We start from the raw sequence: 45,284 nt of genomic DNA on the forward strand, positions 1-45,284 counted from the left end.
GGCCTCGCCGGCAGGCAAGGCGGGGAGAGGTGAAGTAAGAAAGGCCTCCGGAACTTCCAGAGGCCTTTGAACGTTTTAAGCTTCTTCCGTCGCCGCGTCTTCCTTGCGCTTGCGGGTGCGCTTGGGCTTGGCCGGAGCTTCGTCCTCAACCGCAGCGACCGGTTCGGCCGCCGGGAGCGGAGTCGGACGCGACAGGAAGGCCGGGAGGTGGCTTGCGTCGACCGCCTGGGGTTTTTCACGGCGTGCACGCGGTTCGCGTACGGCTCGCGGTTCAGCCACCGGGGAAGCCTCCACCGCCGAAGCGGCGACCACTGGTGCCGGCGCCGCTTCCGTCAGCGATGACGGCGCACGGCCCGCCGGAGCCCCCAAGGGCTCGGTCGAGGCCACGAACGGGGCTGGTTGCACCTGAGTCGGGGCAAAGCTGCCGTTCAGGTTGGCTTCCTGCTCGGCAAAACGCTGAAGGCGGCGGCGCTCATAGCGCTCGCGGCGGGTTTCGCGACGGCCGTCGGGGCCGATTTCGCCTTCATCGCGTGAGTCACGCGGTTCGAAGGTCCGCGGCTCGGTGCGTTGGTTGTTTGGGCGATCACCATTAGGACGATCGCCATTGGGGCGTTCGGCATTGGGGCGATCCCCATTGGGACGGTCGCCATTGTTGCGGAATTCGCGATCACCGTTTTGGCGGTCGCCATTGCTGCGGAATTCGCGATTACGCTCGCCATTTGGACGGTCGCGATCGCGGTTTCCGTTACCATTGGGGCGCTCGCTATTCCCGCGGTCACGTTCCCGATCGCGTTCGCGTCCACGCTCATAACGCGCCTGCTCTTCGGCCTGGGCCTGCTCTTCGACCGCCGCCTCGGCCTCGGCCTCCGCGTTTTCGGCCTCGATATCGTCGTCGTAATCATCCCAGGCCGAAGCGAAGGGGTCACGCTGGACGAATTCCGATACCGGCCGCGTCGGCTGCATCTGGCGGATCATGCGGAAATAGTGTTCGGCATGCTGCAGGTGGTTCTCGGCCAAAACGCGGTCACCCGACGAATTGGCGTCGCGGGCCAGTTGCTGATATTTTTCGTAAATGGTCTGGGCGTTGCCGCGCACCTTGGTGCCTTCGGGACCGTTCGACTCGTAAGCGCGGTTCGGGTTGTTCTGGTTACCCGAAGAAGGCTTGCGGTTACGGTTCCGTTGCCGCTTCATGCCCCTGAAATCTTTCATGTGTACGTACGTTCTCTCTTGCGCCCGCCTGGTCTCTCAGGGTTCGGCGGCGCTGTGCTAAAAATCTTGCCATGAAGCCGCGCGAAAAACTCAGAGGTCGCGGTGATCAAGCTTGCAAGTGTGTCCTGGCTATAATGGCCGGCGCCGGGGCCGTTGTGGCCCTGCCAGCGCGCCTTCGCCGGTATCCCTGACGCGATAATGCCCGGATTGACTTAAGAAAGTTCCAAGGCGCGTTCACGGTGGGAGGAAGACCCCTATGTGTTAGCGCCCTTTATACGCCCTGCCAAGTGTTTTTTTATGACGGCTTTGTGGCGGTGACGACACGCGGCAGGTTCGACAGGTCGAGCCACGTCGCCACATTCAGGAAACCGGCGTCATTCATAAGCTTTTCAACGTCTTGCGATTGGTCGAAGCCTATTTCAAGCCACGCCCTGCCACCGGGTTTCAGCAAGCGGAAAATTTCCGGCGCCAGCTCTTCGTAAGCCGCCAGGCCCGTCGGACCACCGTCCAGCGCCAGGTGCGGGTCGTGATTCTTGACTTCGGGGTCCAGGGTGGGAATCACATCCGAGCGGATATAGGGCGGGTTGGAGGCGACGATGTCGAAGCTTGCGTCGGCCAGGCCCGATCCCCACGACGTGCGCAAAAAGGCGGCGCGGCCGTCGAGGCCCAGGTTGGCGGCATTGTCGCGGGCGACCGCCAGAGCTTCCTCGGAAATATCGGTGCCCAGTCCCTTGGCGGCCGGCCGTTCGGCCAGGACCGATAACAGGATGGCGCCGGAACCGATTCCGAGATCCGCTATGGTGAAGGCGTCCGACGGCTGGCTTTGTTTGAGGATCATGTCGACGATGACCTCGGTTTCTGGCCGCGGGATCAGGACGTGGTCGCTCAGGTTCAGCAGCAGCTTCCAGAAACCCTTGCGGCCCAGGATGCGCGCCACCGGCTCGCGTTTGGTGCGCCGGTCGAGATAGCTGTTCAGGGTGTCTTCCTGCTCCGCCGTCAGTTCGCGGTACGGATCGGTGATGATATCCGTCCGCGTGGCATCGGTGGCGGCTTCGAGGAGCAGTCGCGCATCGATGGCTGGCGAGTCGATCTGGGCGGCCTTCAGGCGCTGCTGCGCGCCGGTCCAGGCTTTGACGAGGGTAATGGGCATGGCTTACGTCGAATGAAGGTTTGGAACCGCGAATGAACGCGAATGGACGCGAATGTTCCGGTATTCATTCCACCACCTGTGGCTTGAGGACGGGATCTAAGTTCTTATTCGCGTTCATTCGCGTTCATTCGCGGTTCCAATTCGGTGGAATCCGGAAGCACCGGTGGTCGCCGTTCAGAAGGCAGCTGTCACCGGATAGCGAGCGACCATCATGTAGTTGACCTCGGTATCGTCCGACAACCCCCATTGTTGCGTCAGGGGGTTGAATTCCACCCCGACCGCCGGATCGGGCAATAGCGGCGTGCCGTCCAGGAACTGGCGAATCTCCGACGGCGACAAAAACTTGCTCCAGTCGTGCGTGCCTTTCGGCACCCAGTTCAGCACATACTCCGCGCCGATAATGGCCAGGGCATAGGCCTTCAGGCTGCGGTTCAGGGTGGCGACGAACAGCAGGCCGCCCGGTTTCACCAAAGAGGCGCACGTCTTGAGGAAGGCGTCCGGATCGACGACGTGCTCGATGACCTCCATGGTCAGGACGACATCGAACAGGACTTCACCCGATGCCGCCAACTGCTCGACCGTCTGGTTCAGATAGCGGATGTCCAGCCCGCCCTCTTCGGCGTGTGCCTTGGCCGTGCCGATGTTCTTTTCCGACGCGTCCAGCCCGGTGACGGTAAAGCCCATCCGGCACATCGGCTCGCTTAGCAAACCGCCGCCGCACCCCACGTCCAACAACCGCAAACCTTCAAACGCCCGCCGCGGATTTCTTTTTGCGCTAACGCTACGCTCCTTGAGCGCGAGGTCGTCGCGGCCGAAATGATCCAGGCACGTATCACGGATAAAGCGTACGCGGGTCGGGTTGAAACGGTGCAGCGGGGCGAACTCGCCCTTGACGTCCCACCACTTGGCGGCCAGGGCGCTGAATCGCGCAACCTCGCCCTCATCGATCGAAAATCCGCTGGCCGTTCCGGAATTGTTTAGCGATTCCGCCATTTTGGACGCCTATTTCTTATCTGTCATGCGCGGATAAAACCTTGCGATGACGCGGCTTCAACGTTAGACAACCGCGCAAGATTTTGGGCGCGGCCAAAGGATAGGCGCGTGCCTGCAAGAAGGAAAGTGGCGAAATGACGCGTCTGGTGATGAAGTTCGGCGGGACCTCGATGGCCGACCTGGAACGCATCCGCCGGGCCGCGCGCCTGGTTGCGGCCGAATACGATGCCGGCCACAAGGTAGCGGTGGTGGTTTCGGCCATGGCCGGCAAGACCAACGAACTGGTCGCCTGGACCGATGGTGCCGGCCGCCCGACGGGCGATGCCGCCGGCAATGACGACGCCAGCGACGACGAATACGACGTTGTCGTCGCCTCGGGCGAACAGGTGACCGCTGGCCTCCTGGCCATGACCCTGCGCAATATGGGCTACCGTGCCCGATCGATGCAGGGGTGGCAGATCCCGATCAAGACCACCGACGTTCACGGCAAGGCGCGCATCGCTGACATCCCGCCGGAAAAGCTCTGCGCGGCCATGGATAGTGGCGAGATCGTCGTGGTGCCGGGGTTCCAGGGCGTGGCCGATGATGGCCGCATCACCACCCTGGGCCGCGGCGGCTCGGACACCTCGGCCGTGGCGGTGGCCATCGCCGCCAGCGCCGTTCGCTGCGATATCTATACCGATGTCGACGGGGTCTACACGACCGACCCGCGCATCGAGAACAAGGCCAAGCGCCTGGACAAGATCAGCTTCGAAGAGATGCTGGAGATGGCGTCGCTGGGCGCCAAGGTGTTGCAGACGCGCTCGGTCGAACTGGCCATGGCGTACAGGATGCCGGTGCGCGTCCTTTCAAGTTTTGTCGAGCCGGGTGAGGCTACGGATCAGGGCACCATCGTGTGCGACGAGGAAGAAATCGTGGAAAAGCATATCGTTTCCGGCGTGGCCTACAGCCGTGATGAGGCCAAGATCACCCTGCTGGGCGTGCCCAACAAGGTCGGCGTCTCGGCCGCCATCTTTGGTCGCCTGGCCCAGGCCAATATCAATGTCGACATGATCGTCCAGTCAGACGCGCGCAGCGGCGAAGTTGCCAACCAGTTGTTCACGGTCGGACGCCGCGACGCCAAGCAGGCCAAGGAACTGATGGAGGCTGCGCAAGGCGAAATCGGTTTCGAAGACCTGCGCATCGACGAGAACGTGTCGAAGGTGTCGATCGTCGGCGTCGGCATGCGTTCGCACACCGGTGTCGCCCAGACCATGTTCCAGGCCTTGTCGGAAAAAGGCATCAACATCCAGGTGATCTCGACTTCGGAAATCAAGATTTCGGTGCTGATCGACGAAGCCTATACAGAACTGGCCGTGCGTGCCCTTCATGCGGCTTATGGCCTGGACAAGATCGGGGCCTGATTTCGCATAACGGCTTTTCGTCTCGCACCCGTTTGGCGATAGGCTGTTGCCGCTTCGCGTAAACCGACTATAGATCAGAAAAATCAGGCGTTTACAGAGGTTTCAGCGGGCCGTTTAAGCCTTCGCGAACGATTGTCTGCCATGCTTACCCAAACGTAAAGGGCGCAGGGGTATGGACAAGACGGCGTTACTTCTCGAAGACAGCAAGACCCAGGCCAATATCATCATCGCCATGCTGTCGCGCATGGGGTGGTCGGCCGTTCACTGTGAAACCATTCGCGACGCCTGCGAGACTCTCAGCCAGATTTCCGTCCATGCCATGCTGCTGGATGTGTTTGTCGGCGACCATAATACGCTATTGCATGTCGACCGCTTTCGCAGCCTGGCGCCGCATATCCCGATGATGCTGATGACGGCCGGCTCCAGCCGCGAGGCCATCGAGGAAACGCTGACGAGCGCCCGCAAGACCGGCGCCGACTATGTGCTGAAAAAGCCGTTCAATGAAGCCCTGCTGCGCGACGTGTTCGCCTCGCTCAGCCCCGATGTCGCCATTGGCAAGAAGCGCAAGCACGTCCTGGTGATTGATGACAGCTCGACCATCCGTATGATTGCCCAGCGCGCCTACGCCGGCGCAGGCTATCGCGTGTCCTGTGCCGACTCGATGGAAGAGGCGTTTTCAAACGTCGACATCGCCCATGTCGATCTGGTGCTGTGTGACGTCTTCATGCCCGGTATGGGCGGTTTCAAAGGCATGCGGACCATCAAGACCACCTGGCCGAAGGTGCAGCTTATCTCCATGTCCGCCGGGCTGGACGAACAGGTCAGTGACAATGACGCTCTGAACGCCACCCGCCGCATCGGCGCCGATGCCCAGATTCGCAAGCCGTTCGACGCTGAGGACCTGATCGAACTATCGGCGGCTCTGCTGGACATGGCGGCTTAAACAGTTTCAGTAAAATATGACCCTTACAGCGGGCGACTGAAACGTTATTTGGCCGCCGCGCACGTTTGCGCGAGTCCTGCGGCGCTTGAGCACTCAAAATGTATCTGGATGTTAAGTCATTGTGATTATACACGGTTCCGTGACTTGCGGCGGGGAGCCTCGCACGGCTAGACAGCGGTGCAATTCCGCCGCACAGTCAACGGCTGTAAGGCGAATATGGGGAAGGCTCACGGCGTGACCATCAGGCCCGGGATCAAGGGACAATCCAAGCTGGCGGCGCCCGGCCAGCGCGGTCTGCTGCGCCAGATTCGCGAGACCATGGAGGAGGGCCAATCGGCCCAGGCGCGTCTCGACATGGTGGTGCGTATCATCGCCAATTCGATGGTTGCCGAGGTCTGTTCGATCTATCTGCGCCGTACTTCGGAAGAACTGGAACTGTTCGCCACGCAAGGTCTGAAGGCCGAGGCCGTGCACAAGACGCGGATGCGCCTCAGCGAAGGTCTGGTCGGTGAGGTCGCCCGCGCCGGCGCCCCGCTCAACATCATGGATGCCCTGTCGCACCCCAGCTTCTCGTACCGGCCGGAAACCGGCGAAGATCCTTATAAATCCTTTCTCGGTGTGCCGCTCCTGCGCGGTGGCCGCACCATCGGTGTCCTGGTCGTGCAGAACATGGCGGCGCGGAAGTATGAGGACGAGGAGGTCGAAGACCTCCAGATCATCGCCATGGTGCTGGCCGAAATCGTCACGGCTGGCGACCTGGTCGGGATCGAGGAACTCAAGGACATCGAACTGGCCCCGACGCGGCCGGAACGGCTCAAGGGCAGCGTCTTTGCCGACGGCATCTCGCTGGGCGTGGTGGTGCTTCACGAAGTGCCGGTGACGCCGGAGCACCTCCTCAGTGAGGACTCCGCCGCGGAAGAGATCCGTCTGCTGACGGCGATCGACGCCCTGCGCGACCAGATCGACCAGATGTTCGAAGGCCAGCACGGCCTGGCCGGCCCGACCTTCGACGTGCTGGAAACCTACCGGATGTTTGCCCATGACCGGAACTGGGTGCGCAACCTGACCGAGGCAGTCAAGTCCGGCCTGACCGCCGAAGCCGCCGTCGAACGCGTCCGCAACGAACAGCGCGCCCGGCTGAACAATGCCCGCGACGCCTATATGCGCGAACGCCTGCACGACATGGAAGACCTGGCCAACCGCCTGTTGCGCGTCCTGGCCGGCAAGAACACCGCACGGCGGCTGATCCCGGACAATTCCATCCTGGTGGCTCGTGACCTCGGACCGGCGGACCTGCTGGAATACGACCGGGAGAAGCTGAAAGGCATTTTGCTGGAGGAAGGTTCTTCATCGAACCATGCTGCGATCGTCGCCCGTGCCCTCCAGATTCCCTGCGTCGGCCGCCTGCAGAACCTGCGCGACCGGGTCAGCCAGGGTGACGCCGTCATCGTCGACGGCGAAACCGGTGAGGCCTATCTGCGGCCGCGTCCCGACATCATCGAGGCGGCGACGGCCCGGATGGACGTGCGCGCCCAGCGCCGTGCCGAGTTCACCAAGATCAAGGACACAGCGGCCGTCACCAAGGATGGCCACCGCATCACCCTGTTGATGAATGCCGGGCTGGAATTCGACATCGAGATCATGAACGAGACCGGCGCGGAGGGCATCGGCCTGTTCCGCACCGAGTTCCAGTTCATGGTGTCGGAAGACCTCCCGCGCCTCAAACGCCAGACCGAACTGTATGAGCGCATCATGGACGGCGCCGGGGACCGGCCGGTGACCTTCCGTACCCTCGACCTAGGCGGCGACAAGATCCTCCCCTATATGGAGATGGAGCGCGAGGAGAACCCGGCTCTGGGCTGGCGCGCCATCCGCATGGGCCTGGACCGGCCGGCGCTCTTGCGCATGCAGATCCGCGCCCTGCTGACGGCGGCGCGCGGGCGTGAACTGCGCATCATGTTCCCGATGGTGGCCTCGATCGACGAATTCCGTCAGGCGCGTGATATGGTCGATATCGAATGCAGTTGGGCTCGACGGCGCGGCCGTCCGCTGCCGTCGCTGCTGCGCGTCGGCGCCATGATCGAATGCCCGTCGCTGCTGTGGCACCTGGATGCGCTGCTGCCGCTGGTCGATTTCGCTTCGGTGGGGACCAACGACCTGACGCAGTATCTGTTTGCCGCGGACCGGACCAATCCGCGCATGAACGACCGCTATGATCCGTTGTCGCCGCCAATGTTGCGCGCCCTGGCCAGCATCCAGAAGGCGGCCGAAGAGTCGGGCACGCCGGTATCGGTGTGCGGCGAAATCGCCGGACGTCCTCTGGAGGCTTTTGTGCTGGTGGCTCTGGGCTTCAACCGGTTGTCGATGCCGCCGGCGGGGCTGGGCCAGGTCAAACGGATGATCCTATCGTGCGACCGTGAGGCGGCGGGCAGGGCGATCACCAAGATGATGGGCTCGTCGAACGGGTCTTTGCGCAACGAAATCCTGAGCCTGGCACGCAAGCTGAACGTGGATCTGTAAAGGTTTTTGACCACGAACCTCACGAACGGACACGAACTTCAAGGTGGGCCTGAAACCACCGCGCAGGTGCTCTCGACAAAAAGGGGATCCACAGATTTCACAGATTACGCAGATTTTTCTCAATCCCTCTCATGTGCATAATCGGTGGCCCCTGTTGACATAAAATGCCGCTGCGCGGCAGATTCAGGAGATACCAGAAGTTCGTGTCCGTTCGTGAGGTTCGTGGTTAAAACCTTGCGGACAAAACCTCGAGCACCGGCCGACAGAAATTTCGTTCTGATAGCCGCAGATTTTTTGTCACCAAATGGCATCGCCGATCGTATAGACTAACCGGGTTGTTTCGGCAGGGGTCGTCTACGTGTCATTTCTCGTTCGTCTTGTAACAAGCGTCGTTCTGTTAATGGGCCTGGCCATCGCGCCCGTCCAGGCCGCCGAAGGCAAGTCCGCCCATATCGACGCCAGGCTGATCTCCGTATCGCCTAGCGTCCCTCAGGGCGGCGACCTGATGCTGGCGCTCGATTACAAAGCCGCGCCGGGCTGGCATACCTACTGGATCAATGCCGGCGACACCGGCAAGGCGCCCACATTCACCTGGAGCCTGCCCGACGGCGTGACCATCGGCGACGCGAAATTCCCCGTCCCCAAGACCATCCCGACCTTCGGCCTAATGAGCTACGGCTATGAAGGCCGCACTGTCCTGCTGCTGCCGCTGCGCAATGGCTCGAAGCTGGGCGCCGGCGAGGCCCTGCCGCTGAAGGCGCGCGTCGATATGCTGGTGTGTGAAAAGATCTGTATCCCGGAAAGCTTCGAGGTTTCGCTGCGTCTGACCGTCGGTACCGCCGCACCGGGTAGCGACGCCAAGATCATTGCAAAGGCCGAAAAAGCCCTGCCCAAACCGGCGCCCTTCACCGGCACCATCGCCGTGACCGACGGCGTTGCCGAATTCGGTTTCGCCGGCAAGGACCTGCCGTCACCCCAGGACGCCTACTTTTTCGTCGCCCAGGAAAAGGTCGTCAAGGCGCCGGCGCCACAGACGGTCGACACCGGCGCGGAAGGCTTCGCCATCCGCACCGAGGCGCAAGGCGCCCTGCCCGAAGGCGACCTCACCGGCGTGCTGAAGTTCAAAAATGGCATCGCCTATGACGTCAAGCTGACGCGCGCCCCCCTGGCGCCAGGCGTTTATGGCATGGGCAGCGCTGCCGGCGGTGCGGCCGACACCTCGTTCGGAGGGATCCTTCTGGCGGCCCTGGGCGCCTTGGCCGGTGGGATGATTCTCAACCTGATGCCGTGCGTCTTTCCGGTCCTGTCGATGAAGCTTCTGGCCCTGTCGCGCGCCGGCCACGACCAGCGCCTGGCGCGCACAGAAGCCCTGGCCTATGGCGGGGGTGTCATTCTCAGCTTCCTCGCCCTGGCCGGACTGATCGTCCTGGCGCGGTCGTTCGGCGCCCAGGTCGGCTGGGGTTTCCAGTTGCAATCGCCCTATGTCACGGCGGCCCTGGCCTTGGTCATGCTGCTGGTAGCGCTCAATATGTCGGGCGTGTTCTCGGTCGGCGCAACCCTGCAACGGCTGGGGGGCGAGGTCCAACTGGACCAGAAGCGCCCGGTGCTGTCGGCCTTCCTCACCGGCGTGCTGGCCGTTGTCGTTGCGGCACCCTGTACGGCGCCGTTCATGGGGCCGGCCATCGGTGTCGCCCTGACCCAGGGCGGCCTCAGCGCCGTAACCATCTTCCTGGCTCTGGGCCTCGGGTTTGCCTTGCCGTTCGTTGCCCTGACCTTCCTGATTATTTCCGTGCCGGCCGTGGCGCGCGCCCTGCCCAGGCCCGGTCCTTGGATGAGCTGGCTGCAGCGCGGTCTGTCGGTACTGATGTATGGCGCTGCACTTTGGCTCATCTGGGTCTTCGCCCAGCAGGTCACCGGCCTGGGCCTGGGCTTGCTGATCGCTGCCGTCGTTCTGATCGTTGCTGGGCTTGTCATCGCCAGGCTGCCGTCGCTGGCACGCATTGCCATGGTGGTGACGGCGGTCGTGGTGACGGCGTTTGCCGCGGCCCACGCCCTGCCGCCAACGTCCAAGGCCACGACCGTAGCGCCGATCGACCACATCGCCTTCGGCATGAACCAGTTGACCCGGTTACGCGCCGAGGGCAAGCCGGTCCTGGTCGACATGACCGCCGCCTGGTGCGTGACCTGCAAGGTCAATGAGGTGCGTGTGCTGTATACCCCAGAGGTCGCCGATGCGTTCAAGACGACCGGCACCACCTACATGGTGGGCGACTGGACCAACCAGGATCCGGAAATCTCGCGCTACCTGACTCTGTTCGGCCGCTCGGGCGTACCGCTCTATGTCTATTACGGCCCCAACAAGGCCGAGCCGAAGGTCCTGCCGCAGATGCTGGACAGGGGTGACATCGTCAAGCTGCTGAAAGCGGGGAAGTAGTTACCCTGCGCCGAACTCGATGACGCAATCCAGGCCGGACTCCGCCGTCGCCGGGGTGACAATGACGTCGATATTGTCGCTCAGCAGCAGCGACATGTCCTGATAGGCCGTCGCCGCCTCCGCATCGGTGGTGGCGGCCAGGATGGCATCCATCTTGATATTGAGGTCCAAAGACACGCCTTTCAGGATGCATTTCAGGTCGCTGTCGGTGCCGCGAGCCTTCAGATCCAGGTGTGCCTTCATGTCGTCCTCGGCCAGGGCGCGGATATCCCGGACATAGGTGTCGAATCCCGATTGAGCACGGGTCGCCAGGGACGGCGCAAAGCCATCCGTCTTCTCTTTCAGCTGTCCGGCCCGGGTGACCAGACCGGCATAGAGGGGCTCACGCGATATCGCGCTGGTCGCCGGTGTTTGTGGCACACTGGCACACGAAGGCGCTGCGACGACGATCATGCCGAGCAGCACCGCCAGGAATACGGCGTGTTTCATTCTGCGCTCCTTCACCTGATCGCAATGAGTCCTGCCGGAAGCCTCATTCTGACCGATGTTTTTGGTACACCTCATCCTTTTCCCAAGCGTGGCCATCCACGTTTGGGCATGAGGCCCGGTTCGGAACGCATAGTGCAAATTTCCGGCCAAGAAAGCGTTAACAAGGAAGCGTTAACGCGCACCCCTCCCATCCCTTGCGACAGGCGCAGAGGTGAAATCAGGCGCTGCAGGCCGCCGTGAGACGGCCAGCATCTGGCAGACATCAGGTCGTCAGTACTGGACTTGCGTGCGCTGGGCTTCGGTCCGGCATTCAATGCCGCCACTGCACCCGCCGTTGTCGAAGGCCACAAAAGCCCAGGCGACAGCTCCAATCAAAGCCATGGCACCGAGTGTGGCAATTACAAAACGCGAGGCACTTTCCATTGCATGGGAACGCTTGCTCATAGTTTTGCCCTCCTTTAGGGGAGCTTTATTTATAACACCTAATTGCCACATATAACAGGGATTAACGAAAATTTTTGACGCAGGTGTCAAAATACCGAGGCGCGATAAAATTCCCCTTGTGGGCGAGTGGTTTGCGGCGATCCCGTGCCGCAGCGCCCACGATGACCGGCCGCCTTGCCTTGTTCTTTATGGCCGTATGGGCTAAGGCGCAGACATGACCGACAGCACCTCAGACACCCCTTCCGAATTTCGCCCCGAAGCTCGCTCGCCGCGCGGTTTCGCCGACAAACGCGCCAGCCAGATCGCGCTCGAGCGCCGCCTGGTCGAGACCGTTACCAAGGTCTATGAAGACTTCGGCTTCGAAGCGCTCCAGACCCCGGCCTTCGAATATGCCGACGCGCTCGGCAAGTTCCTGCCCGACTCGGATCGTCCCAATGTTGGCGTGTTTGCGCTTCAGGACGACGACGATCAGTGGATGGCCCTGCGCTATGATCTCACCGCGCCGCTCGCCCGGTTTGCCGCCCAGAACTGGGACGGCCTGCCCAAGCCCTTCCGGCGCTATGCGTTTGGCCCCGTCTATCGCAATGAAAAGCCGGGTCCCGGCCGTCTGCGCGAATTCATCCAGTGCGATGCCGATACCGTCGGCACCGATCGCCCAGAGGCCGATGCCGAAATCATCGCCCTGGCCGTCGCCGGCTTCAAGGCGGCCGGTGTGCCGGCCCTGCTGCGCATCAACAACCGCAAACTGCTCAATGGCCTGCTGACCAGCCTTGGGGTCACCGGCCCCGACCAGCAGATGGCGGTGCTGCGCGCCATCGACAAGCTGGACCGCCTCGGCGTCCCCGGCGTCGAACTGTTGCTGGGCAAGGGTCGCAAGGACGACAGCGGTGACTTTACCAAGGGCGCCGGACTGGCGGATACCGCTATCCGCCCGGTGCTTGATTTCGTTATGGCGGCGGAGGGGGGCGCCGCGCGCTCGCTAGTGCTGCAACGTTTGGGCCATGTGCTGGCCAACTTCCCCGAAGGCCAGGCCGGCCTGGAAGACCTGACGCGCATCGACACGGCCCTGACCGCCCTGGGCGTCTCCGACAGCGCCGCCGTGTTCGAGCCATCGATCGTGCGCGGCCTGGAATACTATACCGGCGCGGTGTTCGAAGCCGAACTGCTGCTCGAAACGCGCGACGAAAAAGGCGAGATGGTTCGCTTTGGCAGCGTCGGTGGTGGTGGCCGCTACGACGACCTGGTGGCGCGTTTCACCGGCGAACGCGTACCGGCCACCGGCTTCTCTTTCGGTGTCTCGCGCCTGGCGGCGGCCCTGCGCCTGGTCGAGGGCGACAAGGCCAACGCCGCCCGCGGCCCGATTGTCATCATCAACTTCTCCGAATCGGACATGGGCGCCTATTTCCAGCTCGCTGCCGAGATCCGCGCGGCGGGCCTGGCAGCCGAGGTTTATCTCGGCCGGTCGGGTATGAAGGCGCAAATGAAGTACGCCGATCGGCGCCTGTCGCCGGCGGCCGTTATGATCGGCGGAGATGAGCTGAATAATGGTACCGTTACCATAAAAGATCTCGATCTGGGCCGGGATTTGGCGTTGCAAATTAGTGACAACAAGGCCTGGCGTGAGGGCCGTCCGGGGCAGGTGACCTTGCCCCGCGCGGAGGCTATCAACCATTTGAAATCTATAGTGAAAAACGATTGACACCGCTGTCAATTAGTGATCGGGTTTTGACCGATTTGGTTGAACTTGTTACCACCTTGACGTAGGGTCAAAATAATTTTGACACGATGTGATAAATCACAGTTGACATGGTAGGCAAAAATCTGGTTATTGCGGTCTCAAGAGAACAGAACTTCTCCCGTAGAGAGAAGTCAGTTCCGGCGTTTCGGGGAGGAAACGCTCGCTTAAAACAAAACAGAAAGCTCGCCGCGCGGTATCCCCCTCGGCGAGCTTTTTTTTGCGTCAAATTGCGGCGGTTTTGACGAGGCTGTCAAATTTAGACCTTAAGTAAGGTTTTGACCACGAACCACACGAACGGCACGAACGTCGTGATTATCCCAGCACTGACGCGACGCGTTATTCAATCGTTTGAGGCCGCCCTAGGCGGCTTTTTGAAGCGCGGCTTTTTCGCATTGTCTGCTTCTCGTTTCGGTCTTGGCAAATCCCTGCAGGCCTTACCTTCGTGACATCTTGTCAAAATATGCCGGAAGTTCGTGCCTGTTCGTGTCCTTCGTGGTCAAACCTTTCTTATGCCGCCGCCTCAACGCATTAAGAAAATTTCATGATACAATTGGTTGGATTTGTATCAATGTCGTCGCCGGCTGTTATCAAGGCGCCGGGGACCCAAGTGCGCCTTTTGTGAAAGATTACCCATGCGCACATTCCGTACCCGCCTGCTCGCCTCGGCCGTTATCCTTGGTCCGCTTTTGGGCCTGCCTATGATCGCTCTGCCGGCCCTGGCCGAGGTTTCACCCGCGCCATCGCACATCTCCCATCGCCTGTTGGCCGATCCCACGCCCGGTGGCCCCGAAAAGGGCGCCTCGACCGAAGCCAAGCGCTATGGCACCTGGGGTGTCGCGCTCGACGGCATGGACACAGCTATCGAGCCCGGCGACAACTTTTTCGAATACGCCAACGGCACGGCGCTGAGGAACATGCAGATTCCGGGCGACCAGCCCAGCTACGGCGCCTTCAACCAGTTGTACGAACTGTCGGAACTGCGCATGAACACCCTGGTCACGGGTCTGGCGGTCCGCACCGACCTGGCCGGTGACGATCTGAAGATCGCTGACATGTACGGCAGTGTCATGAACCGCGACCTGAAGAACCAACTGGACGTGGCGCCGTTTGCGCCGCAACTGCGCGACATTGCCAAGATCAAGACCAAGACCGAGATGGCGGCCTATATGGGCTGGACCTCGAAAGGCTTCGGCTCGTCCTTCTTCGACCTGTCGGTCTATGATGACGCCAAGAAGCCCGGCTACTATGCCCTGCAGATGAGCCAGGGCGGGCTGGGCCTGCCCAACCGCGACTACTATCTGACCGCGGACTTCGCCGATAAGAAGGCGGCCTATCAGGTCTATATCACTGATCTGCTGCGTATGGTGGCCTATCCGAACGCGGAGCAGGCCGCGGCGGACATCATCGCCCTGGAAAGCGAGATCGCCAAGGTTCACTGGACGGCGATCGAGAGCCGCGACGACACCAAGACCTACAACCCGATGGCACTCGCGGACCTGAATACCTATGCTCCCGGCTTCGCGTGGCAAGACTTCTTCAAGACGGCCGGCGTCGACAGGGCGCAGAAGGTCATCCTCAACCAGAACACCGCCATTCCGAAGATCGCCAAAATCTTCGCCGAAACGCCGCTGGAGACGCTGAAGGCGTGGGAGACGTTCCGCGCCGCCGATCAGGCCGCGGCCTATCTGTCGGACCGCTTCTACACCCGCCGCTTCGAATTCCAGGCCAAGGAACTGTACGGTCAGACGGAGCAGCGTCCGCTGTGGAAGCGCGCCATCTCGATCACCGGGGAGCGCATGGGTGAAGCCGTCGGCCGCGCCTATGTCGCGGATTATTTCCCGGCCGACTCCAAGGCTCAGATGGAGGCTCTGGTCAACGACCTGCTGGGCGCCATGAAGATCCGTATCGAAAACCTGACCTGGATGAGCGCGCCCACCAAGGCCAAGGCCCTGGAAAAGCTCTCCACTTTCGGCGTCAAGATCGGCTATCCCGATGCCTGGCGGTCCTATGAAGCCCTGGTGGTAAGGCCGGACGACATCTACGGCAATATCGCGCGCTCGTCGGAATTTGAATGGGACTACCAACTGGCCCGTATCGACCAGAAAATCGACCCGGGTGTGTGGGAAATGTTCCCTCAGGACGTCAACGCCTACTATTCGCCGACCAAGAATGAGATCGTCTTCCCCGCTGCGATCCTTCAGCCGCCCTTCTTCGATCCGAAGGCCGATCCGGCGGTCAATTACGGCGCCATCGGCGGCGTCATCGGCCATGAAATCACCCACGGTTTCGACGATCAGGGCCGCAACTATGACGCCAATGGCGTGCTGACCGACTGGTGGACGCCTGAGGACTCGGCCAAGTTCGATGCCCAGGCCAAGAAGCTCGGCGCCCAGTACGATGGCTACGAACCGCTGCCGGGTGTCCATATCCAGGGTGGCCTGACCATGGGCGAGAATATCGCCGACCTGGGTGGCATCCTGCTGGGCCTGGACGCCTACAATCTGTCTCTGAAGGGGCAGCCGTCGCCGGTTCTGGACGGCTTCACGGGCGAACAACGGGTGTTCCTGGGCTTCGCTCAGGTGTGGCAAACCAAGTATCAACCGGATCTGATCAAGCTGATCGTGGCCTCCGACCCGCACTCGCCCGATACTTTCCGCGCGATCGGGCCGGTGCGCAATGTCGACGTCTGGTACGACCTGTTCAAGGTCAAGCCGGACGATACCTATTATCTCAAGCCGGAAGATCGTGTGAAAATCTGGTGATTCCCGCCCCAACAGACCGTCCCGCCTAGGACGGTGGCCCCCGGAGAGCCTGTTGAGGATATGTGAAACGGTTCTGGACCGTGGTCAGCCTGGTCGCCACCTTCGGCGGTCTGGCTGTGACCGTTGTGACCTTTGCCCTGTTCTGCTGGCTGGCCAGCCGGCCGGACGGGCTTGAGCTTTTGCTCGACTCTGTGTGGGGCGCCGGATTGCTGGCGGCCTTTGTCATGAGCGTTGTCGCCGGTCTTGCCGGCGTCGGTGGCCTGCTGATGGCGCAGCAGAAGCAGGGGTAGATTCAATTCTTGCGAGGAAGGCATACGTCTCCTCCCTACGAAGTGGGGAGGAGACGAAAGTCGACGTCATACCAAGCGTCATGACCTTTGACTCATGACGCTTGGCAAGGCCGACTGGCCGCCCGAGCTTTTGCGAGTAGCCATGCGGCGCTTGAGCTGAAAAAACGAATACCAAAGAAGCGGTTCTAAACCGCGCACTTTGGTATCGCTCATACTAAACCGGATCCATATCCCGGCGGATGCGACCGGCATCCGACGCGCCATCGGTCGGTCTGTAGTTCAGCAAAGTGGCCAGGTCAGCCGTCAGCTTGTCGGCGTTCTCTTTCAAACGCGGGTTGGTTTCGATGCCATGAGCCATGGCCTGATAGGACGCAACGCAGGCCAGCACGGACACAACGATCAGAATCAAGCGCTTCATGGTTCCGCCTCCTGCGGAAATGTGGTGAAGGCAGGAGAGGTGAAGGTTACGTGGCCGCCTCCACCTCTCCCTGGTTAATCCCCCAAAGTTCCCCCCGGGGTGTGAACAAAACGCTTCATCACCGGGGCTTTTGGTGATATGAACGCCGTTCACAACCCTCTTGTAGCATAGTTTGAACTGCGTTCAAGATCAAAATGAACGTCGTTCAGAAATTCTCTCAGAAGAGCCGAACCATGGCCCCCAAAACCGTTCCAAAAACCGCCACACCCACGACCGTAACGCCTAACACCCTGTCCAAGCGTCAGGCCCAGCTCGAAGCCCTGATGGCTGCAGCGGAAAAGCGCATCTGCGACTCGGGCCTGCAGAGCCTGAAGGCGCGCGACCTCGCCGCCGATATCGGCATAGCCCTGGGCGGCCTCTACAATATCGTCGCCGATATGGACGCCCTGCTGCTGCTGGTGTCGTCCAGGACCCTGAAACGGCTGGGTGAGGCGGCGACCGAGCGCACGGGTCACTTGCCGAACGCGACGCGTGAAGAGGCGATCGAACGCCTGGTCGCGGTGGCGCACACCTATCTCGACTTTGCGCGCAAGAACCTGCCGCTGTGGCGGATGATCTTCGAACTGCGGCTGGATTCGCCCCTGCCGGAATGGGCGGCTCAGGACCAGCTTCGGCTGTTCCGCCATATCGCCGAGCCTTTAAGCGTCATCATGCCGGACCTGGACGCGCGCGGCCTGACGATCCGGGCGCGGACCCTGTTCGCGGCGGTGCACGGCATTATCTCGATCGGCCTGGAAGAGCGCCTGATCGCCGTGCCGGTGCAGAAGCTGAGCGACGAGGTCGCCTGGCTGACCCGCGCGGCTTGCCGATGAAATCTACAGCCCTCGCGGCCTGGATGACGCTCCTGTGCCTCGCCTCGGCCCTTATGTGGGGCGGGTTGCTGCTCGCCCTTCTGAATGACCCGCTGCGGTTTCCCGGGGTGAACGCCTATGTCGCCTTGCCGTTTTCCGCTTTTGCGAGTCTCGGCAGCACGGCCTTTACGCTTGCCGGTGCGGTGTGGTGGACGATCGCTGTCTTACGCCAAAAGCGTCAAAACTGAAATTCGAAGTTCAGATTGAGCCAGACGCCTGGCTCGGGCGGCCCTTCAACCTTGCCTTTCAGAAGTATGGAGCGCACCGTCATCTCACCGAAGCCATAGCCAAACGGATTTTCGGACATGATCACGCAGCCGGCCAGATGCCCTGCTTCGCCGACCTGGCAACGGACCTTGACGTGACCTTCGACCTCATCATCCAACGCTCTTTGCGGCCAGCCCAGAGGCGGCTGGGGTTCGGGAAAATCCGCCAGGGTATAAATCCGGGCGCCCGGCGGCGACGGGTCGAAGGCTAAGGCCTCCGACGTGGCTGTCGCTGTGACTGCCAGCGCCACTATGGCTGAACGGACTATCACGAGCGATCTCCCCCGAATGTCTGGAGCCTAACATGCAGCCCCGTTCTCATACAATAAGAACCGGCCGGTGCTACGTTCCGCACCGACCGGCGCTGTCAGGTTTCCGGGTTAAGGGTGCCTCGCACCCTTACCAGATGCGGACGCGGTCTTCGGGCTTCAGGTAGTACTTGCCGTCGACCACCTTGAAGGCTTCATACCAGGCGTCGATATTGCGCGCCGGGCCAATAGCGCGGAATTCGTCCGGCGAGTGGGGATCGACGGCCAGAAGCTGGATCATGGTCGCCTCGCGCCGCTTGGAACGCCACACCTGAGCCGCTGCGAGGAAGGCTCGCTGGTCACCGGTAAAGCCGTCCAGCACTGGGGCGTCCTTGCCGTCCAGCGAGATGCGATAGGCGTCCAGCGCGATCAGAAGCCCGGCCAGGTCGGCGAGGTTTTCACCCATGGTCAGGGCGCCCTGGACCTTATGGCCCGCCACCGGCTCATAGGCGTCGTATTGTGCGCCCAGCTTCGTGGCCTGCACCGTGAACTTGTCGGAGTCTTCGGCGGTCCACCAATCGGTCAGCACGCCGTCGCCGTCATAATTGCGCCCCTGGTCGTCGAAGCCATGGCTGATTTCGTGGCCGATGACCGAACCGATGCCGCCGTAATTGACCGCCGGGTCGGCCTCGGGATCGAAGAACGGCGGTTGCAGGATGGCGGCCGGGAAAACGATCTCATTCTGGGTCGGCGAATAGTAGGCGTTGACGGTCTGCGGCGTCAGCCCCCATTCCAGCTTGTCGACAGGCTGGTCGACCTTAGACACCTGAAAGGCCCAGTCGAAGGCGCTGGTGCGTTCCTGGTTACCGTAGAGGTCGCCGGCATCGATGGTCAGGCCGGAATAGTCGCGCCACTTGTCGGGATAGCCGATCTTGACCACGAACTTGCTGAGCTTTTCCTGCGCCTTGGCCTTGGTGGTGGGCGACATCCAGGCCAGGTTGTCGATGCGCACTTTCATGGCGCTCAGCAGATCGTCGACCAGGGCCTGCATCTTGGCCTTGGACTCCGGCGGGAAGTACTGCGCGACATAGGTGCGGCCCAGAGCTTCACCCAGGGAGCCCTCGACGGCCGAGATGGCGCGTTTCCAGCGTGGGCGCTGCTGCTGCGAACCGCCCAGTTCCTTAGAACGGAAGGTCCAGGCGGTGCGGACGAAACGCGCCGACAGGTAGGGCGCAGCCTGGTCTATGACGCGGAAAGTTTCCCATGCCTTGAGCGTTTCCAGTGGTGTCTCGGCGAAGACCTGGGCGATTTTCGGGAAGGCGGTGTTTTCACCGACCACCACCTTAGACGCCTTGTCGAGCTGGGCCGCTTTGAAATACGCCGCCCAGTCGAAGCCCGGGGCATAGGCGGCCAGCTCGGCGCGGGTAAAGGGGTTGTACATCTTGGTCGAGTCGCGGCGTTCGATCCGCGTCCACGACACCTCGGCGATCTTCGTCTCCATGGCGACGATATCTTTCGCCGCCTGGGTCGCATTGGGGTAGCCGATCAGCCGCAGCATGTCGGCGACATAGATCTCGTACTTGGCCTTCTTGTCGGCGAAGTTATCCTTCAGGTAGTAGTCGCGGTCGGGCAGGCCCAGGCCCGACTGGCCCATATTGACGATGTTGATCTTCGGGTTCTTTTCGTCGGCGGCGACATAGGCGCTGAAGAAGGAGGAACCGAAGGTGCCCGAGCTCCTGCCCATCCAGGCAGCCATCTCCGACCTGGTCTTGATCCCGCGCACCGAAGCCAGCAGTGGCGCCAGAGGCGCGGCATCGCGCGCTTCGACGGTCTGGGTATCCATCATGGACCTGTACATGGCGGCGATCTTGGCGTCGTCGCCGGTCAGATCCGAACGGGCCGCCAGGCCTTCGATGATCGCCTGGGAGCGGGCTTCGGCCAGGTCAATCAGCTTGTAGGCCGCGCCGTAGGAGGTCTTGTCGGCCGGGATTTCCAGGGCGTCCAGCGCCTTGCCGTTGGCGTAGCGGAAGAAGCTGTCGCCCGGCGCCACCGACGTGTCCATACCGTCAAGGTCGACGCCCCAGGTGCCGTAGCGCGCGGCCGAGGTGAGGTTCGTCCCGCCTTCGCCCTGGGCGAAATAGGTTTCAAGGCCATGCAGGCTGCGCTGGCCGCGCGCTGCCGCCAGGTCCTTGTCCACGGCCAGAGCCGGCGTGGTGACGACGGCCAGGGCCGTGCTCAGGGTGAGGAGTTTGATAAGGCGCATGGGCGAGCTTCCGGTTGGGAATGAAACTTTCTTCCCACCCTATAGGCTTTGCGCCACGCCGCAATGTGAAATTTTGTTCATCTTATGGCGGGAAGGGGCATGTTTTTTCATTTTTCGCCACTTTTGGGGTTACATTCTCGTGACCCTTCCCCCATAGTTTGAAAATCCACGGAAAATTGAAAGGAATGCGCATGATCTCCTCGACGCCCGATGTCGCCGACCTGACCACATCTGTGGTTCAGTCGGCTGGCCACGCAGCGGGAGCGGGTGACGGCGCCTACCTGTTCATTATCATGTTCCTGCTGGCCTCCGCGGTCATCGTACCGATCTTTCAGCGCTACAAGATCTCTTCGGTCCTGGGGTTTCTGCTGGTCGGCGTCATGATGGGGCCCGACGTCTTCGGTCGCATTGCCGCCAACGTGCCCTGGCTCGACGATTTCTCGGTCATGCAGTCCCATGCCGTGCACCAACTGGCGGAACTGGGCGTGGTCTTCCTGCTGTTCTCGATCGGCCTGGAACTGACTTTCGAACGTCTGAAATCGATGCGCCGCCTGATCTTCGGCCTGGGCGGCGCCCAGGTCATCCTGTCGGCTGTCGTGCTGACCTGCCTGTTCGCCGCCATGAAAACGGGCTGGATCGGCGCCGCCATGCTGGGCATGGCCCTGGCCCTGTCCTCGACCGCCGTGGTCATCCCCGTCCTGGCCGACCGAAAGGCGCTGCGGACGTCCTCCGGCCGTTCGGTCTTCGCCATACTGCTGGCCCAGGACCTTAGCGTTGCCCCGATCCTGATCACGGTCACCATGCTGGCCGGCGCCGCCAATGGCACCTCCCAGGGTCTCGAAGGCCTGCTGGCTCTGATTCCGGCCCTGATCGGCATGGCGATTTTGGTCATCGGCGGCCGTTGGTTGCTGCGTCCCCTGTTCAACACCGCTGCCGTCTCCAACAGCCGCGAACTGTTCATGGCTGCCTGTCTTCTGGTGGTGGTGCTGTCGGGCCAGGTCGCGGTCATGACCGGCATGAGCATGGCGCTGGGCGCTTTCGTCGCCGGCGTCCTGCTGGCCGAAACCGAATACCGGCGCGAGATCGAGGTCATGATCGACCCCTTCAAGGGTCTTCTGCTGGGGCTGTTCTTCGTAACCGTCGGCGCGCGGCTTGACGTGTCGGTGATCCTGGCGAGCCCGGGACTGGTCTTTGGCCTGGCCTCGGCGCTGATCGCCATCAAGGCTGCGCTGGTCTATCCGCTGGCCCGGTCGTTCGGCCTGTCGCCGCGCAGTGCGGTCGAAACCGCGGCGGTGCTGGGGCCGGCGGGGGAATTCGCCTTCGTCATTATCGACGAAGCCATCGGCCACAAGGTGTTGGATTCGGGCTTCGGTCAGGCGGTGATCCTGGCGGCCATCCTGTCGATGTTCTCCATCCCCTTCTTGGCCGCCATCGCCAGCCGCATCGGCAAGCAGGTCCAGCCGCAAAAGACGGCCGAGGCGCCGGAGGTCATCTCCGAAGGCGAAACCGCCGCCCGCGTCATCGTGGTCGGCTATGGCCGCGTCGGTGCCCTGGTGGCCGACATGCTAAAGGAACACAAGATCCCCTTCACCGTGGTCGATTTCAATCCCCAGGTCGTCCAGCGCGCCCGCACCCTGGGCATTGAAGCCTGGTACGGCGACGCCTCCGTGCCGGATTTCCTGGCGCGGATGGGGATCGAAAAGGTCCGCGGCGTGGTGGTGACGGCGTCCAATCCGGGCTTCACCGACCAGTGCGTCAAGGCCATACGGTCGGTGCGCGACGACGTCCACATCATCGCCCGTGCCCGTGATGCCGACCACGCCCAGCGCCTGTATCAGATGGGGGCGACGGATGCCGTGCCGGAAACCATCGAAGCCTCGTTGCAACTGGCGGAAAACACGCTGATTGACCTGGGCGTGCCCATGGGTCTGGTCCTGGCCTCGGTGCACGAACGCCGCGACGTCTTCCGTCAGATGTTCGGCATCCGCGGCGGTGGCGGTACATCGGTTCTGCGCGCGGCGCAGGCCCGGGTCACCGGCAAGGAAGACGCTGTCGCCGAACGGGCGCCGTAGGTCGCATCAGGTGCAATGTTGCGCCACGAGGGCATCGATGTCGTCGGACTGCTGCTGGATCTGGCTCTGGAGTTCGGTCAGTTCTCCAACCTGGGTGTCACGTTCCGACGTGGTCAGAGCCGTGTCTGAAAGTACGACCTGACGATAGCGACCCAGAGTGTCATAGGCTGCGTCCAGTTCGCCGCTGGCCGTTCTCAGATGTGGGCAACTGCCCTGAACATTGCCGCTGTCGATGGCGGTCGACGCGGCGTCCAGGGCTGCGTTGCTGGCCTGAAGGTGGGACAGGGTCTGTTCTTCGAGATCGCTTTGTTCATTGGCGATGGCTGCCGTGGCGAACAGGCTGAAGACGAGGGCGAGTGGGGCAAGGTAGCGCATGTGGCTCCGTTTCTCTTACCTGGTAGGGTTCACAAGATTTGCAAAGGGATCGTCAAAACCTAACATCGTCCCGTGGCGACTGCCAATGACAAAGCTTGTTAGCCTATCCCTATCCGTAAAAAGGCTGATACATCTTGCGCAGTTTGAAAATCGCAGTTTTCAAATAAAATGCTGCCGCGCTTGCTGACCCACGATGTGTCAAGATCATAGCTGTTGGGTATTACTTGCCGTTGCCGTCGTGGGTTTCCAGGCGGCTGCGCAGGCCATCGATCTCGTGGAAGAAGCGGCGACGGACCTCGGCGGCGAACGGATTGTCGCGTTCGATACTGAGGAACAGTTCGTCGGAATCGCCCGCAACCAGGCCAATCCCCTGCATCAGCAGGTCGTACGACCGCGTGGTGTGCACGGTGGGCAGAGGCTCCAGACCCGACATGACCTTGGCGATCAGGTGGGTCAGGCCCTGGACCGCTGCCAAGGCCTTGTCATGCTGCTCCGGCGTGGCGACCGAGACCTTCAGGTCCAGGGTCTCGCGGAAAAAGCGCAGGATGGGGTTCAGGCGGCGGATACGCACCGGACAGACCACGATCTCCAGATCATGAATTCCCTTGCGCGCCGACTGCGGTCCGAACAGCGGGTGTGTGCACAGGATATAGGTGCTTTTTGGCAAGGCGGCTTCCAGCCAGGCGGCCGGCTTCATCTTGACCGAGCCGACATCGATGACCAGGGCGCGCGGATGGACCAGGGGCGCGATGGTTTCCAGCAGGGCTTTCATCGCGCGGATCGGCGTCGCCAGGACGACGATGCGGCAGGCGGCCGCTTCTTCCAGGCTGACCATGGATACGTTGTGGCGGCGGGCGAAGGCGCGGGCCTGCGGGCTCGGGTCATAGGCGTAGATGTCGAAATACGGTGACAGGTGCTTAACGATCAGGCGGCCGAAGGCCCCCAATCCGAACAGTCCCAGCTTGTCGACCCGCTTTTTAAGCACCCACCCCACCTGTGTCTGGTTTGCGAAAGCGCGCCCCTTATCATATGGTATACGTCGTGGCGAGACAAAACACGCGCCGAATACGCAATTTCAGCACGTTTTTTGCGCAAATACCCGAGGCGGTGTGAAGATGTGCCTCCATAGAGCCGTCTGGGTAGAATAGAATTGCTGGATTACCCGCCGAACATCCGCTTTTTCTTGGGCTTATCGTTCTTGGGGGCCTCGGCAGCCGCCTGAGCCGGCGTCTTGGTCAGTTCTTCCAGCGCGATGCCGCCGTCAGCATTGGCATCCAGAATGCCGAAGCGCTGTTCGCTGGCGGCAACCCATTCCACATCGGACACTTTGAAATCCAGGTTCGAATCGGCGGCGCGGATGGGCTGGGGCTCGTCGATCAGGCTGTACTGCGATGCGCCCTGGACCGACTTGACGTAACGGTTCTGAGCCGGATTGTTTTCGATGTCGACCGTCGGGTCAGGCGCGCGGGCAAAAACCTTGGGCTGACGGATACGCGGATCGACGCGCGTGATTTCCGGCGCGATCTGGGTCTCGTAGCGGGTGTTTTCCGGGCTGTTGACGACGTTGTCCTTGTTCTGGTCCAGCATGATGAAGAAGGCCATGCTGTCGACCAGGAATTCGTCGTGGCTGATCTTGCCGTCCTTGTCGCCATCGGCCTGAGCGAACCACGTCGCCTTGGGATAGGCCTCGCTGCCCTTGGCGCGGAAGGGCTGGCCCGCCGGCGAGAAGAAGACGTTCAGGCCGGCCGGCACCAGGGCTTCCTGCGCCATGACGTTCTGGGTCGCGGCTGCGCCGGCGGTGAGGGCAAGAAGGACGGTGGCGGCGAAAAAGCGCATCTGGCGGCTCACAAAGACAGGGACATATATCGTCTACGCGGGCTTTATGGTCAATTTCGGGCGCGCCCGCAACCATGCTGTTGCAAAGCGGCGGGCGCGGTCTGGCTTTATTCAAACGTTTTGGCGATCGTGTTGCGAGCGTAAGGATTGGGTCCGAACCGGTTGGGTCCGCTGTCGCTGCCAGTGCAGAAAAAGACCAGCAGCACTATGCCGCCGAACGGTATGAAGGAAATCAGCAGCCAGAAACCCGACTTGTTGGTGTCGTGCAGCCTTCGGACGCTGACAGAAATATCCGGCAGCAATATGCCCAGAAAGAAAACTCCCATTAAGAGGCCGGTGACGCCAGGGACTGATTGCGCGCTATCGCCTCCTATTGCGGCCGCGATCGCGGCCAGCACGATGGCCCCGATGATCGTCAGAAACATAAACAGCCGGAAGAACCAGAATTCCGAGCGCGACGCCCGGCCTTCGAAATTGACGTAGTTCTTGAAACAGCTTTTGACAGCTTCGCCGAAACCCATGATCACAGCCCCTTTGGCTTGAGAATAGGGGCTGCATCCACAGCACGATGCCGTGACGCCTGTCGCCCCGCACCAAAGGTGACACGGTTCAGCGCAGTTTAGAAGTGGCTTCAAATCTTCCCGTCGAAGAATTCGCGGCGCACCGAAGCCCAGATATATTCCAGGACCAGGAAATAGAAGGCTGTACGGACATAGCGGATGGTGTCGAAATTGGTGTAGTATTCGACGGCGATGGCGACGGTCAGAACCAGGCTCATGATGCAGCCGGCAATGATCAGGCGCTTGGGTTTCACCAGTTTTTCGACAAGGGTCATCGACGCGTACTCAGCTAGGACTATAAGGAAGACGTAAGGGAAAGTGTTAACACGGCGCCCTTGTTAAACTCTTAACGGCCCTGATGAACGGTCTCAGGTGTACCCCAAACGGGCGAAAATCGCCAGTCACGCTTACGGCTTTTTTATTTCATCCCCGCGATCTGGCGTTCGTCCCCGCGCCCTGGCGCCGTCCGCGGACGATTGTCATCGTGGCGGCATGCACAGTCTCAATATCCAAATTCACGTCATCTGCGGCCTCCTGGCGCTCAGCCTCGGCCTGTTTCCCCTCTTGGCGCCCAAGGGACGCGGCGTCCACCGTGTTTTCGGCTGGCTGTTCGTGGTGGCCGGCACCGGCGTCCTGAGCGCCGCCCTGGCCGGCATCCTGTTCTGGCCGCAGCCGGGACCGCTGGTCATCGCGACGCTGTCGGCCGGTTACAACTTCACCGGCGGCGTGCGCGCCATGCCGCGGTTCCGCGCAGCGCCCGGCGTCATCGATGCCGTCCTGGCTGTGGCGGCGCTGGCCGCCTGCGGCTGGCTGATGCTGGCCATGGGGCGCGGCACTGCGTCGTGGCCGCCGGTCCTTGGCTACAGTATCCTGGGTATCCTGGCGACGATCGCGGTTTACGATCTCAGTCGTCACCTATGGGCTCAGACCTGGCGCAGGCATGTCCGTGAGATCGACCACGGTCTGAAGATGACCGGCGCCTATTTCGCCATGATGTCCGCCGGCGCCGGCAGTCTGCTGCGAGAGGGCCAGCCGTGGAGCCAGATTCTGCCCCAGACCGTCGGCACGCTTGTGATGATCGTGTTTTTGGTGCTCCATATTCGCAAAGCACGACGAGGATGAATCATGAAGCTGCGGCACTGGCCGGTCTGGATGGGTGTCGTGTTCTGTCTCATGACCATCGGATTTGCGTCCATGGCGATCATCGCCATCCGGCGCCAGTCGGGTGTCGATCTGCCGTTGAGCCACGCCGTGCTGTGGCAGGGCCTGATCTACGGTAGCTGGTGGCCGTTTGCCTGGATTGTCGCGCGCATCGTCGCCCGACTGGGTTTGAAAGCGATCCTGATCGCGGCGCTTAATCCCGCCTGGGCGGTCTATGTTGCCGGCCATGCCCTGTTCGCGGCCTGGATCGACCACAGCTTCGGTGCTTCAGGCACGGTGGTGCAGGGCTGGTTGAGCCGGCTGCCGATCGATGTCCTGATCGCCACGGCGATTACTGCCATGGTGATCGCGGTCGCCACCTGGCGCCTGGCTCAGGCCGAAGCCGCGCGCGCTGCCGAGCTGAACCAGGCCCTGGACGCCGCGCGCGCTGCAGCGCCAGGCGGTGAAACGCCGCTTCTGGTCTCGACCGGCAGCAAAAGGGTACCGGTCGGGGCCTCCGAGGTCGAATGGTTCGGCGCCGCCGCCAACTACGTCGTGGTCAACTGGAATGGCCGTGAGGGCCTGGTGCGCGAGACTCTGACGGCGCTTCTGGAACGGCTGGATCCCGTGGTCTTTGCCCGGGCGCACCGTTCGGCCGTGGTGAACCTGGCGCGGGTGGCGTCGGCGCGCGCTCTGGACGATGGGAGCTGGGTGCTGACGCTGATCAGCGGCGCCGAGATCGTGGTCAGCCGCACCTATCGCGACGACATCCTGAAGCGCCTGGGGCGTTCCTGATTACGCCACTTCGATCTGTGGCCGGCCGGCAACCATCAGCCGCAGCCGGCCGCGATCCAGGCGCTCCAGCCGGATCGGCGCCGCCTTCTCGTCCAGGCGTTTTTTCAGCAGGATCAGCCGCGTTTCGAGATTGTCCTTCCATTCCGGCAGTTTCAGCGCCGGATCGCGGCGGATTTCGCGGTTCGAGAAGACGTCCTGGCCTGTCCCCAGATAGGCCGACACGAAACTGTGCAGCAATCGTCCCGGCACACCGCGCACGACATAGGCGTCGTCGATAAAGACGCTGTCGTCATAGCCATGGTATTTCACCTGGATCACCGGTCCCTCGCTGGGGACGGCCGGCCCTGCCGGGGTGGCCACCGCTTGCCGCGCCTGGTGGTCGCTCAATCGCAGTGCCGCCGCCAGATGCACGGCCAGGATCGCCAGGGCGCTTTCGTCCTCGTGGCGGAAGGCAAAGGCCGTGTCCGATTCGACAAACACAACGCCGGCAAGTTGTCCCTGGCAGATCATGGGTGCGGCCATCTGGCTGAGGGCGTTGCTGAGACCCGGCAGCGGGATATGGCGCGGATCGGCCTGATGCGCCGCGGCGACGGCCGAGGCATACCTCTGGGATCGGCGCAGGTCGCTGATGCGCAGCGACTGCCGCGTCGACGCCGCCAGGCCGATCAGGCCGTCACCCACCGCAACTTCGGCGCCGACGCCTTCACGGCCGTAACCGCGATGGGAAATGGCGCTCAGCGTTCCGTCATTGTCCGGCGTCAGGATAAGGGCCTGCGCCGTACCGAAGACGCCCTCCAGTCCGTCCAGTGCCGCTTCCAGCAAGGCATCGGCGTCGTCCAGCCTGGCCAGATCCTGACAGGCTTCGGCGACCCGCGCCAGGTCGGCGCGCGGCGGCAGCCGTGGCGGCGTAGCGGTCAGCGGCATCAGCGCTTCGATGGGCGCCAGGCCGAGCACGCGGTAGATATCGGCGCTTCGCAGCTTCATCATGGCAAGGCGGTCGTTCACTTTCAACAGGGCCGCCATGCGCTCGAACAGCGGACCTGCCTCCTCGGAGCGGACATAGGCGATGTCCAGTACGTGCTGCTGACCGCTGCGGCCATCGACCACCATCAACTGGGCCGCATTGAGGCGGCGGATATTGCGTGAGGTTTTCGAGAAAAACTGGTTGGAAAGGGCGACGTGGCCGTCGTCGACATAATGGACGTGCGAGAGGTACGACACATTGGGCATGCCGTTTTCGTCCAGCGTGGCGATGACCGACGGGACCAGCCCCTCCAGACTGCTGCGGATATCACCCAACCTCATGTTTCGGAATCCGTCACGGCGCTGCCGGCCTTGGGGCCTGGCGTTTGGACGAACACGGCTTCCGGTCGATAGCGGACGCATACCAGGCCGGCCAGCGGAAAGGTGTGCGACAGCTGCTCCCGGCTGACGCCCAGGCCCGTCATCACCTTTAGCATGGCGTCGACATAGAGGCTGGCCCTGGCCTCGCCGTCCGGACCTGCAGGCGCGACGGAGATGACCTGTCCCTTGATCTGGTAAGAACGGTAGTCAGCCGGCGCGGTAAATGTGGCGGCGATCATCCCTCCCGGCGCCACGGCATCGACTGCGGCGGACCATTGCCGGCTGATCAGCAGTTCGACATCGCCGTTGTCGCTACATCGCGCGCCGGCGGAGCGGGCAATGGCGGTGGCGTCCCCCGGCGCACCGCGGCGATGATCATCACCTGGCCTTCGACGTGGCGGACGATGTCGGATGTCAGCTGCAAGAGGTCACCTCGTACCGGCCGCAACCATAGAGCGCCGCTCCCGGATTCGGAAGTGGTCGCGCTTAGGAAAATTTTAGGAAGCTTAAGGATTCACGCCGCCGTAGAGCCGCCGCCTGAAACCAAGGAGACGATCTATGAACGATATGAGACTGGAAGCGGGTCTGTGCGACCTGAACGGACGCCACGACCTGTACGGCTTTATCCACAAGGGGCTGCGCAAGGCCCAGGCCGACATGCTGGTACGGCTGGGCAATGAAGACATGATCACCGCGTCGGGTCGCCAGACCCTGGCCGACCTGCGCCGGCTGCTGGCCCTGGCCGCGCTTCATATCAAACACGAAGAGACCTTCATCCATCCGCACATGGAGGACGCCGGCCTGCTGGAACGCCAGCACGACCATCACCGCGATACGTTTCAACGCCTGGAAAACCTGATCCGCGGCATCGAAGGCGCGCCGTCGGTCCTGGTGCCCGCCCATGCCCGCCGCCTGTACCTCGCCTTCGGCCACTATGTGGCGCAGGACCTGCTGCATATGTATGAGGAAGAAACCGTGGCCCAGCCGCATCTGTGGGCCTCTATGACTGATGCCCAGATCGGCGCCATCGAAGGCGCTATCATGCGTTCGATCAGCCCACAGAACATGGCCGCTTTCATGGATCTGATCGTGCCGGCCTTGAGTCCCGCCGAACGCGCCACCCTGCCGGTCGCAGAAATCTAAGGAGGACAAGACGATGATACTTTGGGGAACCGGAGGCCATGATCGCCTCGATGGAAGCGGCGACAGCGACCAAATTCTCGGCGTTGCCGGCCACGATACACTGAATGGCGGCAGTGCCGATGACACGATCGACGGCGGCACGGGCAATGATGTCCTGAGCGGCGGCGACGGCCACGATGCCATGGAGGGGGGCACCGGCCATGACCGGTTGGACGGCGGCGGCGGCACCGACGTCCTGATCGGCAGTACCGGCAACGACACCTTGAACGGCGGTGACGGCGAAGACTATCTCTGCGCCGGCTTTGACGGCGACCGCGTCATGACCAACTGGGGTGTCGATCAACTGGACGGTGGTGCGGGGCTGGATACCGCCGTTCTGTTCCGCGGCGCGGCAACAGCGTCCATCCGCTTCGACCTGCGCGATACATCGCTGACGCAGTATCTGGATAACGGCACCGGCGTCGTCCGTGTCGAATCGGTGTCGCTGTTCAGTGGTCGCGGCGCCGATATCCTGACCGGCGGGGTGCGCAGCGACACCTTTTTTGGTGGCGCCGGTAACGACACGCTCGACGGTTGGCATGAGGGCGACTTGCTGATTGGCGAAGCCGGCAATGATCTGATCCTCGGTGGCAACGGCGACGACCGCCTGGCCGGCGGCCTGGGTCATGACAGCCTCACTGGCGGCACGCAGAATGACACCCTCAGCGGCGATACCGGCGAGGATGTGCTGACCGGTGGCGCGGGCGACGACGTGATCGACGGCGGCTCCGGACTCGATACCGCCGTCTACAGCGGCAACAAGGCCGACTACGACATCTTCCGCATCGATGACGGTGTCGTGCTGCGCGACCTTCGCCCGAATGGCGACGGTACCGACACCCTGGTTCTGGTCGACCGGCTGGCCTTTGCCGACGGCACCGTGACAATGGCGCACATGCTGTCGCGTGGCCGCGCCCCCGTGGCGCAGAGCGACGTCGTGACGGTATCCGAAGACGGCGTCGGCAAGGTCAATGTCCTGGCCAATGACCGCGATGATGATGGCGATGCCCTGTCCGTGGTTTCGGTCACCTCAGCTAACCCCAACCTGTCCCTGGCCTTTAGCCGGACGGGTCAGGTCACGGTGACGCCCGGCGTTGCTTATCAGGCCCTGGGTGCCGGCCAAAGCGTCGTCACCGCCGCCGACGTGGTGGTCCGCGACCCCTATGGCAATACCAGCCACTCGACCCTGTCGGTTACCATCACCGGTGCCAATGACGCGCCTACCGCGGTCAATGACGTTTACACCATCGGCGAAGACGGAGTGCTGACGGGCATCGATGTCACCCTCAACGACCACGACCCGGATGCCAATGCCCATTTGTTCGTTTTTGGTCTCAACGTCGGTTCCACCCTCGGCGCCGTGACGATCCTTGACGACGGTACCCTGTCCTATGATCCCGGCCGCGCCTTCCAGTACCTGGCGGCGGGCGAGACGGCGACCGACAGCTTCACCTACGAGCTCAGCGACGGCTTCGGTGGCCATGCCACGGCATCGATAACGGTCAACATTGTCGGGACCGACGAGCCAGTCGGGGGGCATGGCGAGCACGTCATGGCCCAAACAGCTTACACGGCCGGCTGGGACATGGTCATTTATGGATAAGGTGAAAATGCCTATGAAACCCGGCCGGTGTGCGGCCCTGGCAGCTGCCGTGATGTTGGCTCTGTCGCCTGTTGCCGTGCAGGCTCAGGACAATAGCGCGGCCATGACCGAGGTCGTGCGTCAACTGCGTGAAACGGCGACCAAGATGGCAGGTCAGCTCCCGCCCGAGGACATCGCTGAGATGCGCCGTTCGGCAGACGAAATGGAGCATCAGATCAAGGCTGGCGCGTTCAACACCGTCGCGCCGGCGGATGATCCCAACGACGTGACTGGCCGGTTGATGCGTGAGCATGGCGGCATCGTCGACTGGCTGGAGAACGAGACAGCCTGTGCCGGCTACAGTTGGGAAACCTGGAAGACCTACCGGCTGGATACCGGTGACCGTGATGCCGAACGCGACGTCCTGTGCCAGAAGGCCTATGCCCATTATGAGCGCTATTTCTACCTGGCGCGCGATGGCAAGACGGCGCCGGCGCGGGTCGAACTGGAGGCCTACGATGCCGCGGCCCATGCCGCCGTTGATTTCTACAAGAGGCGCTGAACAACACGCGCCGTCATCGGGGCGTGGGCAAAGAGGTTTAACCACGGATGACACGCCCTACCTGGCGTCCCATGCCGGAGTTCAACACCTATGCGGCAACCGCAGGCGCGGTAGCGGCATCCGGCACCTTGCCGAGGGTAAAGCAGAAACGCGAACCCCCGCCGGGCGCCGGCTCGACCCAGATCTTGCCGCCATGACGCTCGACGATCTTGCGGCAAATGGACAGGCCCAGCCCGGTGCCGTTGTAAGCGTCCCAGGTATGCAGACGGCGAAACGCCTCGAAGATCGTCTCCGCGTTTTCGGGGGCGATGCCGATGCCGTTGTCGGTGACGCCGACGGTCCAGCGTCCGCTGGCCTCCGCCGCCGCCACGGTGATCACCGGCGTCTGGCCTTCCGGCTGATAGGTGATGGCATTGCCGATCAGGTTTTCCAGAAGTCTCTGCAGTTGCACGGAATTGCCCGACACCTGCGGCAGCTTGCCGCTTTCGATCCTTGCGCCGGTATCGGTCAGTCTTTGTCCCAGGTTCGCGCGCACGTGCACCATGAGGTCTTCGAGGTCGACGACGGCGGCCTCGACGGGTTCGTTCTTCAGCCGTGAATAGCGCAGCAAATCCTGTACCATCAAATGCATCCGCCGGGCGGACGTACTGATAATGCCGAGATAGCGCCGCCCCTTCTCGTCCAGCCGGTCCTTGTAATCCTCGGCGACCATCTGGCTGTAGATATTCACCATGCGCACAGGTTCCTGCATATCGTGCGAGGCGACGTGGGCAAACCGTTCCAGGTCGGTATTGGATTCGATCAACTGATTCAGAAGGTGCTCGCGCTCCTCGTCCGCGACGCGTACCCGTTCGATCTCGCGCAGGATGAAATGCTGGACGATCCAGAAGGTCAGCCCCGCCGTGACCGCGATCGAGGCCAGGGCAAAATACAGGAAGCTGAAGGCCCGGTCACGACGATAACTGTTCGCCCGGGCCGTCTCCACCTCCAGGGTGTGGCGTGTGGCGACGACCACACGATCTATATCCGACTGGAAGGTCATGCGCTCCGGGCGATCGATCAGTCCGATGGCCTCGGCGGCTGCGGGGCCTTGCTCTCGGGCGGCCCGGCTCAGTCCGCGTCGAACCGCGATGAACTTTCGGGCTCGCGTCTCCAGCTGTTCAAATCCGATCTCGGGTGTGGCCGTCCCCGCTTTTCGCCACTTCGCCAGCACGGTCTCGATATCGTCAAGATTTTGATCCAGGCGGTCGGCGAAATCGCGCGTCTCGTCCGGTGAGCGGGCATGGTATATGCCGCGCGACTCCATCACCGCCGAACTGATCAGCCGGTTCAGGCGTTCGCCCATATAGGCGTTTTCCGAGGCGCGGCCATAGCTGGCCATCATCCGGTTGTAATCGGACAGGGTGGTCAGCCCGAAGACCATCACGCTCAGCGACACGACGAAGAGAATGCCGACCACGATGGTGATGCGCGTCGGCAGGGTCAGGAACCGGCGGCCATTTTCGGAGGGCGATTCAATGACCGTGGGCATGGTGGCAGATAGTCCCTTGATTTCGGCAATTATATCAGTGTTCTGTCATCAGCAATAGGGCGGAATTGTCAGCCTTCATCACGACACGCAGCGATAGTCTCCCTGCGTTGTTTGGCCGCCTACGGACCACCACCGTCTTCAGGTATATCCATTGCGCTTCCTAAAATGCTGGTGTTAGCTTGCAAGAATTCTTCTCGCTTCCAGAAACGGAAGGCGCTCATAGGAGGGGGTAATCTAACCCAATGATCAGAAATTTACTAACACTTGGGTGTGCGGTTCTGCTTCTCGGTTCGTGCGCAAAGTCTCCTGCAGGGAGCGCGCAACGTCCCACGATTATTGATCATGTCACGGTGCTGGATGGTCGGGGCGACCAGGCTCTCACGGATGCCCGCGTGGTGATCGTAGGTGACCGCATCGTTCGGATCGAGCAAGGTGGGCAAGGCGGGACGGCAGGTGCCGAGATTATCGACGGCAAGGGGAAATTCCTCTTGCCCGGCTTTATCGACATGCACGCGCATCTTCTTTTCCCGCGATGCCACCCAGGTCGTGCCGAGCCGCAGTTTGATCGCGGCCTGTCAGAAAAGGCCCTGTCACGACAACTGGAGTTCGGGATCACCACGGTGCGTAGTCCCGCCACCCCGACGGTTGAAGGGCTCAAGCTGCGAGATGACGTAAATGCCGGTCGTGTTCGCGGACCTCGGGCGCTGGCCTCAGCCGAACTCATCAACGATTCTGCCCTCACCGATGCGCAACTGCGCGCCGCGGTACGCGACGCGTTGCCCAACCGCCCTGACTACTTCAAGGTCTACGCCCGCTTAGGGCCGGAACAGGTCGCGACCGTGATCGACGAGGCGCACCGTCACCATATCCCGGTGATCGGTCATCTTCAAAAGACGTCTTGGGCCGCGGGTGCCCGTCTTGGTATCGACCACTTGGCGCATAGCGTGGATTGGTCGGTAGAAAGCCTGCCACCTGCAGCGCGCCCGGCCTACATGAAAGCGCTGGAAGCGCGGCCGGGATTTCGCTCACGCATCGATTGGCTGGAAGCCTTCGATCCAGGTAGCGCCGACCAGCAACAGCTGATTTCCCTCCTCGCCCGCGAGCGCATATCGGTTGACCTTACCTTGATCGCCTATGATGGTAAGTTTTCGCCGCAAGAGGATGAGAGGTATCGGAAGAACCCTTACCTCACATCCTTTCCGGAACTACGCAACGACTGGGAACAGTGCGCCGATGCGACGGCTGACTGGACCGCCGAAGACTATCGGCGATGGACCGCGGCAAGGCCGAAACTCCTGCGCTGGGTCAAGGCAATGAGCGATGGCGGTGTCCTGTTGGTCACCGGTACCGATCTGACGAACGAATGGATTACGCCAGGAGAAGGCCTGCATCAGGAGTTTGGCTTGCTGGCAGAAGCCGGCCTGACGCCGAACCAGATTTTGCGCATGACCGGCGCAAGTGCTGCGGAGGCCCTGCGCCGGGACGATATTGGCGTTGTGGAGGTCGGCAGGCGCGCCGATCTGGTGTTGCTGTCTGCCGATCCGCGCCAGAGTATAGGTAACACTCGATCCATCATGTGGGTCATGCAAGGCGGAAAAATCGTCGTTCGCGCCGCGCCGCGTCCGTAATGGGAGCGAATCTTTTTCCCAAAAGTGCATCACATTTTTTGGGATGCGTTCTGAAAGGAGCGCTTGCGACCAAACAAAAAGAGCGGGCCTTGCGACCCGCTCTTTCTATGTTCAGACAGGTGCCTGAGGGCTGGATCAGAAATCCATGCCGCCCATGCCGCCCATGCCGCCGCCGCCCATTTGGGGCTGCGAACCGGAGTCCTTCTTCGGGGCTTCCGCCACGGCCGCTTCGGTCGTGATCAGGATACCCGCGACCGAAGCCGCGTCCTGCAGAGCCGTACGCACAACCTTGGCCGGGTCGATGACGCCATCGGCAACCAGGTCGACATACTTTTCGGTCTGAGCGTTGAAGCCGAAGTTGGCGTCAGCATTGGCCAGAACCTTGTTCACGACGACCGAGCCTTCAACGCCCGAGTTTTCGGCGATCTGACGCAGCGGCGCCTGGATGGCCTTGCGGACGATGGCGATGCCGGCGTTCTGATCGGCATTGGCGCCCTTCAGATTGACGAGAGCCTTCGAAGCCTTCAGCAGCGCGGTGCCGCCGCCCGGGACGATGCCTTCTTCCACGGCCGCGCGGGTCGCGTTCAGGGCGTCGTCGACGCGGTCCTTCTTTTCCTTGACTTCGATTTCGGTCGAGCCGCCGACGCGGATGACCGCAACGCCGCCGGCCAGCTTGGCCAGACGTTCCTGCAGCTTTTCCTTGTCGTAGTCCGACGTGGTCTCTTCGATCTGCTTCTTGATCTGCGAGATGCGGGCTTCGATCTCGGACTTTTCACCAATGCCATCGACGATGGTGGTGTTTTCCTTGGTGATCGTGACCTTCTTGGCGCGGCCCAGCATGTCGAGGCCAACGGTTTCGAGCTTGATGCCCAGATCTTCGCTGATGACCTGGCCGGCGGTCAGCACGGCGATGTCTTCCAGCATGGCCTTGCGGCGGTCACCGAAGCCCGGCGCCTTGACGGCGGCGACGCGCAGGCCGCCACGCAGGCGGTTGACGACCAGGGTGGCCAGGGCTTCGCCTTCGACGTCCTCGGCGATGATCAGGAGCGGACGGCCCGACTGAACCACGGCTTCCAGGATCGGCAGCATGGGCTGCAGCGACGAGATCTTCTTGTCGAACACCAGGATGTACGGGTCTTCGAGGACCGCTTCCATCTTGTCCGGGTTGGTGATGAAGTACGGCGACAGGTAGCCGCGGTCGAACTGCATGCCTTCGACGACGTCCAGTTCGGTTTCAGCGGTCTTGGCTTCTTCGACGGTGATGACACCTTCGTTGCCGACCTTTTCCATGGCCTTGGCGATCATTTGACCGACTTCGGCATCGCCGTTGGCGGAAATGGTGCCGACCTGGGCGATTTCTTCGTTGCTGGTGACCTTCTTGGACGACAGCTTGATCTGCTCGACGACGACGGCCACGGCCTTGTCGATGCCGCGCTTCAGGTCCATCGGGTTCATGCCGGCGGCAACCGACTTGAGGCCTTCCTGGACGATGGCTTGCGCCAGAACCGTCGCAGTCGTGGTGCCGTCACCGGCCTTGTCATTGGTCTTGGACGCGACTTCGCGGATCATCTGCGCGCCCATGTTTTCGTAGCGGTCTTCGAGCTCGATTTCCTTGGCGACGGAGACGCCGTCCTTGGTCGAGCGCGGCGCACCGAACGACTTTTCGAGCACAACGTTGCGGCCCTTGGGGCCCAGGGTGACCTTCACCGCATTGGCGAGGATGTTGACGCCGCGCAGCATCTTGTCGCGCGCGTCGGAACCGAAATAAACGAGTTTGGCAGCCATTATGGATGTTCCTTTTGGTTGCTTGGATTACGATTAGCGTACGAGAACGCCGAGAATGTCGGATTCTTTCAGGATCAGCAGGTCGTCACCGTCGATCTTGACTTCGGTGCCGCCCCACTTGCCGAACAGGACGCGGTCGCCGGCCTTGACGTCCAGGGCGACTTGTTCACCCTTTTCATTGCGGGCGCCGGGGCCGACGGAGACGACTTCGCCTTCTTGGGGCTTTTCCTTGGCAGTGTCGGGGATGATGATGCCGCCCTTGGTCTTGGCTTCTTCTTCGACGCGCTTGACCAGGACTCGGTCGCCTAACGGGCGAAAGCTCATGGATATCTCTCCAGATTAAAATGGCGATGGTCTGTTAGCACTCAGCACACGCGAGTGCTAACGACTGCTGGCAGATAGTGGTGGCGTCATAGCGAGTCAAGGGCAGGGCTTGCAAAATTTTGCTGCCCCTGCGGCGAAGGCGCGCATGAATTCTTTATATGCGATGCGCTATAGTGGGGCATATTTCCATCGAGGGAGACCCGTCATGCTGTCCGACAAGGCCAAGGCCGCCGCCGCCAAAATCACGTCGCTGAACGAAGGCGATCTGAAATCACTGTCCGAATCGATCCGTCATGAGGTCGAGCACGCCACCCATGTCCTGGCCGAGCGCGCCAAGGAAGCCGAGATCAAGGTGCGTGAATTTGCCGACAATGCCGATTTCGACAAGCTGGGCCGCGACGCCCGCCGTACGGTCGAGGAACATCCGGTCCCCACGGCCCTGGTCGCCCTGGGCGTCGGCTTCGCGCTCGGCCTGCTGATCGCGGGTACGTCCCGCCGGTAAGACACTTCGAAAATCGGCGGAGTGCGTTTCGTCGTATTTAAAGCGGGTCCACAGATTACACAGATTAGAGGGATTAAGAGGCGCGTCGCGCAAAAATTCTCTCCTTAATCCCTCTAATCTGTGTAATCTGTGGATCCGCTTCCCTTAGAGGGTTCCGCTGCGCGGTGGGTTCAAGATCGGTTCAGTCAACGCGGATATCCGCAACGACCGGAAAATGATCGGATATCACCTTGCCGCTAAAGGAATCCGTCAGTACGCCATAACGCGTCACGGCTAAGCCGCGTGGCACGAAGATATGGTCGATCGCCTCGCCCTGCGTTGCCGACAGGTCAAACCCGTTGAACGTCCCCGGCGGACCAAAGTCGACCGTCGCCGCCTTGCGCGCATCTTTTAATCCCAAGGCGTCCCCCGTCAGCACGCGATACGGCGCGCTGTCGGGCCCTGAATTCATATCTCCCAGGACGATGACCAAAGCGCCGGATTCGACCACTATCCCTGCGACCTGTTTCGCGCAGTTTTCCCGCGCCACGGCGCCTTCATTGTCGAGGTGGGTGTTGCGGACATCCAGCACCTTGCCGCTTAGTCTATCGCGCAGCACCAGGCGGGTGATCGTCCGCGGCCAGGCGGCGTCCCAGCCCTTGCCCGGCCGGTCGGGTGTTGGCGAACACCACTGGTGCGACTTCGACACGGTTTCAAACCGGTCCCGCCGCCAGAACAGGGTCGTGGTCTCGCCGTTGACGCCATCATCGCGCCCCAGCCCATAATGGTCATAGCCCGGCCATTGCGCCGCCAAATAGGCCACCTGCACCGGCTGGGCCTCCTGCACGCCCAGGATATCGGGATCGGTAAAGGCGACCTGCTTCGCCAAGGCCTCGCGACGCTCGCCCCAGTTCGGCCGGTCGGCGTCATTGGCGTAGCGGATATTGTAGCTCATCACGCGCAGGGTCTGCGGCGCCGCCTCTGGCAGGGTGGCGCAGGCGGTGAGCGAAAGCAGGGCGACGGGGATATAGATTTTCATGGTCAGGCTTATACCTCAGTCTTCGCCCTTCGTCAGGTCGCCTTGAGCCGGATCATATTCCATGATGTCGCCGGGTTGACATGCCAGCAGCAGGCACAGCTTTGACAGTGTGTCAAAACGCATGCCCTTGACCTTGCCGGTGCGCAGCAGGGACATCTGGGTTTCGCTGATGCCGACCTGGGCGGCCAGGTCCTTGGCGCGGACCTTGCGCCGCGCCAGCATGATGTCGAGGGTTACGCGGACAGGCATCTAGACAAAGTCTTCCAGTTCCGTCTGCAGTTTCGCCCCGACACGTCCCAGGGCGTTCATCACCAGGCCGACCACGATCAGGACGAGGGGCAGGATGTGAATCGAAATGTCCGTTGCCTTTGGCTGGCCGCTTAGGAGAGAGACCCCATAGGGCACAAAGGTGATCGCGCATAGCCCGCCCAGGCACAGACAGGTGCCGATGCCGTTCAGCGCGCGAGCGGCGGCGGCGGAAAACGGCTTGCCGGAATCGAGTTCCTGAAATACGCGGGCAGCGGGCCACAGAGCGGCGATGTAAAACAGTGTTGGAACCTGCCCCAGCCAATAGGCCGGAGAAACCAGGGCCAGCCAGAATGGCCCCAGAAAGACGCCCGGTTCCGGTGGCAGTTCGCGGGTTATCTCCAGCAGCCTCTGGAGCACCGGGCTGACGAGCAAAACACCGGCCACGATCTGGGTCGCCACTCTGTAGCTGCGGAAATTCTGTTGTGTCATGGCGGGTTCCTTAAACGAATTGTTCCAACTCGGCCTTCAGCGCCTGGCCCTGCCTGGCCAGCAGATAAAGCACCACACCGACCAGGCCGATCGTGACGCTCTCGATTTCCGGGTTGTAGCGGACACCGCGGAAGTGCTCGCTCAGCATCGGATAGAGGGTCGGAATGACGATGATGGCCAGCAGTGCGCCGTAGACCAGGCAACTACCGGTTTCGCGCAGGCCCTTGACCATGGCCGGCCCGAAGGCGTCGCCGCGGCCGATCCGGCCGAACACGTTTGACGCCGCCCAGACGGCACAGAGATAAAAGCCCTGCGGCAACAGGGTGAGCCAGAAGAGAGACACGACCTTCATATTGGCCCAGGTGTCACCGGCGGTGAAGTCGAGCGTCTTTAGGTCACCTGACTTTTCGGAGATGAAGGCGAGCGCAAGTACGACAACCACGATCTTGATCACAATCGACAGGGCGGGCAGGGGAATTGGCAGTTTCGACACGACGAGCCTCCGGATAAAAGTTCAATTTCTTTATCTTGAAGGCATATAAATTTAAATTAGACTTAAAGTCAAGGGGCGCAAGCTCAAAGCATCAAGGTCACACCATGGGGAGCCACAAACGCCCTCCTCCCCATTTTATGGGGAGGGGAACCCCGAAGGGGGAGGGGTATCTCTACGCCGCCAATCGCTTCTCATTGACCAGATGCAGCAACTCTGCCGCCGCCCGCGCGTCGTCCAGCGCCCGGTGATGGTTCTCCAACCGTATGCCATACTCTTTCGACAAAGGCCCCAAGCCATACGAGCCATGGCCAGGATAGTATTTGCGCATCCCCGCACATGTGCACAGTTTCGGCGCATGAAACCGCCGCTCCAGCCGGCGATACTCCGACGCGATAAAGCTGTGGTCGAAATTGACATTGTGCGCCACGAAGACGGCGCCGCTTAGAAACGCCGCCAGATCATCGGCAATCTCGGCAAACTTCGGCGCCCCGGCGACCATCTCATTGGTGATGCCGGTCAGTTGCGTAATATAGCCAGGAATCCGCCGCTCCGGATTGATCAGAGACGACCACTCGGCAATGATCTTCCCGCCCCGCACCTTGACGGCGGCAATCTCGGTTACCCTGTCATTGACGGCCCGGCCGCCCGTGGTTTCGACATCGACCACGACATAGGTGGTATCCGGATCGGTGCGGTAGGCGACCTTCAGGATCGAGGCATCGAACCCGGCCTCCTGCAACAGCTTCAAACGCGCCAACTGGTGCCGGCGAATCTGGTCGCCTTCGGCCTTGATCTCGACAAAACGCACCTCGTCGGCGCGCGTTAGCATCAGGTCGGGAAAACCATCGCGCAGGGCATAGAAGTCTTTCGTTATCTCGCTGAGAATCCGATGCAGGGCCTGGGGCGGGGCCGCGCGCACGAACGACTGCATGCGGGCGCGTAAGCCGGCGTCCCAGTAGAATAACCCACTGCCGGCGCCCTCATGCCTGCGGAAAGTGCGCAACACCAGATCCTCGATCCAGCCGTCCGCCACACCCGCCAACTTATGAGCAATGGCGTCCGCGAACTTGACATGAAACGTCCGGTCCTTCAGCGCCTGGGGCACGGCGTCGAAGCCACACGACAGCGCGCCCGGACCCTCGAACAGCTCGTCCCAGAACACCAGGCCAAACAAGGCCGGCCACAAACCGTTCTCGCTATGATGGCCCGACCAACCCTCGGCTTCGAAATGGTGCATGGCGGCGGTTTCGGGGAAACCGCGATAGAGCTCGTCGACGGTTATCTCGCTCGCCCCTCGCAGCAGGTCGGTGAATACCGATGTCCTGCGCTTGCCAAATTTGCGTGCCAGGAAGTCCTGAGCAAACAAACAGGCCTCGTCGTGGTCAGGGGCCTCGAGCATCGTCTCCAGCCGCAAACGGACGTCGTTATGGTCGCCGCGCGCATACAGCAGACGGACCGTGCGTTCCTGGCTGTCGAAGGCGCTCGACAGCCCGTAAAGCGCCAGGGCCCGTTCGCCATCGCCCCGCTTTTCATGATGCTGGCCCAACTGAAACAGCAGGTCGTTGCGCAGGCCCTGGCTGAACTCGGTCGGCGTCGGCGGCAGGGCATCGAGATCGATGCGCTCCGGATGTTCGCCATGGCGCAACCGGCGCAGGGCGTCGCTGTAAACAAAGCCGGCCCGGGCCTCGTCGATCGAGTCGAACCGGGCGGTGTAGGCCTCGCGCGCCTTGATCGACACTACGCCCAGATCGCGCAGGGTAAAACTCAGCAGATTGTCGTTCAGCCGCCCGAAATAGAGATAGAGCAGGAAACCCAGCGTCTCCTTGTGACAGGGCACGACCAGCCGCGACAGTCCGAACACAGCGTCTAGTTCATCGGGCTCCAGGGCCTCGACCAGCCACCTAACCAGTTCCGGTTTCGCCCACGATGCCTTGAAGCCTTCGACACCACCCTGACGCGCTTGGGCGACAAGGTCGGTCTTGCTGAGCTCATTCAAACAGTGACGAAAATCCTCCGCTTCGGCCGGCCGGATAAACCCTGACGCCTGCAACCGCGCCAGCCCGCCATCGACTCCGCCAATCTCGGCATAGCTCAGGTCGGCCGCCGTAAACGCCTGCTTTTTACGATTGCACATGCGCACGAACAGGCACTGGGCGTCGTCATCAAGCGACGCGAACTGGTCGAGAAACGCCTTCTCGGCGTCCCCCAGAACATCGCCATACAGGCGGGCGACAAAGCCGGTCATTTCGACGAAATGATCGCGATAATAGGTCGGCGGCAGGACAAGCGTTCGGGACATGCGACGTTTGTTCTACCTTCGTTCACGTCGCGACGCAAGGCCATGCGGTATCACAACCGGGTTGAATCCTTCTTCGCGCCTTCGCGTCTTCGCGTGAATTATCTTCCTGGGTTCCGCTTCGCCGAAACTTCGCAGGATGTCTCACGCGAAGACGCGAAGACGCGAAGGGGGCCGACCGCCTATCCGGGACGGAAACCTAAACCTCATCTCCCAACCCATCACGCGGCGGGTTGCACGCCTTATTCAGATAGTCCTTCACCTCGGCATAGCCGTTGGTCCGGTCGGTCTGGCTCAACTGGCCACGCGCCGCCAACCCCTCCCAGGTTTCGCGCGTCTGCACCCAGGCCTCACAGGCCTTGTCATACTGTCCGGCATTGTAGAAATTACCGCCGCGCGTGGCCAGGGTCGTCGCCAAACCGCGCACGGCAAATGGTGCCCCGTCGGCAATCTCGATCCTTTTGCGCTGGGCGGCGATGACATCGTCGCTGACCTTTTCCGCTTCATCATACTGTTTGCGGTCGGTCAGCACCTGGGCATAGACATCGCCGACCGCCGCGACCAGCTCCAGTGCGCCGGTATCGGCCGGATCGCGTTTTTGCAGCGCCTGGGCCAGCGTAAAGGCCTCGGAAATCGTCACCTGGGCTTCAGCGTCGCGGCCGTTGGTACGGTGAACAATGGCGTTGTAGCGCAAGGCCAGGATAAGCCCGCGCGTCACCTTGGGATTTTGCGGGTCGCGGCGAACGCGCTCGCGGTTCACGGCGATGTTTTCGGCCAGGACGGCCTTGGCTTCGTCCGGTTTCTTCAGCTTGTGCCAGGCCTCGCCCAGCAGGCGCAACGAAGAACTGCGGCCGGCGAGAACGGAAAGGTCGTTGCGATACTCGGGCTTCAGGCCCGTGTAAAAGGCATCGGCACGCAGCAGCACATCCCGGGCCTTTTCGAATTCATCCTCCCACAGCCAGGAATCGCCCTCGGCCTGGATGGCCATCAAATAGGTGGCGGCCAGCTTGACGTCGGTCGTGGCGCGGTCTTTCAAGAGGGCCTGCGCTGCCAATGCCTGCTCGCGCGCTTTCGCCGAATTACTGTCATTATAGAGGTTGTTGCCCGACTGCTCGACCAACAGCCCGGCATAGGCCGCCGCCGCCTCCGCATTGTCCGGATTCTCTTCATGGACGGCTTTCAGCACCGCTTCGCCGCGCGCCAGCAATGCCGTGGCGTCCTTGTACCGGCCCAGGGTCGCATCCTGGCCGCCGCCCATTACCTGGGACAGCCGGACGAACCCTTTTCCCGCCTCGATGCGGACGCCCACCGGGGCGCTACGATCCTCAGCCAGCTTTTCGAGGTAGTCTACACCCGTCTGCGCGATTAGCACGCGCGCCTTGGTGCTGCCCGGCACGGCGCTGACCTCGTCATAGACGTCGAACAACAAGGTATTGGCCAGTTCCCGCGTTTGCGCATAGCGGGTCTCGGCCTCGGCGCGGGCCAGTTGCGCCTCGTGATTGGCGCTCAGCACCAGGCCGAACGCCGCTACCACGGCGATCGCCGCAATCCCCGCCACCGCCACACCGAAACGGTGGCGCATAATGAACTTGCCGAAGACATAGCCGCGACCGCCGGCCATCGCCGCAACAGGGTAATCTTTGCGATAGGCATCGATATCCCCCAGCAGCGCCTCGGCCGTCGCATAGCGATCACCCGGCTTGACCGCTGTCGCGCGGGCGATCACAGCTCGTATCTCCTCGTCGCCCTCCGGCACCAGCTTATCCAGCAGCCGCCCCAGAGAATAGATGTCGGCCGCGGTGGTCACCTCCGAACTGATCAGCCGCTCCGGCGCCGCAAATCCCGGCGTCAGGCTTAACTGCGCCGAGGCCAGCGAGGCCTTTGTGGTCCCCCGGGAAGCTTCATTGGCGGCTTCCGTATCCGTCAGCTTGGCAATGCCGAAGTCGATCAGCTTGACGACGCCGTCGCGCGTCACCAGCACGTTTGACGGCGTCAGATCCCGGTGCACCACCAGGCTGCGGTGGGCGCAGCCGACGGCGCGGCACATATCGCCGAACAGCGCCAAACGCCGGTCCAGTGGCGGATCCTCCGCCTCGACCCAGTGCTGCAACGGCAATCCGTCGACCCATTCCATCACGATATAGGGCGCGCCGTCCTCGGTCTCGCCGCCGTCATACAGTCGCGCGATATTGGGATGGCTGAGACTGGCCAGGGTCTGGCGCTCACGCCGGAAGCGCTCGACCAGCGACCCTGACAGCAGCCCAGCCTTGATCAACTTGATCGCCACCGTATGGGCAAAATCCCCAGTCGCGCGCTCGCCGCGATAGACCGATCCCATGCCGCCGCGCCCGATCAGTCCGGTAATGCGATAAGCGCCGATACGCTCAGGCTCACGCTCGGGTTCGACCGTATCCGTCGCACCGCCGGTCCGCAGGTTGTGCAACGTATCGGCCTGCAGCATGGCCAAAAGCCGTTCGCGCACCTTCGGTCGCCCGGCTGTGTGCTCGTCGATCCAGGCCAAACGGTCGGGTTCGGGCACATCCAGCAGGGCTTCGAAGAGCGAGATGGCTTCGCGTTCGGATCCCAGATCCGTCATTGATCGACCGGGTGCATCAGGGCATCGGTCAGCCAGGCGCGCGCGGCCAGCCACCGCCGCTTCACCGTCGCCTCGGACAAACCGGTCACCTCGGCTATGTCCTCCACCGTCATTCCGCCGAAATAGCGCATCTCCACCAGCTCCATCAGGCCTTCATCAATGGCCTTCAGACGGATTAGCGCGGATTCCAGCGATTTCAGGTCAAGCCTTTGTCCGCCTTCGACCTGGGTCGTCAGTTCGACCTTGTGATGTTTGCGTTTGTCGGTGGCCTTCAGACGGGCATGGTCGACCAGGATGTTGCGCATCAGTCGTGACGCCAAAGCGATCAGGTGGGCGCGGTTGTCGCCTTCGATGCGCTCGACCTGCATCAGCCGCAGCACGGCGTCGTTGATCAGGTCGCCGGTCGACAGGGACGAATTGTACTCCCGCCGCAGCCGCGCGGCG

At 62.1% G+C, this 45,284-nt stretch carries 43 protein-coding genes; 17 read left to right on the plus strand and 26 right to left on the minus strand.

The window, feature by feature from the left end; all coding sequences use genetic code 11:
- Positions 1-75: 75 nt before the first annotated feature.
- The 3 genes from ABI_RS04885 to ubiG form a co-directional block, all read right to left on the minus strand.
- A complete protein-coding gene (locus tag ABI_RS04885; protein WP_050808198.1) occupies positions 76-1,191 on the minus strand; it encodes a DUF4167 domain-containing protein in 1,116 nt (371 codons plus the stop codon).
- A gap of 313 nt (positions 1,192-1,504) precedes the next feature.
- Entirely contained in the window at positions 1,505-2,359 is an 855-nt protein-coding gene (gene prmC, locus ABI_RS04890) for a peptide chain release factor N(5)-glutamine methyltransferase (protein ID WP_006271735.1), read from the minus strand.
- Between the two features lie 174 nt (positions 2,360-2,533).
- Positions 2,534-3,352, minus strand: coding sequence for a bifunctional 2-polyprenyl-6-hydroxyphenol methylase/3-demethylubiquinol 3-O-methyltransferase UbiG (gene ubiG / locus ABI_RS04895; protein ID WP_006271736.1), 819 nt, complete (start codon positions 3,350-3,352; stop codon positions 2,534-2,536).
- Positions 3,353-3,486: 134 nt separating this feature from the next.
- On the opposite strand from ubiG, the gene ABI_RS04900 reads away from it, so the two are divergent.
- The 4 genes from ABI_RS04900 to ABI_RS04915 all read left to right on the plus strand — a co-directional run bounded on the left by ABI_RS04900 (position 3,487) and on the right by ABI_RS04915 (position 10,652).
- Positions 3,487-4,755: an aspartate kinase gene (locus ABI_RS04900; protein ID WP_006271737.1), complete on the plus strand. Its 1,269-nt coding sequence runs from the start codon at positions 3,487-3,489 to the stop codon at positions 4,753-4,755.
- A 172-nt stretch (positions 4,756-4,927) separates the two neighbouring features.
- A complete protein-coding gene (locus tag ABI_RS04905) occupies positions 4,928-5,698 on the plus strand; it encodes a response regulator (protein ID WP_006271738.1) in 771 nt (256 codons plus the stop codon).
- 318 nt (positions 5,699-6,016) lie between these two features.
- Positions 6,017-8,218 carry a phosphoenolpyruvate--protein phosphotransferase gene (gene ptsP, locus ABI_RS04910; protein WP_245531328.1) on the plus strand — a complete coding sequence of 734 codons (2,202 nt, stop codon included), beginning with the start codon at positions 6,017-6,019 and terminating at the stop codon, positions 8,216-8,218.
- Positions 8,219-8,576: 358 nt separating this feature from the next.
- Positions 8,577-10,652 carry a protein-disulfide reductase DsbD family protein gene (locus ABI_RS04915; RefSeq protein WP_245531297.1) on the plus strand — a complete coding sequence of 692 codons (2,076 nt, stop codon included), beginning with the start codon at positions 8,577-8,579 and terminating at the stop codon, positions 10,650-10,652.
- On the opposite strand, the gene ABI_RS04920 is transcribed toward ABI_RS04915, so the two are convergent.
- Together ABI_RS04920 and ABI_RS24870 are read right to left on the minus strand one after the other, a co-directional pair.
- Positions 10,653-11,141: a hypothetical protein gene (locus ABI_RS04920; RefSeq protein ID WP_006271743.1), complete on the minus strand. Its 489-nt coding sequence runs from the start codon at positions 11,139-11,141 to the stop codon at positions 10,653-10,655.
- A 270-nt stretch (positions 11,142-11,411) separates the two neighbouring features.
- Positions 11,412-11,585, minus strand: a complete 174-nt coding sequence (locus ABI_RS24870; RefSeq protein ID WP_157138695.1) for a hypothetical protein — start codon at positions 11,583-11,585, stop codon at positions 11,412-11,414.
- 214 nt (positions 11,586-11,799) lie between these two features.
- Between ABI_RS24870 and hisS the strand changes: the two genes are divergently transcribed.
- From hisS to ABI_RS04935, 3 genes are all read left to right on the plus strand, one after another.
- Complete coding sequence (hisS, locus tag ABI_RS04925; RefSeq protein ID WP_006271745.1) at positions 11,800-13,284, plus strand: histidine--tRNA ligase; 1,485 nt, start codon at positions 11,800-11,802, stop codon at positions 13,282-13,284.
- A gap of 671 nt (positions 13,285-13,955) precedes the next feature.
- The gene (locus ABI_RS04930; RefSeq protein WP_006271747.1) at positions 13,956-16,085 is read left to right on the plus strand and encodes a M13 family metallopeptidase; all 2,130 of its coding nucleotides are present in this window, start codon (positions 13,956-13,958) and stop codon (positions 16,083-16,085) included.
- A gap of 62 nt (positions 16,086-16,147) precedes the next feature.
- On the plus strand, positions 16,148-16,375 hold the full coding sequence (locus ABI_RS04935; protein WP_006271748.1) for a hypothetical protein: 228 nt from the start codon (positions 16,148-16,150) through the stop codon (positions 16,373-16,375).
- Positions 16,376-16,589: 214 nt separating this feature from the next.
- Here ABI_RS04935 and ABI_RS04940 read toward each other — a convergent pair whose 3' ends face one another.
- A complete protein-coding gene (locus tag ABI_RS04940; RefSeq protein WP_006271749.1) occupies positions 16,590-16,793 on the minus strand; it encodes a hypothetical protein in 204 nt (67 codons plus the stop codon).
- Between the two features lie 233 nt (positions 16,794-17,026).
- On the opposite strand from ABI_RS04940, the gene ABI_RS04945 reads away from it, so the two are divergent.
- Both ABI_RS04945 and ABI_RS04950 read left to right on the plus strand, forming a co-directional pair.
- Complete coding sequence (locus tag ABI_RS04945) at positions 17,027-17,665, plus strand: TetR/AcrR family transcriptional regulator (protein WP_157138696.1); 639 nt, start codon at positions 17,027-17,029, stop codon at positions 17,663-17,665.
- Positions 17,662-17,892: a hypothetical protein gene (locus ABI_RS04950; protein ID WP_006271751.1), complete on the plus strand. Its 231-nt coding sequence runs from the start codon at positions 17,662-17,664 to the stop codon at positions 17,890-17,892. Before ABI_RS04945 ends, ABI_RS04950 begins: the two co-directional genes overlap by 4 nt.
- Here the strand turns inward: ABI_RS04950 and ABI_RS04955 are convergent.
- Positions 17,883-18,242, minus strand: a complete 360-nt coding sequence (locus tag ABI_RS04955) for an energy transducer TonB (RefSeq protein WP_157138697.1) — start codon at positions 18,240-18,242, stop codon at positions 17,883-17,885. The genes ABI_RS04950 and ABI_RS04955 overlap by 10 nt on opposite strands.
- 127 nt (positions 18,243-18,369) lie before the next feature.
- The gene (locus ABI_RS04960) at positions 18,370-20,481 is read right to left on the minus strand and encodes a M13 family metallopeptidase (RefSeq protein WP_006271754.1); all 2,112 of its coding nucleotides are present in this window, start codon (positions 20,479-20,481) and stop codon (positions 18,370-18,372) included.
- 191 nt (positions 20,482-20,672) lie between these two features.
- Between ABI_RS04960 and ABI_RS04965 the strand changes: the two genes are divergently transcribed.
- Positions 20,673-22,553, plus strand: coding sequence for a cation:proton antiporter domain-containing protein (locus ABI_RS04965; RefSeq protein ID WP_157138698.1), 1,881 nt, complete (start codon positions 20,673-20,675; stop codon positions 22,551-22,553).
- 6 nt (positions 22,554-22,559) lie between these two features.
- Here ABI_RS04965 and ABI_RS04970 read toward each other — a convergent pair whose 3' ends face one another.
- The 5 genes from ABI_RS04970 to ABI_RS04990 all read right to left on the minus strand — a co-directional run bounded on the left by ABI_RS04970 (position 22,560) and on the right by ABI_RS04990 (position 25,599).
- Positions 22,560-22,928 carry a hypothetical protein gene (locus ABI_RS04970; RefSeq protein WP_006271756.1) on the minus strand — a complete coding sequence of 123 codons (369 nt, stop codon included), beginning with the start codon at positions 22,926-22,928 and terminating at the stop codon, positions 22,560-22,562.
- Between the two features lie 220 nt (positions 22,929-23,148).
- A complete protein-coding gene (locus ABI_RS04975) occupies positions 23,149-23,913 on the minus strand; it encodes a prephenate dehydrogenase (protein ID WP_006271757.1) in 765 nt (254 codons plus the stop codon).
- Positions 23,914-24,086: 173 nt separating this feature from the next.
- Positions 24,087-24,764, minus strand: a complete 678-nt coding sequence (locus ABI_RS04980) for a hypothetical protein (RefSeq protein WP_157138699.1) — start codon at positions 24,762-24,764, stop codon at positions 24,087-24,089.
- Between the two features lie 107 nt (positions 24,765-24,871).
- A complete protein-coding gene (locus ABI_RS04985) occupies positions 24,872-25,285 on the minus strand; it encodes a DUF805 domain-containing protein (protein ID WP_006271759.1) in 414 nt (137 codons plus the stop codon).
- Between the two features lie 110 nt (positions 25,286-25,395).
- On the minus strand, positions 25,396-25,599 hold the full coding sequence (locus ABI_RS04990; RefSeq protein ID WP_006271760.1) for a hypothetical protein: 204 nt from the start codon (positions 25,597-25,599) through the stop codon (positions 25,396-25,398).
- A 217-nt stretch (positions 25,600-25,816) separates the two neighbouring features.
- Between ABI_RS04990 and ABI_RS04995 the strand changes: the two genes are divergently transcribed.
- Positions 25,817-26,446 carry a DUF2306 domain-containing protein gene (locus tag ABI_RS04995; RefSeq protein ID WP_157138700.1) on the plus strand — a complete coding sequence of 210 codons (630 nt, stop codon included), beginning with the start codon at positions 25,817-25,819 and terminating at the stop codon, positions 26,444-26,446.
- A gap of 3 nt (positions 26,447-26,449) precedes the next feature.
- Positions 26,450-27,259, plus strand: coding sequence for a LytTR family DNA-binding domain-containing protein (locus ABI_RS05000; RefSeq protein ID WP_006271762.1), 810 nt, complete (start codon positions 26,450-26,452; stop codon positions 27,257-27,259).
- Here the strand turns inward: ABI_RS05000 and ABI_RS05005 are convergent, their stop codons facing one another.
- The 3 genes from ABI_RS05005 to ABI_RS24875 are packed head-to-tail and all read right to left on the minus strand — an operon-like array spanning position 27,260 to position 29,027.
- Positions 27,260-28,564, minus strand: a complete 1,305-nt coding sequence (locus ABI_RS05005; RefSeq protein ID WP_006271763.1) for a GAF domain-containing protein — start codon at positions 28,562-28,564, stop codon at positions 27,260-27,262.
- Positions 28,561-28,842: a hypothetical protein gene (locus ABI_RS05010; RefSeq protein WP_006271765.1), complete on the minus strand. Its 282-nt coding sequence runs from the start codon at positions 28,840-28,842 to the stop codon at positions 28,561-28,563. Before ABI_RS05010 ends, ABI_RS05005 begins: the two co-directional genes overlap by 4 nt.
- A gap of 47 nt (positions 28,843-28,889) precedes the next feature.
- Positions 28,890-29,027 carry a hypothetical protein gene (locus tag ABI_RS24875; RefSeq protein ID WP_006271766.1) on the minus strand — a complete coding sequence of 46 codons (138 nt, stop codon included), beginning with the start codon at positions 29,025-29,027 and terminating at the stop codon, positions 28,890-28,892.
- Between the two features lie 134 nt (positions 29,028-29,161).
- On the opposite strand from ABI_RS24875, the gene ABI_RS24880 reads away from it, so the two are divergent.
- From ABI_RS24880 to ABI_RS05025, 3 genes are read left to right on the plus strand one after another with little or no spacing between them, the layout of a single operon-like run.
- Positions 29,162-29,746 (plus strand): hemerythrin domain-containing protein, encoded by a 585-nt coding sequence (locus tag ABI_RS24880; RefSeq protein WP_006271767.1) that lies wholly within the window; start codon positions 29,162-29,164, stop codon positions 29,744-29,746.
- Between the two features lie 13 nt (positions 29,747-29,759).
- On the plus strand, positions 29,760-31,388 hold the full coding sequence (locus ABI_RS23410; protein WP_006271768.1) for a cadherin-like domain-containing protein: 1,629 nt from the start codon (positions 29,760-29,762) through the stop codon (positions 31,386-31,388).
- Positions 31,389-31,395: 7 nt separating this feature from the next.
- Positions 31,396-31,929, plus strand: coding sequence for a hypothetical protein (locus ABI_RS05025; RefSeq protein WP_211211115.1), 534 nt, complete (start codon positions 31,396-31,398; stop codon positions 31,927-31,929).
- Between the two features lie 88 nt (positions 31,930-32,017).
- Here ABI_RS05025 and ABI_RS23415 read toward each other — a convergent pair whose 3' ends face one another.
- Positions 32,018-33,460: a sensor histidine kinase gene (locus ABI_RS23415; protein WP_006271770.1), complete on the minus strand. Its 1,443-nt coding sequence runs from the start codon at positions 33,458-33,460 to the stop codon at positions 32,018-32,020.
- A 392-nt stretch (positions 33,461-33,852) separates the two neighbouring features.
- Here ABI_RS23415 and ABI_RS05035 point away from each other — a divergent pair, with 392 nt between their 5' ends.
- Complete coding sequence (locus ABI_RS05035; RefSeq protein ID WP_006271771.1) at positions 33,853-35,088, plus strand: amidohydrolase family protein; 1,236 nt, start codon at positions 33,853-33,855, stop codon at positions 35,086-35,088.
- 135 nt (positions 35,089-35,223) lie between these two features.
- Here ABI_RS05035 and groL read toward each other — a convergent pair whose 3' ends face one another.
- Together groL and groES are read right to left on the minus strand one after the other, a co-directional pair.
- Entirely contained in the window at positions 35,224-36,873 is a 1,650-nt protein-coding gene (gene groL / locus ABI_RS05040) for a chaperonin GroEL (RefSeq protein WP_006271772.1), read from the minus strand.
- 33 nt (positions 36,874-36,906) lie between these two features.
- Entirely contained in the window at positions 36,907-37,197 is a 291-nt protein-coding gene (gene groES, locus ABI_RS05045) for a co-chaperone GroES (protein WP_006271773.1), read from the minus strand.
- Between the two features lie 205 nt (positions 37,198-37,402).
- Between groES and ABI_RS05050 the strand changes: the two genes are divergently transcribed.
- Positions 37,403-37,699, plus strand: a complete 297-nt coding sequence (locus ABI_RS05050) for a DUF883 C-terminal domain-containing protein (RefSeq protein WP_006271774.1) — start codon at positions 37,403-37,405, stop codon at positions 37,697-37,699.
- A 181-nt stretch (positions 37,700-37,880) separates the two neighbouring features.
- On the opposite strand, the gene ABI_RS05055 is transcribed toward ABI_RS05050, so the two are convergent.
- The 7 genes from ABI_RS05055 to ABI_RS05085 form a co-directional block, all read right to left on the minus strand.
- On the minus strand, positions 37,881-38,717 hold the full coding sequence (locus tag ABI_RS05055) for an endonuclease/exonuclease/phosphatase family protein (protein WP_006271775.1): 837 nt from the start codon (positions 38,715-38,717) through the stop codon (positions 37,881-37,883).
- A gap of 15 nt (positions 38,718-38,732) precedes the next feature.
- Entirely contained in the window at positions 38,733-38,966 is a 234-nt protein-coding gene (locus tag ABI_RS05060) for a helix-turn-helix domain-containing protein (protein WP_006271776.1), read from the minus strand.
- Positions 38,967-39,455 (minus strand): DUF2975 domain-containing protein, encoded by a 489-nt coding sequence (locus tag ABI_RS05065; RefSeq protein ID WP_040308596.1) that lies wholly within the window; start codon positions 39,453-39,455, stop codon positions 38,967-38,969.
- Between the two features lie 10 nt (positions 39,456-39,465).
- Positions 39,466-39,948, minus strand: coding sequence for a DUF2975 domain-containing protein (locus ABI_RS05070; protein WP_006271778.1), 483 nt, complete (start codon positions 39,946-39,948; stop codon positions 39,466-39,468).
- 172 nt (positions 39,949-40,120) lie between these two features.
- Positions 40,121-42,247: an exonuclease domain-containing protein gene (locus tag ABI_RS05075; protein WP_006271779.1), complete on the minus strand. Its 2,127-nt coding sequence runs from the start codon at positions 42,245-42,247 to the stop codon at positions 40,121-40,123.
- Between the two features lie 196 nt (positions 42,248-42,443).
- On the minus strand, positions 42,444-44,840 hold the full coding sequence (locus ABI_RS05080) for a serine/threonine protein kinase (protein ID WP_006271780.1): 2,397 nt from the start codon (positions 44,838-44,840) through the stop codon (positions 42,444-42,446).
- Positions 44,837-45,284 (minus strand): ECF-type sigma factor (locus ABI_RS05085; protein WP_050808199.1); only part of this gene is annotated, 448 nt, incomplete at its 5' end. The genes ABI_RS05080 and ABI_RS05085, both read right to left, overlap by 4 nt.

It is taken from the genome of Asticcacaulis biprosthecium C19, assembly GCF_000204015.1.
GTDB lineage: Bacteria > Pseudomonadota > Alphaproteobacteria > Caulobacterales > Caulobacteraceae > Asticcacaulis > Asticcacaulis biprosthecius.

Excerpts from the sequence above, each read along its gene's own strand:
- ABI_RS04885 (WP_050808198.1), bottom strand. The coding sequence starts at position 1,191 with ATGAAGCGGCAACGGAACCGTAACCGCAAGCCTTCTTCGGGTAACCAG.
- prmC (WP_006271735.1), bottom strand. The coding sequence starts at position 2,359 with ATGCCCATTACCCTCGTCAAAGCCTGGACCGGCGCGCAGCAGCGCCTG.
- ubiG (WP_006271736.1), bottom strand. The coding sequence starts at position 3,352 with ATGGCGGAATCGCTAAACAATTCCGGAACGGCCAGCGGATTTTCGATC.
- ABI_RS04900 (WP_006271737.1), top strand. The coding sequence starts at position 3,487 with ATGACGCGTCTGGTGATGAAGTTCGGCGGGACCTCGATGGCCGACCTG.
- ABI_RS04905 (WP_006271738.1), top strand. The coding sequence starts at position 4,928 with ATGGACAAGACGGCGTTACTTCTCGAAGACAGCAAGACCCAGGCCAAT.
- ptsP (WP_245531328.1), top strand. The coding sequence starts at position 6,017 with ATGGAGGAGGGCCAATCGGCCCAGGCGCGTCTCGACATGGTGGTGCGT.
- ABI_RS04920 (WP_006271743.1), bottom strand. The coding sequence starts at position 11,141 with ATGAAACACGCCGTATTCCTGGCGGTGCTGCTCGGCATGATCGTCGTC.
- ABI_RS24870 (WP_157138695.1), bottom strand. The coding sequence starts at position 11,585 with ATGAGCAAGCGTTCCCATGCAATGGAAAGTGCCTCGCGTTTTGTAATT.
- hisS (WP_006271745.1), top strand. The coding sequence starts at position 11,800 with ATGACCGACAGCACCTCAGACACCCCTTCCGAATTTCGCCCCGAAGCT.
- ABI_RS04930 (WP_006271747.1), top strand. The coding sequence starts at position 13,956 with ATGCGCACATTCCGTACCCGCCTGCTCGCCTCGGCCGTTATCCTTGGT.
- ABI_RS04940 (WP_006271749.1), bottom strand. The coding sequence starts at position 16,793 with ATGAAGCGCTTGATTCTGATCGTTGTGTCCGTGCTGGCCTGCGTTGCG.
- ABI_RS04945 (WP_157138696.1), top strand. The coding sequence starts at position 17,027 with ATGGCCCCCAAAACCGTTCCAAAAACCGCCACACCCACGACCGTAACG.
- ABI_RS04950 (WP_006271751.1), top strand. The coding sequence starts at position 17,662 with ATGAAATCTACAGCCCTCGCGGCCTGGATGACGCTCCTGTGCCTCGCC.
- ABI_RS04960 (WP_006271754.1), bottom strand. The coding sequence starts at position 20,481 with ATGCGCCTTATCAAACTCCTCACCCTGAGCACGGCCCTGGCCGTCGTC.
- ABI_RS04965 (WP_157138698.1), top strand. The coding sequence starts at position 20,673 with ATGATCTCCTCGACGCCCGATGTCGCCGACCTGACCACATCTGTGGTT.
- ABI_RS04970 (WP_006271756.1), bottom strand. The coding sequence starts at position 22,928 with ATGCGCTACCTTGCCCCACTCGCCCTCGTCTTCAGCCTGTTCGCCACG.
- ABI_RS04980 (WP_157138699.1), bottom strand. The coding sequence starts at position 24,764 with ATGCGCTTTTTCGCCGCCACCGTCCTTCTTGCCCTCACCGCCGGCGCA.
- ABI_RS04985 (WP_006271759.1), bottom strand. The coding sequence starts at position 25,285 with ATGGGTTTCGGCGAAGCTGTCAAAAGCTGTTTCAAGAACTACGTCAAT.
- ABI_RS04990 (WP_006271760.1), bottom strand. The coding sequence starts at position 25,599 with ATGACCCTTGTCGAAAAACTGGTGAAACCCAAGCGCCTGATCATTGCC.
- ABI_RS04995 (WP_157138700.1), top strand. The coding sequence starts at position 25,817 with ATGCACAGTCTCAATATCCAAATTCACGTCATCTGCGGCCTCCTGGCG.
- ABI_RS05000 (WP_006271762.1), top strand. The coding sequence starts at position 26,450 with ATGAAGCTGCGGCACTGGCCGGTCTGGATGGGTGTCGTGTTCTGTCTC.
- ABI_RS05005 (WP_006271763.1), bottom strand. The coding sequence starts at position 28,564 with ATGAGGTTGGGTGATATCCGCAGCAGTCTGGAGGGGCTGGTCCCGTCG.
- ABI_RS05010 (WP_006271765.1), bottom strand. The coding sequence starts at position 28,842 with ATGATCGCCGCCACATTTACCGCGCCGGCTGACTACCGTTCTTACCAG.
- ABI_RS24880 (WP_006271767.1), top strand. The coding sequence starts at position 29,162 with ATGAACGATATGAGACTGGAAGCGGGTCTGTGCGACCTGAACGGACGC.
- ABI_RS23410 (WP_006271768.1), top strand. The coding sequence starts at position 29,760 with ATGATACTTTGGGGAACCGGAGGCCATGATCGCCTCGATGGAAGCGGC.
- ABI_RS05025 (WP_211211115.1), top strand. The coding sequence starts at position 31,396 with ATGCCTATGAAACCCGGCCGGTGTGCGGCCCTGGCAGCTGCCGTGATG.
- ABI_RS23415 (WP_006271770.1), bottom strand. The coding sequence starts at position 33,460 with ATGCCCACGGTCATTGAATCGCCCTCCGAAAATGGCCGCCGGTTCCTG.
- groL (WP_006271772.1), bottom strand. The coding sequence starts at position 36,873 with ATGGCTGCCAAACTCGTTTATTTCGGTTCCGACGCGCGCGACAAGATG.
- groES (WP_006271773.1), bottom strand. The coding sequence starts at position 37,197 with ATGAGCTTTCGCCCGTTAGGCGACCGAGTCCTGGTCAAGCGCGTCGAA.
- ABI_RS05050 (WP_006271774.1), top strand. The coding sequence starts at position 37,403 with ATGCTGTCCGACAAGGCCAAGGCCGCCGCCGCCAAAATCACGTCGCTG.
- ABI_RS05055 (WP_006271775.1), bottom strand. The coding sequence starts at position 38,717 with ATGAAAATCTATATCCCCGTCGCCCTGCTTTCGCTCACCGCCTGCGCC.
- ABI_RS05060 (WP_006271776.1), bottom strand. The coding sequence starts at position 38,966 with ATGCCTGTCCGCGTAACCCTCGACATCATGCTGGCGCGGCGCAAGGTC.
- ABI_RS05065 (WP_040308596.1), bottom strand. The coding sequence starts at position 39,455 with ATGACACAACAGAATTTCCGCAGCTACAGAGTGGCGACCCAGATCGTG.
- ABI_RS05075 (WP_006271779.1), bottom strand. The coding sequence starts at position 42,247 with ATGTCCCGAACGCTTGTCCTGCCGCCGACCTATTATCGCGATCATTTC.
- ABI_RS05080 (WP_006271780.1), bottom strand. The coding sequence starts at position 44,840 with ATGACGGATCTGGGATCCGAACGCGAAGCCATCTCGCTCTTCGAAGCC.